Consider the following 57,671-nt stretch of genomic DNA (forward strand, 5'->3'; position numbering starts at 1 on the left):
AGATGCCGGACGCCCCCGTGCTCGACCTCGCCAAGGTGGAGCGCAATCTGCAGACCCTGAAGAAGGCGGCGCCCGGCTTCGACCTGTGGATGGAGCCCGGCCGCTATCTGGTTGCCGAGTCAGGCGTGCTTCTGACCCGGGTCACCCAGATCAAGCATACGATGTCGACCCGCTTCATCGGTGTTTCGACCGGCATGAATTCGCTGATCCGCCCGGCGCTCTATGGCGCGCGCCACGAAATCGTGAACCTGACCCGCTTCGGCGACGCCCCGGCGGGAATGGCCTCGATCGTGGGGCCGGTCTGCGAGAGCGCCGATCTTCTGGGCGCCGACCGCCTGATGCCCGAGACCGAAGAGGACGATGTCATCCTGATCGCCACCGCCGGCGCCTACGGTCAGGTCATGGGGTCGCGCTACAATCTGCGCGAGCCGGCGGGTGAATACGTGCTGGACTAGAGACCGGGCCAGACCCGGCCATGACGGCCCGGCGCCTACCCCAGCAGGGCGATATTAAGCAGACCGGAGCCCTTCAGCCCGTTGATGACGAACTCCACGGCGAGGGCGGCCAGGATGATGCCCATGATCCGGATGGAGACGGTGCGCGCGCTTTGACTGATGACCCGGTCGATCAGCGGAGCGATCATCAGCGCGGCGAAGAGCAGTCCCACAATGAGGGTAATCACCCCTGCGAACAGGCCTGCCCGCACGGGGCTGTCCACCTGCTCGGAGAAGATGATCAGCGTGGCGATAGCGCCCGGGCCGACCGTCATCGGGATGGTGAACGGATAGATGCCCGGATTGTCCACGCGCTCCATCTGTCCGCGCTCGCGCTCGGTGCCGGCATTGGAAGTGTGGCGCGCCCCCGAAATCATCGTCAACGCGATCTGGAACAGCAGGATGCCGCCCGCAATGCGGAAGCTGTCGATCCCGATCCCGAACAGACCGAGGATCTGACGCCCGAGAAGCGCGACGGCAAAGCAGGCGATGAAGGTCGCGATCGTCGCCGTGACCGCCGTGGCCCGCCGGCTGGCCTCGGTCTCGCCCTCGGTCAGGGACAGAAACACCGGCATCGCCGCGAGCGGGTTCAGCATCGCGAACATCGCGGCCAGAAACCGGGTGAAGAATTCGATATCCATCGCGAGGCCGTCCGTCTGCAAACACGAGTAGAGCCGCAAAACAAAGCGGCGAACCCGCGCCTTACGGGTTCGCCGCATCCTGCGCAAGCTTTGCAGCACGCGCGTTTGTGCATACTCGACCTGTGCGTTTGGCGCAGGCCCTATTCGGCCGGTTCGGCCGCCTTCTTCGTGCGCCAGACGTCGAACGTGTTCCACACGCCCTCGTCGCCGTGCCAGTCGCCCTTGGTCGCGCCCTTGGAGTATTCGGTGGCGCGCGCTTCGAAGAAGTTGGCGTGCTCGACCCCGTTCAGGATTTCGCTCAGCCAGGGCAACGGGTGTTCGGAAATGCCGTAGATCGGATCGAGCTTAAGCTGCGTCATCCGCCAGTCGGCGATGTAGCGGATATAGGACTTGATATCGTCCGGCGTCATGCCCTCGACCGGACCCATCTCGAAGGCCAGATCGATGAACTTGTCTTCCAGCGCCACGACCGTCCGGCAGCATTCGGCGATCCGCTCCTTGACCTTCGCGGTCAACGCGCCGCTCTCCTCGGCGAAGGTGTGGAAGGTCTTGATCATGCCTTCGCAGTGCAGCGACTCGTCGCGGATCGACCAGGTCACGATCTGGCCCATGCCCTTCATCTTGTTGAAGCGCGGGAAGTTCATCAGCATCGCGAAGCTGGCGAAGAGCTGCAGGCCCTCGGTAAACGCGCCGAACACCGCCATCGAGGTCAGTAGATCCTCGTCATTGTCGACGCCGAACTGGCCGAGATAGTCGTGCTTGGCCGCCATCTCCTCGTACTCCATGAAGGCGGAGAACTCGGAGTCCGGCATGCCGATGGTTTCCAGCAGCAGCGCGTAGGCGGCGATGTGGATCGTCTCCATGTTGGAGAAGGCCGCGAGCATCATGCGCACTTCAACCGGTTTGAAGAGCGGCATGTAGTTTTCCATGTAGTTGGCGCCGACCTCGACGTCCGACTGGGTGAAGAATCGGAAGATCTGCGTCAGCAGATTGCGCTCCTGATCGTTCAGCTTGGTCGCCCAGTCCTTGCAGTCCTCGCCCAGAGGCACCTCTTCGGGCATCCAGTGGACCTGCTGCTGCTTCTTCCAGAATTCGTATGCCCACGGATAGCGGAACGGCTTGTAGGACAAGCTCGTGGTCAAGAGGCCGGGTTTGTCTATCTGTGGCGTGGTCATGGCGATTAATTCCTGAACGGCTTGGTGCGTGCGGCCGGGAGATCGGCGATTCTTCGATGTCCGGCTATCTCAATATATAGTGGTTAAGAGGTGCTGAACGTCCACCCCTTGTGTCTGAGAATGACAAGTTTTCCACGGACACGATCAGTGCAACGCCATCATGAAGGCCGTGACCGGTCCGGCGCAAGGGGGCGGAAGCGCGCACGCCGCAGCCTCCGGCCCGCTGCTCACGCCCGGAACTCATTGCGCGGGACCCTGTTGATAAGGGCAACCTGAAAAAGGAAACCGCGTGACCGAGAAACCTCACTCCATCCTGCTTGTCGAAGACAACGCCATCATCGCACTGGACATGTCCCAGATGCTGGCCAGCTTTGGCTGCGACACGCTGGGTCCGGCCGCCAACGTGGAAAATGCGCTGAGACTCATCGAGCAATCGCCACCCGATGCAGCGATGCTTGATATCAATCTGGGCACCGACCGCAGCTGGCCCATCGCCTATGCGCTTCGCGAGCGCTCCATCCCGGTGATTCTCGCCAGCGGCTACGCGCATAGTGAAATCGAATCGGATTTCGCGGCCACCCCTCTCTTGCCCAAGCCGGTCATGAAAAGCGATCTGCGCCATGCCCTTGTCCGGGTCGGCATCCTGTCATGAGCGGCACCTGGCCCCTTGCCGGAATTGGGCTTGCCATCACATAAAGATATCCTTATACGTGAAGTCGCGCCGATTTGAGCTTCAGCTTGCGGGCGCGGAACAAATTCGGCTAAAGCGAAGCGACGAGAACCAAAAAAGGGCATTCGGCTCACGCCATCCCGTTTAGTTTCCGTCTCTTCCCACCGTCCGCTGAATAGGTTTTCCGCGTCTGAACCGACACCGGAGACCGATCATGACGACCCTGTTCACACTCGCTCCCGCCGCCTCGCCCGTGGCTTCGTCCACGGGATCGATTCGCGCGGTCATGCTGGGTTGCGGCACGGTCGGCTCCGGGGTGCTGCTTCGTCTCCCGCGGGCGATCCGTCTGGAAGCCCTCCTGGTCAAGGACCGGACGCGCGCGAGGCCGACGCGGGCGCCGGTCTTCACCGATATCGACGACATCCTCTCGCTCAGGCCCGAACTCGTGATCGAGGCCCTCCCCGGCGGAGAGGAGGCCGAACGCGCGCTCGAACGCGCCGTGGCGGCCGGATGCCATATCGTCAGCGCCAACAAGGATGTCTGCGCACGCCGGCCCGATCTTGAAGCCCGCACCCGGCAGGCCGGACGGACTTTCGCCTACGCCGCCGCAGTAGGCGGCGGGGTGCCGGTGCTCGAAGCGATCGCGCAGCTGAAGGCCCAGGGCCGGCAACTGATCCGGGCCCGTGCAGTCGTGAACGGCACCTCCAACTTCGTTCTGGACCGGCTCGCCGCCGGGCAATCGCTTGAAACGGCCGTGACCGCCGCACAGGAGGCCGGCTTTGCTGAGGCCGACCCCGGCGCAGATCTCGACGGTCATGATGCCGCGTGCAAGCTCGCCCTGATGGCGCGCACGGCTTGGGGCGTCGATCTCGATCCCCGCGCCATCCCCGCTCAGTCGCTGCGCGACCTCGATCCGGTCGCACCGGCCCGCGCGGTGGAGAATGGCTGCCGCATCCGCCAGGTCGCCAGCCTGCGCCGCGAAGGCGGTACGGTCACGGCGGAGGTCAGGCTCGAAACGCTCAGCCTGGACGACCCGTTGTCGCGCACGAAAGACGAGGCCAATTGCGTCGTGCTTCATGCCGAGACCGGCCTGCCGGTTGTCCTTTCCGGCAAGGGCGCGGGCAAAGGTCCGACGGCAGCCAGCATGCTGGGCGACATCGCCCGCCTGCTCGCGGAGACGTGTTGATGGCGTCAGCAGCCTCCCGAGCCGGCAGCCCGGACGAAGACTGCGGTCCGGCCTGTAGCGAACATGTCGTCAGCCTGGAATTGTCCGGCGGACAGTTCGTCCAGGCGACCGGGCGGTTGACCGGGCCAGCGGGTGCGCCGGCCATCGCCGTGCTCGGCGGTGTCAGCGCAACGCGTTGCCTCGTGACGCAGAACGGACAGGCCGGCTGGTGGCCGGGCGTGGCAGGCGAGGGCCATGCCCTGGATCCGCGCCGCTTCCAGCTCCTCTCGGTCGATTTTCTCGCCGAGAACGTTGCCCCCTTCCCGACCGTCCACGATCAGGCCGAGGCCGTGCTGGCCCTGGCCGACGCGGCGGGGCTCGCACGCTTCGCGGTTGTCGGGGCGAGCTATGGCGGGGTGGTGGCCCTGGCCATGGCCCAGCGCGCGCCGGAGCGTATCGCGAGCCTGGCGCTGCTCGCGGCAGCCGGGCGTGTTCACCCGATGGCGCAAGCCTGGCGCTCCATCCAGCGCGACATGGTCAGCTTTGCGCTGGCGCGAAACGATGGCGCTGGCGGGCTAGAGCTGGCCCGCCGGCTCGCAATGACGACCTACCGCACCCACGAGGAGTTTGAGTCGCGCTTCGTCGAGCCTGCCCCCGGGTCGCGCGATGCCGCCGGGGTGGCCGCGTATCTGAAGGTTCGCGGCGCGCAATATGCCGCCTCGACGGCGCCGGAACGCTTCCTCGCACTGTCGAAGTCGATGGACAGTGTCGAGATCGATTTTGCGAGGATCGACTGCCCGTGCGCTCTGCTCGGCTTCGAGAGCGACCGCCTCGTCCCGCCGGGCGACATCATCTGGACCGCGGCCCAGATTCGCGGCGCCCGCCATGAAATCGCGCCCAGCCTCTTCGGCCATGACGGCTTCCTGAAAGAGTGCGCGCGCGTAAACGCCTTTCTGGAGAGTGTTCTGTGACCCACCGTTTTGCGACCCGGGCCGTGCGCGCCGGACTCAATGCCGATCCCGGCCACAACGCGGTCGTGGCCCCGATCAGCGTGTCGGCCTGCTACCGCCGCCAGGATCCCGGTCAGCCGGGCGCGTTCGACTATGCCCGTACCCAGCAGCCCTCCCGCGCGCTTCTGGAATCGGCACTGGCCGAACTTGAAGGGGCCGCCGGCGCGACCGTCACCGCGTCGGGCATGGCCGCGATCGACCTCATCCTGAACGACCTGCCGCCGCACGCGCGCGTCGTGTGCGCGCATGATTGCTATGGCGGCACGCGCCGCCTGTTCGATGCGCGCGCGGCGCAGCAGCGCATTGCGCTGACCTATGCCGACACGACCGACCCGGACACATTGCAGGCTGCGCTGCGCGAGGGTGCCGATCTGCTCTTCGTGGAAACACCCTCCAACCCGCGCCTGCGCCTCACCGATATCGAACAGGCCGCCCGGCTCGGTCACGATGCCGGGGCGATTGTGGCCGTGGACAATACCGTTCTCACCCCGGCCCTCCAGCGCCCGCTTTCGCTGGGCGCGGACATCAGCGTCTCATCGGTCACCAAGATGCTGAACGGTCATTCGGACATGGTCGGCGGTGTGGTCGCTTGCTCGGACGCCGACCGGCACACGCGCCTGGCGTGGTGGGCCAATGCGGCCGGGCTGGGCGCCAGCGCCTTTGACAGCTTTCTGGCGACCCGCGGCCTGCGCACTCTGCCGCTGCGTGCGCGCGCGCAATGCGAGACGGCGCTCGAACTCGCTTCCCGGCTGGCCGCCCACCCCACAATTGTGCGTATCGACTATCCTTTCCTGAAAGGCCATCCCGGGCGCGGCATCGCGGCCGCCCAGCAATCGGGGGGCGGTCCCCTGCTCAGCCTGGAAGTGTCGGGCGGAACGGCGCAAGCCATCGAGCTCGTCAAATCGCTCCAGCTCTTCACCCTTGCCCAGTCGCTCGGCGGGGTCGAAAGCCTGGTGTGCATTCCGGCGACGATGACCCATGCGGCCATGAGCGCCGAAGCGCGAGCCGAGGCCGGTATTGCAGACGGTCTGGTCCGCCTCTCGGTCGGGATCGAGGATGTGGAGGACCTCTGGGAGGACTTGCAGGCAGGTCTTGAGATCCGGTAGCCGGACCTAGAACGCGTAGGAAAGCGAGATTGCGCCGAAACTGTCGGAAGCCTGCTGGCCCACGAATTGTTCGGAGCGCACGACATAGGTCAGCGAAAGCCGGTAGCGGGCGACGCGCAACACGCCGCCGGCCTGGAAGTCGCCGGTCAGATAGCGCTTCTCGACCGACCGCGAATCCGAAAACGTATTGCCGTCCAGGAACACGTCCTTGCCGACCAGAAAGCCGCCGAACCCGGCAAAGATGTACCCGCCAATCCCGGAGCTCGGCACGAAGAGGCTCGACGGCGCCAGCGCGGGCCGGATGCGCGGCGGCGCGAAATCAGACGAGAGATCGGTGCCGATGCGCAGGGTCGCCCCGGCAGAGGCGCTGGTGCGCAGCGTACCCAGCGTCGCCCCGGCATGACCGATAAGGTCGGTTTGCAGGCCCAGAATGCGGGGCCCCTGGAATCTCTGAAGACGCTGGCCGGAAACGGCAAAAACAAGCTCATTGCCGAGCTGAGTATCCCAGCCCGCCGGCTCTTCGCCGTCGATCAGCCGGTGCCAGTTGGCTTGCACGAACTCGCCGCCGGCCGCCGGCCCGACCAGTCCGATCTCCACCGTCAGCGTGCGTTCGGTCGTCAGCGAGCGCGCACTGGCAAAGCCGGAAAGGCCGAGATAACCCGCATACGGGTGGCTGTCCTCGGGCGGAACGGCGAGTGAGATGTCGTCGGGGGTATAGATGGCGTGGCTGAGCGTGAACCCCTCGCGCAGGTCGGTGCTTTCCAGATCGATCAGCGGATGGAATTTGGCCAGCTCTCGCAGCCAGGGATGGACCCGGTCGGCCGCCGAGACGACCTCGAGGCGCAAGCCGTTGGTATAGTTGTCGTCGCTACGTACGAAATAATCGTTTTCCACGACCAGGGACACCACACTGCCCTCAGGCACGCCTCTGCGCTGCTCTCCCTCGCCCTCTTCTGCGAGGGCAGCGGGGACAGCGCAAAAGGCCAGGACCGCCAGCGCGGCCCGGACGGGAAATCTCATGATGATGGTCTTCCGTGGCAGTTAGTGCTGCAGGCTCAGTGAAAACGCGGCAAAGCCCTCGGAAGTCTCCCACGAATGGGTAGGAATGGAATAGGTAGTTTCGCGATGAACATAGGCCACCGACAGGTCGGCGCCATAGAACCGCATCGCGACACCGGCCTGAGCATCGCCGACCATCGCGGTCTCGCCATAGGCGAACGAGTTGGACAGGCCTTCACCCGGGTCGAACATCACGGTCTCGCGGTCGGCACCGGCGAAGAGCCACCAGGCCGGACGCCCTTCCAGCTCTTCCTTTACGTACTGACCCACGCGCAGGGTCGCCCCGGCCTCGTAGGAGGGACCGAACTGGCCCAGGCTGACCCCTGCGCGCGGGGCGATGCCGACATCCAGGCTGTTGTCGCGGCCGACCGCGTCGAAGCGCGTCTCATAGCTCAGGCCCATTGAACGGGCCCGGTCGGCTCCGATACCCGCCACCCGCATGCCGCCAGCCTCGACATAGTCGGGCGAGACGTTCGAAAACAGGTTGGACGGATCGTTGGCTTCGGAAATCGAGACAATGACGCGCGAATTTCCGGAACTCTCCAGCGTAGCCTCGCGGCCGGAAAAGCCGGACACGCCGCGGCGACCGAAAAGCGGGGAGCGCGCATCCAGTGCATCCGCCGCGAAGCGGGTCACGTTCGGCCGGGTCGATCGGGCGTTGATGTAGGTGGCGGCCGGGGCGGAGGAGAGACTGGTCTCGTTCGCGGCGCGCACGCCGGATTGCGCCTCGATGCGGGAAACCAGCGGACCCATGATCATCGCGCGGGTCTCTTGCGAGGGCCCGGGCAGAGCCGACTGCGCGCTCGCCGTTGCACTCGTGGCAAGGATCGCTGCAGCGGCGGCAATGATATGTCCGGATTCGATCCGCACGGTGTTTCAAGTCCCCGTAAAAGCTTGCATCAGTGCTTTATGAACTCGCAGATACACTACCATGTTCCCGCTCTTTCACACTGAGTATGATGCGGGGCTTGGTTACCGAACTACAAACGAATGACGCAGCTCCCCCGAAGTTTCGCATGCCTGCGTTGATGGAAGGCCACACTCGGTGCGCTGGCGCGTGAACGCCTGACGCACAAGAAAACACCCCGCGCCGAAGCGCGGGGTGTGGATCTTTCAGACACCTGGCCGAGTCTCACTGACAGGAGAGGCATTCGGCGTAATCGGTGGGCGCCGCCTCGCTCATCGCCTTCTCCATCCCGGTCTTTTCCGCAGCCCCGGCGAACGCGGTGCGCTGGATGGATTTCGACCGGCAATAGTACAGCGATTTCACACCCTTCTCCCATGCGGTCCAATGCAGCATGTGCAGGTCCCATTTATTCACATCGCCCGGCAGGAAGACGTTCAGCGACTGTGACTGGCAGATATAGGGCGTGCGGTCGGCGGCATGCTCGATCACCCAGCGCTGATCGAGTTCGAACGCGGTCTTGAACACGTCCTTCTCGTCCTGGGGCAGGCAGTCGAGATGCTGGACCGAGCCCTCGTGCTCCAGGATGGAGGACCAAACACCGGCGGTGTTCTTGCCCTTTTCTTCCAGCAGTTTCTCCAGGAAGGGGTTCTTCACGGTGAAGGAGCCCGACAGCGTCTTGTGGGTGTAGACATTGGCCGGGATCGGCTCGATGCCCGCGCTGGTGCCTCCGCAAATGATGGAGATCGACGCCGTCGGCGCGATCGCCAGCTTGTGGGAGAAGCGCGCCTTGACGCCGCTTTCTTCCGCGTCCGGGCAGGCGCCGCGCTCCTCGGCCAGCTTCACCGAAGCGAGGTCGGCATTCTGACGCAGATGCTTGAAGATTTTCCGGTTCCACGAGCTCGCCATCGCGCTCTCGAACGGCACGTTCATTGCCTGCAGGAAGGAGTGGAAGCCCATCAGCCCGAGGCCGACGGAGCGTTCGCGCATCGCAGAGTAAACAGCCCGGTCCATCTCGGCCGGGGCCCGGTCGATGAAGTCCTGCAGCACATTGTCCAGGAAGCGGAACAGATCCTCGATGAATTGCGGATCGTCCTTCCATTCCAGGTATTTCTCGGCATTGACCGAGGACAGGCAGCACACGGCGGTGCGGTCCTTGCCGTTATGGTCGACGCCGGTCGGCAGCATGATTTCCGAGCACAGATTGGACTGGCGCACGCTCAGGCCCAGCTTGCGCTGGTGGGCGGGCAGCTCCCGGTTCACCGTGTCGGAGAAGATGATGTAGGGCTCGCCGGTCTGCAGGCGCAGCTCCAGGATTTTCTGCCACAGCTTGCGCGCAGAGATCGTCTTGATGACCTCCTGCGTCTTCGGGCTCTTCAGCTCGAAATCCTCGTCCTCGCGCACCGCATGCATGAAATCGTCGGTGATGTTGATGCCGTGGTGCAGGTTCAGGCTCTTGCGGTTGAAATCGCCCGACGGCTTGCGGATTTCGAGGAATTCCTCGATTTCCGGGTGGTGCACGTCCAGATACACCGCGGCCGATCCGCGGCGCAGCGACCCCTGGGAAATCGCAAGGGTCAGCGAATCCATCACACGGATGAAGGGGATGATCCCGCTGGTCTGACCGTTCTGGCCGACCTTCTCCCCGATCGAGCGGATCGAGCCCCAATAGGTGCCGATTCCGCCCCCGTTCGAGGCGAGCCACACATTCTCCGTCCAGGTGGTGACGATATCGTCGAGCGAATCGTGGACCGAGTTGAGGAAGCAGGAGATCGGCAGGCCCCGCTCTGCGCCGCCATTGGACAGGACCGGCGTGGCCGGCATGAACCACAGGCGCGACATGTAGTCGTAGAGGCGCTGGGCATGGTCGGAGTCGTCGGCATAGGCGACCGAGACGCGCGCGAACATGTCCTGGTAGGACTCACCGGGCAGCAGATAGCGGTCGACCAGCGTTTTTTTGCCGAAATCGGTCAGCAGCGCATCGCGCGACCGGTCGATCTTCACCGCCTTGACGAGCGAGAGTTCGACCGATTTCGGCTTGCCGCGGCGGAACTCGCGCGAGGATTTTACGGCGGCGGTGCTCGCACTGTCGAACGCGGTCATGATCGTCGGCTCCCTTGGCGCCAGCGCACACCGGTTGCCTGCCCGAGGGCAGTCCCCAAAAACCGTGTGCCGGCTGGAAAAACTCTAGAACTGGTTACGGCTTCATCCGAAACCGCTACATATAGTGATCGCGCTGCCAAACATCGTCAACGGGTCGAAGGCGGTTCGAGGCGACTTTTTAGTTAACAAAAGGTACCAGAATTCTCTCCGCGCCCGGACTCATTAAGGGATCGGGCGATGCGATTGGCTGGGGAAAAATGTGGAAGACGGGACGCAACTGCACCCCGGCACGAAAACGCCCCCGGAAGCGAATCCGGGAGCGCTCGTGTCAAGCGATTCTGGCTGCGCCGGGCCGGGGTATTTTCTGCCCCGGGCCTGCTCCGTCTACGTCAGGTTCAGCAGTTCCGGGTCGCCGCCCTGAGCCGCGATGTTGATCGTGACGACTCGCTCGGAGGCGAAGCGCGGCAGGTAGTTCGGCCCGCCCGCCTTGGGTCCGGTGCCCGACAGACCTTCACCGCCGAAGGGCTGCACGCCCACGACTGCGCCGGTCATGTTGCGGTTCACGTAGACATTGCCGGCCGGCACGGTCTCGCGAATGACGTCGAAGAAGCGCTGCAGGCGTGAATGCACGCCCAGCGTCAGACCGTAGCCCTTGTCGGCCAGCGCCTTGGCCTGGCCAACCAGGTCGGAGCGCTTGTAGCGCACGACGTGCAGGATCGGACCGAACTTCTCTTCCGGCAACAGGTCGAGCGACGGCAATTCAACCAGGGTCGGCGGCAGGTAATAGCCCTTGTCCTTGAGCTCGCGCGAGAGCGGGGTCTGGTGGACGATCTTCGCCTCCTTGCCCATGCGCTCGATATGCTCTTCCAGGGTCTTCTTCGCGTCCGCATCGATCACCGGGCCGATATCCTTGCTCGGATCGGCCGGATCGCCCAGGGCCAGCGTATCCATGGCGCCTTTCAGCGCCTCGATGACGATGTCTGCCGTATCTTCGGGCAGGAAGATCGCGCGCAGTGCCGAACAGCGCTGCCCTGCCGAGCCGAAGGCGGACAGGATGGCGTCGTCGACCACCTGCTCGCGCAGGGCCGAAGTGTCCACGAACATGCCGTTCAGCCCGCCGGTTTCGGCGATCAGCGGTGTGATCGGGCCATCCTTCTCGGCGAGCGTCCGGTTGATGATGCGCGCCACCTCGGTCGAGCCGGTAAAGGCCACACCGCGCACGCGCTTGTCCTTGACCAGCGCTGCCCCGACCTTGCCGTCGCCGGGCAGAAGGTGCAGCGCTTCGGTAGGAAGCCCCGCCTTCTGGAACAGCTTGACCGCCTCATAGGCGATCAGCGGGCTCTGCTCGGCCGGCTTGGCCAGCACGGTATTGCCGGCGGCCAGTGCTGCGGCCAGCTGGCCGGTGAAAATCGCCAGCGGGAAATTCCACGGGCTGATGCACACGAAGATGCCGCGGCCCTTCAGCTCGATATGGTTTGTTTCCCCGGCCGGTCCGGGCAGGCGCACTGGCGAGGCGAATTTTTCCTCGGCCTGGCTTGCGTAATAGCGCAGGAAATCGACCGCCTCGCGGACCTCCGCCACGCCATCTTCCAGCGACTTGCCGGTTTCGCGCGTCATCAGCGCGATCAGGCGCTCCATCTCGTCCTCGAGCAGATCGCCCATCTTGCGCAGGATGCTGGCGCGCGCGGCCCCGCCGGCATGATCCCATTCGTCGAAATAGGCATGCGCGGTGGAAAAGGCGGTCTCGATATCGGCCTCGCTGGCCTGGGACAGCCTGGCAACCTTGAAGTCGAGATCGGCCGGGCTGAAGGTATCGGTCTCTTCGCCCTTGCTGGTCTTGCCGTTGACGATGGGGCCGGCCGCGTAGGCCGCCTTGGCGTCGAATGTCTTCTGTTCCTCGGCCAGCCGGTCCAGATTGGACCGGATGGTCAGGTCCAGGCCGCGCGAATTGCGCCGGTCCGGGCCATACAGGAAAGGGGGGGCCGGAATGAAGGGGTGGCGATCCATCGTCGCGGCACCCTCGAACGGACCCTGGGCCACATCGGTGGCCGGCACATCGGGATCCAGGAAGGAGTGCACGAAGCTGGTATTGGCACCGTTTTCCAGAAGGCGGCGCACCAGGTAGGGCAGCAAGTCCTTGTGGCTGCCCACCGGCGCATAGATGCGCACCGGCTTCATGTCGTCGAACGCCTCGTAGGCGGCGTTGTAGAGCGGCTCGCCCATGCCGTGCAGACGCTGGAATTCGTAGTCGTCATTGCCCGTCATCTTGGCGATCTCGCGCACGCTGGCGAGCGTGTGCGCGTTATGCGTGGCAAACTGGGGGTAGATCGCTTCGGGCGCGCTCATCATGAGCTCGGCGCAGGAGATGAAGTTCAGATCCGTCGCCGACTTCGTCGACCAGACCGGGAAGTCCGGCACACCGGCTTGCTGGGCGTGCTTGATCTCGGTGTCCCAGTAGGCGCCCTTGACCAGACGCACCGGGAAGCGGCGTCCGGTATCCCGGCCCAGCTTGATCAGCCGCTCGATCAGGTCGCGGCAGCGTTTCTGGTATCCCTGGATCGCCAGGCCCAGCCCGTGCCAGTCGGCCAGGTCGGGCTCGCGCGACAGGCGCTCGAGCACCTTCATCTGGATGACGAGGCGGTCGGCTTCCTCGGCGTCCAGGCACAGCGCAATATCCGCATCGCGGGCGGCTTTCGCCTGCTCCAGAACGCGCGGATAGAGGTGCTCCATCACCTCGTCTTCTTTATAGGCGTGGTACTGGGGATAGAGGGCGGACAGCTTGACCGACACCCCGTCCGCTTCGGTTATCGGCCCGTCCTGGCGGTGCTTGGCCACCACCTCGATCGCGTCCATGTAGCGTTGCTGGTAGCGCTGCGCGTCCTTTTCGGTGCGCGCGCCCTCGCCCAGCATGTCGAAGGAGAAAAGCGGCTTGGCGCCCTCGGGGAATTTCCAGCCGCGACCGCGCTTGATCGCCGCGGAGATCGACCGGCCCAGCACGAATTGTTCGCCCAGGATACGCATCGCCTGACGGGTTGCGGTACGGATTACCGGCTCGCCCATGCGTCCGGCCATCCGCTTGAAGTAGCTGCCCGGGTCATTCTTGGCGTCCGGATCGACTTCCATCAGCGAGCCGGTCAGCATCAGGCCCAGCGTGGAGGCGTTAACCAGCCAGTTTTCCGACTTCCAGGCGTGCTGCGCCCATTTGCCGGAGCCGATCTTCTCGGCGATCAGCGTATCGGCCGTTTCCGCATCGGGAACGCGCAGCAGGGCTTCGGCCAGGCACATCAGCGCCAGGCCTTCCTTGTTCGACAGCCCGAATTCCTGCAGGAAGGACTCCATGAGCCCGGTCCGGTTCTTGCCCTTGCGCGCGCGTTCGACCAGATCGACCGCGGTCTCGCCCGCACTCAGACGCTGGGCATGGTCGAGGGAGATCTGCCCGTCCAGCTGATGAACGGCGTCGCGTTCATCAGCGTATTTGCGGGCGTCGAGCCCGTCCCAATCGATGGAAATAGCAACGTCGTCACGCATGAGAGTATCCTGAAGGCCAAGGGTCGGGTTTTGCCCCCTCTATCAACGCGGGACAATGGTAGTCGTTTCATGGCACGGCAAGTGAAGTCTGCTGCGTGCGCACTTCGCGTGAACGCAAAATCGCGTTAAGAGGCCACGCCCTCTTGTTTGTTCTAGGGAGTCTTTCATGGAAGACGGCGCGCCATTGCGCATCATGCTGGTGACCGATGCCTGGGAACCGCAGGTCAACGGGGTCGTGCGCACATTGTCGCGCGTCACCGAGGAATGCCGGGAGATGGGCCACGAGGTCGAGGTCATCCATCCGGGGCTCGGCTACCGGACGATCCCGCTGCCCACCTATCCCGACATCAAGATGGCCCTCGGCGCCCGCAAGGACATTGAGGCGCGCTTCAAGGCCTTCGAGCCGGAAGCGATCCACATCGCGACCGAAGGCAGTCTGGGGGAGGCGGCGCGCAAGATTTGCCTGAACTGGAAGCTGCCCTTCACGACCAGCTACCACACAAGGTTTCCCGAATACGTGCACGCGCGCTTCCCGTTCATTCCGCTTTCGACGGGCTACTGGTACATGCGCCGGTTCCACAATTCGGGAAACAGGCTGATGGTCGCCACCCCGACCATGCGTGACGATCTGGCCAAGCGCGGCTTCAACAACATCACGCCCTGGGCGCGCGGCGTGGACACCGAACAGTTCCACCCCTCCCGCCGGCATCAGGACGGCAAGAGCGTCTACGAGGGCCTGGAAGGCCCGATCTTCGTCTATGTCGGGCGCGTTGCGGTGGAGAAGAATATCGAGTCCTTCCTCGATCTCGATCTTCCCGGCACCAAGGTCGTGGTCGGTCCCGGCCCGCAGCTGGAAGACCTGAAGCGGCGCTACAAGGATGTCGTGTTCACGGGCTCGAAATCGGGCGAGGAGCTCGCGCGCCATTTTGCCGACGCGGACGTCTCGGTCTTCCCCAGCTGGACTGACACGTTCGGCCTGGTGATCCTGGAATCGATGGCGTGCGGCACACCCGTCGCCGCCTTCCCGGCCCCCGGTCCCAAGGACATCATCCCCGGTTCGGGCGGCGGCGTGGTCAGCGAGGATCTGCGCGAGGCCTGCCTGGGCTCGCTCGACTGCAGCCGCGAGGAATCGCGCGCCTATGCCGAGACCTTCTCCTGGCGCAAGTGCGCGGAGGAGTTCGTCAAGAATCTCAAGCCCCAGCCACGCCCGGAACGCCGCCGTATCTGGCGCCGCATCCGCCGCTTCGGCCGGCCGGGCTGACGCAGGCTCAAGGCAAAAAAAGGGCGGCCTCCAGCGAGGCCGCCCTTTCCATACTTACGCCAGAGACGCGCTGCCTATTCCGGCGCATCCATCGCGGTCAGCGCCCGGCCGGAGGCCGCCTCGCTGGCGCGGGCCTGGTCGGGGAGCGCGATGAGCCCGCGCTCGGCCAGGTAGCCGAACGGGCCCCATGCATCCTCGCTGGTCAGCTCGGTGACGAACTCGCGCACGCCCGGCACCACGTCGGCATGCTGGTTCTTCACATAGACATACATCGAGCGCGAAATGGGGTAGTCGCCATCCGAGATGGCGTCATAGGTCGGCTCGACGCCTTCCACGACAACACCCTCGATCCGGTCGCCATTCTGCTCCAGGAAAGAGTAGCCGAAGATGCCGAACGCGGTCGGCGTATTGGCGAGGGTCTGCACGATCGTGTTGTCGTTTTCCCCGGAGTCGATCCAGCGGCCGTCTTCACGGATCCGGCTGGCAATGGCGTTGAAGCGGTCCGCATCCGACTGCGACATGGTGTGAAGGCATTCGATCTCTTCCGCGCCGGGATGCAGACCCAGCTCCACGAACGCATCGCGTGTGCCCGAGGTCGGGGGCGGGCCGTAAACCTCGATGATCTCGTTCGGCAGGGCCGGGCTCACGTCCGACCAGCGCGTATGCGGGTTCGCAACGATCGTCTCGCAGCTATAGCCGGCAACCTGGGAAAAGCTGGCTCCGGGCCGCAGCGCGCCGGATTCGGTCACCAGCAGCTCGCCGTGGGCATCGACCGGGGCCGGAATTTCGGCGGCCAGCGCCAGGAACAGATCGGACCGGTCCATCTCGGTGGCCGGCGCGGCGCTGGAATTGCCGATGATGATGCCGTCATAGCCGATCATGATCTCGGTGATCTCGGTGACGCCGTTATTGCGGCAGCGTTCGAACTCACTCGCCTTGATGCGCCGCGACGCGCCGGTGATGTCGGGATGGTTGGTCCCCACGCCCGCACAGAACAGATTCATTCCGCCGCCCGTGCCGGTCGATTCCACGACCGGGGTCGGGAAGTTGGTTCGCGCTCCGAAATTCTCCGCCACCGCCGTGGTGAAGGGGAAGACGGTGGACGACCCGACCACGCGCAGCACGTCGCGGTTCTGCACCGCGTGGGCGCCGGCCAGACCGGCTGCAGTGCAAGCGGCCGCTGCGGCGGCCAGAAGAAGACGGTTTTTCATTTGGGCTGGATCCGTTCAAACGTTGGACGACGCGCGGCACCCGGGAGTGTGCGGCCGCGGTTTTGTTCGCCTGTGAAAACCACAGCTGTGTGACACGAAGATGGCAGTCGGCCCGCCGGACGCAGTTGCACCGGCCGCAGCCTCGCCGTCCGGACGGTGGGTGTCGATCAAGCTATTAATTTTAAGTCGAAAAATCCACGCGTTTGGCAGGAGCCTGTCAGTGACCTAATGTCCGTTCCTGACGCGCGCGCCCTCATGAGAGCTGCAACGGATGGAATTCCACTTTACATGGCCGAAGGGAAGCCTTATCAGCCGCGGTCCCGGCGGAGGCGACGATGCCGGATTGGGTTAACTGCCAACAGGGGGTCTCGTGAATTGCACGACTACCATACGCCCCTGGACCTGGTCCGCTCTCGGCCTGTTGAAGGCCCGGTCGCCTGTGCGCGGCCCGATCGACTGACGATCGCAGCAACCTGGTTCCAGAAAAATTTTCCCGGCGACGTACTGTACGCCGTGAAGGCCAACCCCTCGCCCTGGGTGATCGACACCCTGTACGCGGCGGGGATACGTTTTTTTGACGTCGCTTCCCTTCCGGAAGTCGAACTCGTTTCCGCGCGCTGTCCGGATGCGAAGATGGCGTTCATGCACCCGGTCAAATCGCGCGCCGCGATCGCGAGCGCGTATTTCGACCATGGTGTGCGCATCTTCGTGCTCGATTGCGAGGCGGAGCTCGACAAGATCCTCGCCGAGACCGGCTATGCGAAAGACCTCACCCTGGTCGTGCGCATCGCCGTGTCCAATGACGGGGCGACCCTGCCGCTGGCCGGCAAGTTCGGCGCGAACGAGACCGAGGCCCCGGATCTGATGCAGAAGGCGCGCGCCTATGCCGAAGAGCTGGGCGTCAGCTTTCACGTGGGCAGCCAGTGCATGGCCCCCGCCGCCTATCGCGCGGCGATGATGGAGGCCTCGCGCCTGATCGCGCGCGCGGGCGTCACGGTCGACATCGTCGACGTGGGCGGCGGCTTCCCGTCCGTCTATCCCGGCCTGACCCCGCCGCCGCTGGAAGACTATATCGCGGCCATCGAAAACGCGTTCGAGGACATGATGGTCCTTGAAAACGCCGATCTGTGGTGCGAGCCCGGCCGTGCGCTCATTGCCGAGTCCGTCTCGGTGCTCACGCGCGTCGAGCTGGTCAAGGGCGAGTCGATCTACATGAATGACGGCGCCTACGGGACGCTGTTCGACATGGTTCACGCGCGGTGGCCCTTTCCGATGCTTGTCCACCGCCGCGAGGGCGAGCCGTCCAGCCAGACCGCGGAGTTCAAGCTCTACGGTCCGACCTGCGATTCCATTGACTCCATGCCGGGGCCCTACACACTGCCGGCCGACATCCGCGAAGGCGATGTGATCGAGTTCGGCATGCTGGGCGCGTACGGCACGGCGATGGCCACCCGGTTTAACGGGTTTGGCGACGTGGAGACCGTTCAGGTGAACGATTTCCCGTTCAAATCGCTTTACGACCAGACGATCGTTCGCCCGGCCCGCCGGGAAGGCTCGGTCGTCCCCTTCGCGCGGGTCCGCCGCCGCCGCCAACGCCTCCTGAAGAAACGTTAGAGACATCATGACCGATCAAACCAACCGCAAGGCCGAGCTTCTTTCCAGCCCGGTCGAGCACATCGACATCGCCAGCTTCGATGGCCGTCCGATCATCGACGCGTGGGAGAAGATGAGCTTCACCTCGCGCGATGCCGCGCGGGCCGCGCGAATTCTGGACAAGGCCGTCGCCGATCCCGATTGCGCCGTCATCCTGACGCTCGCCGGCTCGACCTCGGCCGGTGGCTGCATGCATGTCTGGCGCGACATGGTGCGCCACAACATGATCGACGCCATCGTGGCGACCGGCGCCTCCATCGTGGACATGGACTTCTTCGAAGCCCTCGGCTTCAAGCACTACCAGGCCCACGAAGTGCCCGACGACACCACGCTGCGCTCGCTCTATATCGACCGCATCTACGACACCTATATCGACGAGGAAGAGCTGCAGGCGTGCGATCACACCATCGGTGACATCGCCGACTCCCTGCCCGCCAAGCCGATGAGCTCGCGCGCCTTCCTCAAGGCGATGGGCAAATGGCTCGCCGACGGCAACGCCAAGAAAGAAGGCTCGCTGCTGGAGGAATGCTACCACCAGGGCGTCCCGATCTTCGTACCGGCCTTCTCCGACTGCTCGGCCGGTTTCGGCCTCGTGCGTCACCAGGTCGAGCGGATGAAGGAGGGCAAACCCTACCTGTCCATCGATTCCGTGGCCGATTTCCGCGAACTGACCGATATCAAGATCAAGGCCGGGCGCACCGGCCTGTTCATGGTCGGCGGCGGCGTGCCCAAGAACTTCGCCCAGGACACGGTCGTGTGCGCGGAAATTCTCGGCCACGAGGATGTCGAGATGCACGCCTATGCGGTTCAGATCACCGTCGCCGACGTGCGCGACGGGGCCTGCTCCTCCTCCACGCTGAAAGAGGCCTCCAGCTGGGGCAAGGTCGACGTGGCGCTCGAGCAGATGGTGTTTGCCGAGGCCAGCTCGGTCGCGCCGATCATCGTGTCGGACGTCTTCCATCGCGGAAACCACAAATCGCGTCCGCGCCACCGCTTCGCCGACATGTTCGAGGATTAAGGACTACGTTCCATAATGGTCGGGGTGAATAGCGATTCAGCAAACCCAGATGAATGGCCTCGGGCAGCTAGGTTTGGGCTCGGAGAGGGTGGGCTGTGTCTTGAGGCACAGCCCAACTCTAGCACCATAAAGCTTTGCGCTGGCGGGAACAGGATAGTCGGGCAGTTCACTATCACTGAATACCGACAGCCATTCTTCTGGTTCGATCAAGTCGGGCTCAGCGTGGTTGGCTTTGATTTCGTCCGACATCACAGTCAGGTTGACGGTTTCTATCCTCCCGAATGGCGTTTGCTGTGTCCGGCCAGTGGGTGGCTAGGTAACGATACCAGGCAAGGCTTTAGTCAAGCAGCAAACGCGGCGCTCGATAAAGGCGAGATGCAAACATGGGATTTGTGTGATCGCATTTCGACGCAAATCGAAATTTGCGAGCTTAGGTTAAAGACCCTGTGGGAGGCCTATAGTCACTGCCTGCGCTCGACGGCGGATGAGGCTAGAATTGAAAGCCCACCTATTATTTCAAATGGGTGGGAAAGACGTGTGGTGATAGAAACTCACAGTGTCCTTCATGAAACTTCCACGCTACGAGATTATTTGAGTGAATTCTTCGCGCGCCACATTTTAAATTTTAATTCGCCTATAAAACAAGCTTCAGATTTAATTAAATTATTGAAATCTGAAAAAGATCTTTTACCAGCTGCCGAAAAATTCGAATTCTGGTCATCCATCAAAGATGGTGGTCTATTTTCATGCAAAGAATTTGGAAACTATCGGGACTTTATTACTCACATATCGCCACTTTCAAGTAATTTATCGAGCTTTGGCATCAAGCCAACACTCCTACGCATCGGCCATGTAAACATACCGATTGCGAGGCTGCATATGCCAAATAACATCCGTGAACTTCAAAAACGATTTAGCAACAAATTGCTGCCGCAGAACAAAAAGGCACTCTATGATGAGATCGCGGAAACTTGGGGTCGAACCTCAAACGATGATTATGACTGCTTGAGGTATTCTACGTTTATCACTAGGCGATTATTAAACGATGCTTCAGTCCTTTTGGGTGAATCCGGGCTTGAGCAGACTATGATCCATCTGACTGAAGCGGATCTGGCTGGCCCAATCGAGTTTCTTTGATTTGATTGGACAATACCCCTTCGCAGCAGACCTGAGGTCGTCCCCCCCGGCCGGCCGAGGCGTTTTTATGTTCAGCTGTCACCGGTCGGGCCGGGAGCTGCCCGCGCAGTGCTCGCTCAGTCGCATGCAGCGCGCCTGCAGTCCCGAATAGACCGCATAGCCGGCCAGGACGAGCGCCGAGCCGAGATAGAGCGCCAGCCCGTAGGGTTGATCGCGCAGCCAGGTGATCGTTGCCGACAGGCCCTTGGCCTCCTCCGGAGACGCCTGCCATCCGGCAATCACAACGAACAGGGCGAGCACCAGGAAGAGCAGGCCGCGCCCGATGATCGCAAAGCCGACGACCGGGGTCAGCCAGCCGGCCGGGCCGGACAGGTCCAGGGAGTCCTTCCAGCTTCCGTCGGCCGCGCGCCAGATCTGCGCGCTGCCCACGCCGGCAAACACCAGACCCAGCGTCATGATCAGCCAGCGCCCGAAGGGCTGTCCCAGAAGCCATTGAACCGTACTCTGCGTGGCGCCGGGTCCGCCGCCGTCATTCTGGCCGAGCAGCACGCCGAAGGCGCCCAGACCGACGAGCCCGTAGCCCAGGCCCGACATGATCATGCCCAGCCGCGCGGTCCGGCCCATCGCGTCGTCGCCCTTGTCGGGCATGTCCAGAAAGCCTTGTGTCAGACGCCACCCGGCATAGGCCAGCAGGCCGGTTCCCAGCACGATCAGCATGGCCTTGCCGGGCCAGCTGGTTTCCAGCCAGTTGAACGCGTCGCCCGGGCTGACCCCGTCATCTTCGCCGCCCAGAAACACGGCGCGCAGCATCAACCCGGCGATCAGCGCATAGACGATGGCGCGGGCCGACAGGCCGGTGCGTCCGGCAATCTCGTAATAGGGTGAGCGGCTTTCGGGGCTGAACATCGCGTCTCAAACGCGAGCGCTGCGCCCCCGTTCCGCACGCCGCTCACACGGTCTCGGGAAACTCGAACCGCGCCTTGCGCACCACTGTCCCGGCATTGCCGTCGAACGCGTGCTCGGCGTAAGGCCCGTTCTTGTCGACCCAGTGCAGAAACAGATGCGCCGACCAGGTATTCGGGTTCGGGTCGTTGCGGCCGTGGATATGGTTCATGCCCTTGTAGATCACCGCGTCGCCGGCCTTCATCGGGACCTTGTAGAAGCTCAGCTTCTGGCCCGGCGGCAGCAGCTCGCCGTGGACATTCTTCTTTACCTCGTCCTCATAGCGCTGCTCGCTGACCCAGAGCGGCCATTCGATATCGTCGGAATATCCAAGGGTCAGCGAGATCGACTGTTCGGCCGCGCACCGGTCCAGATGCAGCTTGCAGATATCGCCCTTGCGATAGACCCGGAAATAGGAGTGCGCGGGCAGCAATTCCTTGCCGGTCAGCGCCTGCATCCACGGCGTCATCGACCACAGCATCGTGGCTTGGGCTGGATAGTCGTAGGCATAGGATTCAAAGCAGTGCGCGTTCGTGAACGGCCCCTTTTCCCACCGCCCTTTGTAATCCTCCTTGCAGCCGCCCAGATCGGTCTGGAACTGATAAAGCAGAGAATCGACCACCTCGGTGGGAAATAGATGCTGCGCCAAGGCCCATCCATTGGATTCATAGCCTTGTCTCAACGCGTTGACTTGCGCGAGCCGATCAAACACTGCCATTTTTTGTGCCCCCTGGCCAAGATGAACAAACTGTCATCTTCAATCGGGGGCGGGTCAAGGCCACCCTTTCCCACGGGGGTGAAGCGGCGCCGGATGCAAACCCGCCATGCAATGGCGCGGCTCGCCATAACCGGTCAGCGGTGATAAGGCCGACCCCATTGCTCGCACCCTCGTGCCGGAGACCAAAAATGGACGCGATCGACTATTCCCTGCTGACGGCCTCGCTGGTCACATTCTTCGTGGTGATCGACCCGATCGGCGTCGCGCCGATCTTCGCCAGCCTGACCGAAGGCACGCATGGCGCCCACAAGCGGCGCATGGCGATCAAGTCCGTGCTTATCTCCACCGTGGTCCTGTTTGGCTTTGCCTATGGCGGCGAATGGCTGCTGAACGCCCTCCATGTCAGCCTTGATTCCTTCCGCGCGGCGGGCGGCGTCCTGCTCTTCATGCTCGCGCTCGACATGATCTTCGAAAAGCGCACCGAACGGCGCGAGGAACGCGCGGAGAAATGGGAGGAGGAGCATGAAGACCCCGAGAACACGTCGGGCGAGCCTCTCAAGGCGGGCGAGGATATTTCTGTCTTCCCGATGGCCATTCCCATGCTGGCCGGTCCCGGCGCGATCGCCTCGATCATGCTGTTCATGAGCGAAGCGGGCGGAAACCTCTACAATCAGGGCCTCGTCTTTGCCGGCATGGGTATCATCCTGCTCGTCTGCCTGGTGCTCTTCCTTCTGGTCGGCCCGCTGATGCGCCTGATCGGGGACACGCTGGCCGCGATGATCACCCGCATCCTCGGCGTCATCCTGGCGGCCCTGGCTGCGCAATTCATCTTCGACGGCATCGCCGGGGCGCTGCTTCAGGCCTGACGGCGGCGGCGCGCGAACGGGAACAGGCTTCACGCACGCGGCGTTTCATGAGGGCGAGACAACTCCCCCTCGCGAAAAAGGAAGACCGCCATGAATGCGACTGAACTTAAAGGCAAATGGAAACAGGTTACCGGTGAAGCGAAGCGCCATTGGGGCAAGCTCACCGATGACGACCTGAAGACGATCGAAGGCGATCGCGACAAGCTCGTCGGCAAGGTCCAGGAACGCTACGGCAAGGACAAGGACGAGGCCGAAAAAGAAGTCAACGAGTGGATCGAGAAGAAATAGCATCCTTCTCGTCACGAAACGCGAAAGGGCGGCCCGACGGGGCCGCCCTTTTTTGTGTCGCGAATTCTGCCGTCAGATCAGGCCGAGCGGGCTTGCTCGGCGTGTTTGCCCTCGCAGAATTCCTCGACGATCTTGGCATTGAACGCCTCCAGATCGTCCGGCGTGCGGCTGGTCACCAGGCCCTGGTCGACGACAACCGGCTCATCGCGCACCTTCGCGCCGGCATTGGCCAGGTCGGTGCGGATATTCTTCACCGACGTCATCTGGCGGCCCGCGACCACATCCGCATCGATCAGAACCTGCGGACCGTGGCAGATCGAGGCGACCGGCTTTTTCTGCGCGAAGAAGTCATGCACGAAATCGAGCGCTTTCTGCTGGATGCGCAGCGCATCGGGCGAGAACAGGCCGCCGGGGATCAGCAACGCATTGAAGTCATCGGCTTTCGCCTCGTCCAGCGTCACATCGACATGGATCGACTTGCCGTGTTCGCGATGGCGATTGGCCTGGATCTCACCGCCTTTGATCGACACGACGACGGCTTTGCCGCCGGCCTGCTCGATCGCCTCCTTGGGCAAGAACAGCTCGGCTTCTTCAAAGCCGTCCGCGGCGAGGATGGCGACCGTCTTGTTGGCGAGGCGTTGGGTCATGGGGGAGGCTCCCTTTGTGTTTGCATTATCGGCGGGAGCCTAGGAAACGGGATGAGCCGGACTCTGTTCCGTTCGCCATTCATCCAATCTTAGGCCTGTGCTGTCATGGTGTGACGGTTCTATAGCCCAGGTTTGCACGATGATGCGTATACGGCTCATCTTGATGGCGGCGTCAGCCTGCCTCGCCTCGCTCGGCGTCTTCGCCGGAGCGTTCGGTTTCGCCAACGGCACGCTGGACCAGGCCATCGCCTTTGCCTGGCCCGGCCTCGGCGCCGCACTCGCCCTCATCATGGTCATGCCCTCGCGCACGCAGGATTAGGCGTTCGCGGGCCGGTTCTGGCCGGCACCCCCTCCCGGTCTACCGGTCGGACGGTTCGCTCCACACGATCCGGTACAGGTCGAAGCGGCGATCGCGCAGGTTTCTCACCGTGCCCGAACGGCGCGCTTCCGTCAGGTCGTCCACGCGCAGGTCGGCGACCGCGACCGTCTCCACGCTTTCACTGGCCACGGCCGCCAGGCCGTCGCGCGCAAACGGGAAGTCGCACGGCGTGATGACCGCGCTCTCGGCATAGTTGATGTCCATGTTCTCGACATCGGGCAGATTGCCGACATTGCCCGCCGTCACCACGAAGACCTGGTTCTCGATCGCCCGCGCGTGAGAGCAGTAGCGCACGCGCAGATGGCTCGTGCGGTCGTCGGTGGCATAGGGGCAGAAGATGATGCGCGCGCCCTCGTCGGCCATGCGCCGGGCCAGTTCGGGAAACTCCATGTCATAGCAGATCAGTACACCCACCGGACCGCAATCGGTCGGGATGGCGTGCACGAAATCGCCGCCCTTGATGTTCCACCAGTATTTCTCGTTCGGCGTCGGGTGGATCTTCTCCTGGGAATGGATCGAGCCGTCGCGCAGGAAGATATAGGCGACGTTCTGGATATCCCCGTCATCGGTCTTGGTCGGGTGGGACCCGCCGACGATGTTGATGTTGTAGCGCACGGCCAGCTTGCTCATGAACTCCAGGAAGCGCGGCGTGTGCCGGGTCAGGGCCTCGATGCTCTCCTGCGGCGTCAGCTTCTTCTTTTCCAGCGAGAGGAGCGCGACCGTGAACATCTCCGGGAAGACGCAGAAATCGGCTTTGTAGTCCGAGCAGACGTCGACGAAATACTCCACGTTGCGCTCGAACTCGCGCACGGAGTCCACGGCGCGGGCCTGGAACTGGACCGCGGCGACGCGCACCGTCTGCGGGTCGGGCCGGCGGCCATTATTGGAGACCTCGACATATTTCGGGTTGCGCCACACCATCAGCGCGGCATTGCCCAGCGAGTCCTTGTCGTCGGGATAATAGGCTTTCAGGATCCCGGCCGGTTCGAACCCCATGCGCAGCTGGAAATTGGCCACCGGGTCCTTGACCTCGCGCGCCTGGACCGCGGCCAGATAGTCTTCCGGGTTGGGATAGCTCTTGCGGCGCCGCTTCAGGCCGGGCATGCGGCCGCCGAACACCACGCCCTTGAGCCCCCATTCCTGGCACAGGCTCTTGCGCGCATTGTACAGGCGCTGGCCGATGCGCAGGCGGCGCCGGCTGGGGTCGACCGCGACCTCCATGCCGTACAGCCAGTCGCCGTCATCGTCATGGCGCGCGGCATAGCCGTTGCCGGTGATCTCCGCATAGGTGTGGGGCGCGAACGCGGTCGCCTCGTCGATGATGAAGGTGGCGCACCAGCCCACGACATCGCCTTCGTACTCGACCACGAACTGGCCGTCGGGGAAGGCCTGGATCTGGCCGCGGATCTGACCCGGCAGGTCGGGCGGCATGTCCGGATAGGCCCGGTCCTGCAGCTCCAGGATCGCCGGCACGTCCTCCACGGTGGCATTGCGCACGGTCAGCGTTGCAGAACGGCGGTGGTCGGTCATGCGGGCTCTTTCTGATCGCCTGAAAACATCGAGCGTCCAACATAGAGGCGACCGCCGGAGTTCCCAATGGTCGCGCTGAGTGGCAGGAGGTGGAGCGCACGCCCCTCATCCTTACGCGTCCCGGCGAAGGCCGGGACCCAGAGATCGTGGAACGCCGTCATCATGGGTCAGCCCCCGGCCTCCCCTGGGCCCCGCCGTTCGGCGGGGAGCGAAGAAACCGGCGCGGGACCGGACTGAAGCCTACCGATAAAACTCCGGGCGCCGATCCCGGAAGAACCCCCACGCGGCCCGGTGGCGGTCCAGGAAGTCGAGATCGAACTCGGCCACCAGCACGCCGGACTGGTCGCGGTCGAGCTCGGCCTTCACCTCGCCGGTATGGTCGCAGATGAAGCTCGTGCCGTAGAAGACCTGCCCCTCCTCGTCACCGACCCGGTTGGCCGCGCCGATGGGCATCACATTGGAGACCGCGTGGCCCTGCATGGCCCGGCGCCAGCGCATCGCGGTGTCCAGGCTGGTATCGTGGGGTTCGGACCCGATCGCGGTCGGGTAGAGCAGGACGTCCGCGCCCATCATCGCCATCGCGCGCGCGGTTTCGGGGAACCACTGGTCCCAGCAGATGCCGACCCCGACCCGGCCATGCTTTGTGTCCCACACCTTGAAGCCGGTATCGCCGGGGCGGAAGTAGTATTTCTCCTGATAGCCCGGCCCGTCGGGAATATGCGTCTTGCGGTACACGCCGAGCGCCTTGCCGTCGGCATCCAGCATGACGATGGAGTTGTAATAATGCGGGCCGTCGCGTTCGAAGATCGAGACCGGAATGGCGACGTCCAGATCGCGCGCGACCGTCTGCAGCGCGGTGACGCACGGGTGGTCCATCGCCGGATAGGCGGTTTCGAACCAGCGCTCTTCCTGCGTCTTGCAGAAATACGGTCCCTGGAAGAGTTCGGGCGGCAGGACGATTTTCGCGCCTTTGCCGGCCGCTTCGCGCACCAGGCGCGAGACGGTATCGATATTCTCGCCCATATCGTTGGAGAAGGCGGCCTGAATGACGCCGATGGAAATCGTCCGGGGCATGAAACCCTCCTAACCGTCTAGATCGTCGAGCCAGTCGCCCGGCCCGTCACCGGTGCGCAAATCCATCGCCGTCGGCCACAGCCGCCATGGCGCGCGCGCATCCGCATTCCACAATGCCACATAGGCAAACCCGGTCTCCGGTTCCAGCACGATCTGCGCGCCATAGCCCGACAGCGATCCCGAGTGCATGATCAGCGTCCGGTCGCCCCACGAATAGATGCGCCAGCCCATCCCGTAGCCGGTCTCGTCGACACGCGCGCGCACCGCGCCCAGGCGCACCGTCTCGCGCAGCGAATTGACCCGCGGCGTCCAGGCAAAATTGCGCGCCTCATGCGGGACGCCGCCGCTCATCGCCAGGTGGGCGCGCGCCCACGCGATGAGATCGTTCAGCGTCAGATTGACCCCGGCGGCGGCCGGCAGCCCGTCATAGGGCGTGTCGGGACGTCCCGCCCGGTCGACCGAGCGGCGCCAGCCGCGATGGGGCCGGGCCCAGCTTTCGCTCTCGCGCAGCTGGTCGGTGCCCACACTCGCGTGATCCAGCCCGTAGGGCTCGAACAGATAGGTGCGCAGCGCCTGCTCGTAGCTCATGCCGGTGGCCTGCTCGATCAGCACCCGGGCCTGGGCGAAGGCCACATTCTGATAGCTGTAGCACGCGCCCACACCGCAAATCTGGTCGACATCGGCCAGGCGCTCGCGCACCCGGTCCGGATCGCGTCCGGCCTCGATCAGATTGTCGTAGGCATTGTTGGGCAGGCCCGTCTGGTGGGACAATAGCTGCAGCCAGGTGATCTCCTCCCCGCTCTTCAGCTGCAGCACGGTGTCGGGCACGGCGGCGTTCAGATTGACGATGCCGCGCGTGTGCAGGATGGACAGGAGCGTGCCGGTAAAGGTCTTGCTCAGCGAGGCGGCCCGGAAGGCCGTGTCGGTCGTCACAGGCTCCCGCCCGCCCGCATCGGTCTCGCCGTAGGTATAGGTCAGGACGACCTGGTTGTTCTCGATGACGGCCGCGGCCAGCCCGACCACCTGATCGGCACGCGCCGCCTCGTTCAGCCGGCGTGTGAACGCGTCAAGCCAGCCTGGCTCGGCCGGCGGACGCAGCGCCAGCGCGGTCAGCGCGCTTTCCACCTCGGCGGTAGGAAAGGCCGGCACGGGCGCGTCGACGCTTTCGATACGCGGGGCTTCGCCGGGCGCCCACGGCCCCGGCATCGTCCCGGCGATTTGCTGGGCCAGAAAAACAGCGCTGAAGAACGGTACCGCAAACACGTAAGGCTCAACCCTCGCGTAGCTATCGATCAGGCGTGTGGCGCCGGGACATTGCAGGTCACACAGTGAAACGCGCCGCCGCCGGTGAGGATAGCGTTGGCGGGGCGCGCAGCCACCGTATGATCGCGAAACGCGCGGGCAAGCACCCTGGCTGCATCGCGCGCATGCTCGTTATAGGCCGGCATCACCACATTGGCACGGCCCACGACCCAGTTCATGTGCGAAGCGGCCACCGCCTCGCCCTCCATCTCCACCAGTCCCGGGGAGGGAAGGCGCACGACCTGCAGCTTGCGCCCTTTGGCGTCCCGCGCCGTCTCCAGCTGGCGTACGATCTCGCCCAGCACGCGGGCATTGGGATCGTCGGCCCCGGTCGGGCTCTGGCAGGCCACGATCCCCGGCGCGATGAAGCGCGCGATATTGTCGACATGCCCATCGGTATGATCGCCGACCAGGCCCTCGTCGAGCCAGATGATATTGGAGACGCCCAGCGCGTCTTTCAGCGTGTCGGCGACCTGTTGTTCCGACTTGCCGGGATTGCGGTTGGTATTGAGCAGGCACTGGCGCGTGGTCACCACGCTGCCGGCCCCGTCAAACTCCAGCGCGCCGCCTTCCACCACCAGATCGAACCGGTCCTCTTCGGCGCCGGCCTGGCGGGCGATCTCGCCCCCGATCATGTGATCGGCAGCAAACTGATACTTGCCGCCCCAGCCGTTGAAGCGGAAGCGCACGGCCTTCAGGGCGCCGTCCTCCAGCGCGAAGACCGGCCCGGTATCGCGCGCCCAGACATCGCCGTACTCGGCGCGGACGACGCGCGCACGAGCGCCCAGCGCCCGGCGCGCATTGGCCTCGGCGCGTGCCGTCGCGGCATAGATCACCAGCGGCGTACGCCGGGCGTCGCGCCCCGGTTCGGCGAGCGCGGTCAGGAAGCCGGCAAACTCCTCCTCGGCCGGGGACAGATCCTCTTCCCAGAGGTCTTCGGCGGCCGGCCAGCAGGTGTGGATGCTGGCCTGAGGGGCGGTTTCGTGGGGAATGAAGCGCTGTGTCATGGTCATTCGATACCATGGCGCCCCGCCGCCTGCGAGAGGGCGAGGCGGTGCGCGATACACCCTGCCGGCAGAGCCGCCGGAACCTCCTGCTAGACCGCTTGCGGACCGGGCCGGCCGGCCTCGACGACGAAGCGGGCCTGGTCGCCCGGTGCATAGCCGTCGCGCCGTTTCACCTCGCCCACGGTGCGCAGGGTGATCTCCGCACGCTCCGCGCTCAGGTCCAGCAGGCCGTAACCGCGCTCGCGCGCATCGAAATGCTTGATGTGTCCGAAATTGCTGGCCGTCTGGGCAAACGCGTCGTGATTGGTGTGGTGAGACGTGACGGCCGTGGTCACGAACTCGCTCGCCACAGTGGCCGAGGCGGGGTCTTCATAGTCCTGCTTCACGTCGCAGACCCAGTAGCAATGCGTGTCCCCGCCCAGCACGATCGGATTGGATTCCGGCCGGCTGGCGAACAGGTCGACCATGCGCTGGCGCGCCGCCGGGTATCCGTCCCAGCCATCCGACCAGGCATTGGCCGCCCCGGTTTCCGGATCGGTGCCGTAAAAGGGGCTGAACAAGGTGGGCTGGACCACCAGATTCCAGCGCGCCCCGGAGCGCGCGAAATTATAGCGCAGCCAGCCTTCCTGGTCGTTGCCCAGATAGGTGCGCGCCGGGTCGAGGCGCTCGGCGCAATCGCGCGCAATCATGTTGCCGCCGCGGTCGGACTCGGTCGGACACGCCATCGGGGTGCGGAACTGGCGCCCGTCGGTCATGTAGATGGCGGCGAGGTTTCCGAACACGCTTTCGCCCCAGATGCGCATCTCCCCGCGGGCGCGTTCCAGCATGGAGCGGCGGCGCAGCGGCATGTTCTCCCAATAGGCCTGGTAGGCGGCCAGACGCCGTTTGCGGAAGTCGGCGATCGAGACTCCCGCCTCCTCCCCGACATCGCCGGCATAGTCGTTATCCACCTCGTGATCGTCCCAGGTCACCAGCCACGGACAATGGGAGGCGGCAGCCTGAAGGTCCGGGTCCAGCCGGTAGAGCGCATGCTGCATGCGGTAATCGGCGATGGTGTAGGGCTCGGGCACGGCATGGCGGCGCACCTGCGGCCCCCAGCTGGATTCGTAGATATAGTCGCCAGTGTGGACCAGCAGGTCGGCGTTCTCCTCCACGATATTGCGATAGGCGTGGAAGAAGCCCTGCTCGTAATGCGCGCACGAGACCCAGGCGACCCGCATCCGGTCGACCCCGGACAGGAAAGCGGGCGCCGTCGCGGTGCGGCCCACGGGGCTCGTCGCCTCTCCGGCATGAAAGCGGTAGAAATAGGTCCGCCCCGCCGGCAGGCCGTAAATCTCGGCGTGAACGCTATGGCCCTGACCGGGAACGGCGCGCTCGACGCCGCGGCGCACGATCTGGGTGAAGGCCTCGTCCTCGGCCATCTCCCAGCGGACATCGACCGTGGACTCGCCCATGCCCCCGTCCGGCTCGAACGGGTTGGGCGCCAGCCGCGTCCACAACACCATGCCCTCCGGCGTCGGCTCGCCGGACGCGACGCCCAGCGTGAACGGATCGGTGTCGAAGCGCTGGTAGTTCGAGGCGCTCGTCTCCGGCACCCGGCAGGCTGCGGCCAGCCCCGCCAGCGCACCGCCGGCGGCCCCGCGCAGGATCAGGCGGCGGGTCGGATCGGGAAGGATCAGCTTGCTCATGGGGACGCTCCGTTGCGCGAATGAAAAGGGCCAGGACGTCTCATACCCGACGGGTTTGACGGTTTCACGAAACCCGGCCTCAACCGCTTGGTTTGATACACAAAAAGAAAGGGCGGCTCGTGTGAGCCGCCCTTCCCTTTTTAGTGTCCGGACAATCCGGCTTCGAGCTTAGAACTCGTAGCGCAGACCGACGCGGATTTCGTACAGCGAGTCGAACTGGTTGACCGGCGAGATGTCGGTCTCGTCGAACTCGTTGTAGCGATAGACGCAGGAGCTGGCCGTCGTGCAGGTCGTGCGCGCGTCGTCGCCGGTCAGAGCCGTGGCTCCGTCGACACCGTTGGCGGCCACGTCGGCAGCCGAGACGAGGTCCGCGGCCACGATCGCGGCCTGGCCGTTGCCGACGCCACCGCTTTGCACGCCCCACTCGTCATTGAGCAGGTTCGGGAAGTTGATGATGTCGAGCACGAAGGAGAAGTTGTTGTCTCCCACGAAGCGGCCGACACCCGGGATGCCCGGCAGTTCCTGCTGGATGCGAAGATCCCACTGCTGGTTCCAGTTCGACGAAGCCGTGTTCACTTCGTGGATCTGGCCGGTCGGGATGTCGTACTCGCTCACGAAGTCGAAGAACTCCGTCTGATCGAAGCCGCTGGCATAGACCACCAGCGGATCGCCGCCCTGGGTCGGGACATAGAGCGGGCTGTTATCGAACGGGCTTTCGAAGTCGCCGGCGCGGCCGAACAGCGAGTTGCTGGAGCCGACGTCGAACGTGTAGGTGAACGGGATGCCCGAGCGGATTTCGCCGAACACGTCGAAGCGCGTCGTCAGGTCCGCCAGGAAGTCACGCTCGTAGGACAGGCCGATCTTGAAGGAGTGCTCGACTTCCCAGTAGGAGGTGCGGACTTCCGGATTGTTCCGGTCGATCGCCGTCAGGCCGCGCCAGTTGGAGATGCCGCGCGACGAGCTGCCTTCGGAGACCCATTCCACGTCCTGGTGGGCGTAGCTGGTGTAGAAGCCGAAGCCGTTGTCGAACTCGTTCTGCAGGCTGACCGACAGGATGTGGCTTTCAGAACCGTCCGCGTTGGACAGCTCGGTCAGGTTGCCGATGCCGAGGTCCTGCAGATCGGCGTAGATGGTGCGGCCGTCCGGAGCGGTGCCGGTCGGCAGCGCCGCGCCGAGCTCGGTCTGGGCCAGGTTGTTCCAGACATATCCGTTTTGCGGGGTCGAGAACAGGTACTGGGCCGACACGATGTAGTCGTCACCCAGGTTGAAACCGAACCAGTCGGCGTCGAACGAGTGGTCGACACGCAGCGAGGCTTTCCAGTCGGACGGAACTTCGAAGTCGGAAGAGACAACGTCGATCACGCGGCCGGACTGGGCTGCGACGTCGGCCTGCAGGGCAGCCGGAACGTCGAAGCTGGAGATGGCCAAGCCGGACTGGCTGGCAGAAGCGGTCGCACCCTGGAAGGCGTTGGAGATCCAGACTTTCGGATCGCCACCGGCAAACAGGCCGAAGCCGCCGGTCACGGTCGTACGGTCCAGGCCGTCCCAGCGGAAGCTGACACGCGGCTGGATGAGGTCGAGACCGTCCAGGTTCTGACCGCTGGTGCCGGCGCCGTAGGTGGCGTCGAGATTGGCGTCGAGCGGCGGGGTGTCGTCCTGGGAGAAGTACTCGTAGCGCAGGCCGTAATCGACCGACAGCGACGGGGTGACCTGCCAGGTGTCCTGGATGAAGGCCGTCCACTTGGCGATCGCGAAGGCGGACGCCGCGTCGTTGGCATCGTTGGTCGGCGAGTTGGAGTAGTTGATCGTCGGGGTGTTGTTCTGGATGTCCGTCAGATCGTTGTAGATGAAGTAGCCGTTCGAGGACTGAACGAACAGGTTGTACAGCTCGTAGTTCTCGTACTCGCCGCCGAAGGTCAGCAGGTGGTCGCCGAAGGAGTAATCACCCGAGGCGAAGAGCTGCAGGCGCTCGTCTTCAAACTCGTTGGCGTGACGGAAACGGTCACAGCCGCCGGTGAAGAACTCGTCGCTCGAGCCATCGATCATGCCGGCCAGCGGGGAGCCCGCCAGGTCGGCTTCGTTCAGGCGGAATTCGAGGGCCGGCTGGTCGGTGCCGGCGCGGCAGATCTGGCCGCGGGTGAATTCCTTGTAGTTGACGCGCAGCGTCGTGGAGAAGCTGTCGCTCCAGTCAGAGAAGAGCTGGCCGGTATAGGCGGTCAGTTCGACCGGGATGTCGTACCAGGAGCTCTCGAAGCCCTGACGGCTGACCGAGGTGCCGCCTTCTTCGGTCGACTGGTAGGTGAAGGACGCACGGTGATTGTCCGTGATGTTCCAGTCGATCTTGCCCAGCAGGCGCTCGGAGGTCACCGGCAGGGACACGACGGACGGGCGGCCGCCCATGTCGTAGCCGAGCTGGTTCTGAACGTAGGTGTTGAACGCGTCGTAGAAGGCCGGGTCGATATCGTCGTCGATGTCGTCCTGGGTGAAGTTCTGGCCCGAACCGGACTCGAACTCGTCATAGGCCACGAAGAAGAACAGGCGGTCTTCGATGATCGGGCCGCCGAGCGTGAAGCCGTATTCTTTTTCCTCGAACGGCGCGACGGTGAAGGCTTGGCCGTCCGTCTCGTCGCCGAAATAGCCTTCGTCCTGGTAGTAGTAGTAGGCGGAACCATCAAACTCGTTGGTACCCGACTTGGTCGTGATGTTGACCAGGCCGCCGGTGAAACCGGACACGGTCACGGCATAGTCGGACGCGGCCAGGGAGGCGGATTCGATGGCGTCGAGCGAGATCGGGGAGCGCTCGGTCGCGTAGGTGTTCGAACCGAGGCCGAAATCGTCCTGCTGCAGGGCGCCGTCGATGGCCAGACCGTTGAAGCGCGGGTTGGTACCGGCCACGAAAAGCTGGCCTTCGCCGCTGGAGAAGGCCAGCGGGTCGCGGGTCAGGGTCTGCAGCACGTCGCGATTGGCCGACGGCTGGTTGGCGATGTCGCGCGCGGAGTAGACCGAGCCGACGCCGTTATTCAGGTCGAGACGGTTGATCGCCTGGCCGGTCACGACGATCACGTCGGAGGCCTGCGGGTTCAGCGTCAGGGTGAGCGGCGGCTGGGAGCCGGGGGCCAGGTTCAGGCCGTCGATGACGTCGCCTTCAAAGCCCGGGGCGTTGACTGCGACCGTGAACGGGCCGCCGACGCGCAGGCCGGACTGGGAGAAGTTGCCCGACTCGTTGGTCACGGCGCGCGATGCGGTGCCCGACGGCGTGTGAATGATGGTGACGGTGGCGCCGGAAATCCCGTTTCCGTTGGCGTCGACGACTTCACCGCGCAGCGACGCGGAGGTCTGCTGGGCGTGAACTGCCGACGTCGCGGCCATTGCCGCAAGCGCGGCCACAGACGTGCTGTAAGCGAGCTTCTTGAAGAAAGCCATGGGTGTTGGTCCCCCTTAATCGACCGATTGCGTCACAGGCAACGCGCCTGTGTACTGCCGGTCGCTTACGAGCCCCCCTTCACGGTTCGGTGACACAAGTGTGAAGGTTTTGTGTCGGCGTCAACGCGCACATTTTCCGTGCCCTGACACAACTTCGAAGCCGCCGCCGGTTGTATCGCTTTTATATGCGGGGGGTTTGCCCTTCCCGCCTGCCCAGGCAGGCAGCCGAGTCCGATCGGCGCGGCGGCGGGAAAACCGCCGCAGGACTTAACGAAACCCTGCGCTTCGCACGTGCAGCGTTGCATTCCGGCCACGCCTGTTTTGCGACGGGTTCGCGGCCGGACGCTCGAAGGCTTTGACAGCCGCCCGCACATCTAGGACACACCGGGATCATGAACGCGATGACCGACAATCCCGCTCTGCGCTCCGCCCGGGTCGAGCTGACCGCCACGGCAGGCGTCCTGCTCACGCTTCTGGTGGCGCGAATCGCGGCAATCGCCCTGGATCCGGGTCAGCTCTATGCCGACGAGACCCAGTACTGGATCTGGTCGCGCGATCTGGACTGGGGCTATTTCTCCAAGCCGCCCATGATTGCCTGGATCATCGCGCTGACCACCTCGCTCTTCGGCCAGGCCGACTGGGCGGTGCGCCTGGCGGCGCCCTTCCTGCACACCGCGACGGCGGTCTTCCTCGGACTGACGGCGGCCCGCCTGTTCGGCGCGCGCACCGGCATGTGGACCTCGATCGCCTGGATCACCCTGCCTTCGGTCTGGCTCTCGGCGACCGTGATCACGACCGATGGCGTGCTCATGACGAGCTGGAGCGCCGGCCTCTACTGCCTGGTCAGGCTGCGCCAGGGCGGCGGCTGGCCCAGCGCGCTCGGGCTTGGCCTCGCGGCGGGGCTCGGCTTCCTGTCCAAGTACGCGATGATCTATTTCTTCCTCGGCACGGCCCTCGCGCTCGTGGTGGACCAGCCCGCGCGCCAGGCGCTCCTCACGCTGAAGGGCGCGGCGGCGCTCGCGCTCGCCACCGTGCTGATCCTGCCCAACCTCGCGTGGAATTCGGCGCACGACTTTGCCACCGTCACCCACACGGCGGCGAACGCCAACTGGGGCTCGAACCTGTTCAATTTCGAGGAGCTTGGCCAGTTCCTGGTCGACCAGCTCGCCGTGTTCGGACCGGTCTTCTTCCCGGTGCTGCTCGTAGCCATCGTGCAGGCCGTGCGCGGCGCGCGCCAGTCCGGCCCGGCCCGCCCGCGCCTCATGCTCGCGCTCTACAGCCTGCCCATCCTGGTCATTGTCTGCCTTCAGGCCTTCATCAGCCGCGCGCATGCCAACTGGGCGGCCTCGGCCTACGCCGCCGGCCTGGTTCTCACCGTCGCCTTCCTGCTGAGCGGACCGGCCTGGCGGCGCTATGCCCTGTACGGCTCTGTCGGCCTGCACGCGCTCGTCGGCATCTCGATGATGGTGCTCGCCGCCTCCGTGCCCCTGTCCGAAGCGGCCGGGGTCGCCAATGCGTTCAAGCGCGTGCGCGGATGGGACCAGTCGACCGCCGAACTGTCGGCTGCATTCGAGCGCTCGGGCGCGGATGCGCTCGTCTTCGACAACCGTAACGATTTCCATCAGATGCAGCGCTATGGCTCGGTCGACGGCGAGGCGCTCTACATGTGGCTGCGCCATGAGGGCGCGCTCAATCATGCCGAGCAGGGCTGGCCTCTGCCCGATGGCTATGGCGCGCCGGTGCTCATCGCCTCGGAACGGCCGGAGGAAATCCCCGTCATCGAGCGCGATTTTGCCCGCTTCGAAGCCTTCGGCGAGATCACCGTGGAGCTCGGCGGCGACCGCCGGCGCCATTACGATCTCTTCCTGGCGCAAGACTATCGGCGCGTGGCGCGCTCACCGGAGTACGAAGCGCAGATCGAACGCGAACGCGCCTCCTCCTCCGACTAGCCGCGCGCCTCGTCGCCCCAGACCTCGCGCAGGCGCTGGTCGCGGCGGCAGCCGAAGCGATAGCGCTGATAGCGCGCCGGGTTCTTTTCCGCGTAGTCCTGGTGATAGGCCTCGGCCGGCCAGAACGCGCCCGCCGCCTCGATCTCCACCTCGATCTCGCGATCGAAGCGCGCCTGCACCTCATCCAGGCTGGCCTGCGCCAGCGCCATCTGCGCCTCGTTCACCGGGAAGATGAAGGGCGCGTAGCTCGCGCCGCGGTCGCAGAACTGGCCCTGCGCGTCAAACGGGTCGACATTGCGCCAGTAATGGTCGAGCAGCGCCTCGTAGCCCACCTCGCCGGGATCGTAGACCACGCGCGCCGCCTCGACATGGGAGGTGCGCCCGCCAACGACATCCTGATAGCTCGGGTCGGCCTCGCTGCCGCCGGTATAGCCGGACACGACCTCGATCACCCCGTCCAGCTTTTCAAAATCGGCCTCGGTACACCAGAAGCACCCCGACGCGAAGATCGCCTGTTCGGCGCCCTGAGGCAGGTCCGGATCGGGCGGGCTGGTCTGGGCCTGCGCCCCGCTTTCCTCCTGCGCGCAGGCGGCAGCGGTCAGCAGAAAGGCCAGGCCGGCAAGAGCGGCAATACGCATGAATGTCTCCAACGGGCAGCTTGGGTCGCCCTGGAGAAACTGGACCGTGCGCGCGCTTTTCCCAAGTCACGACGCAGTGAGGTTCAGGTGAGCCCTTCGAACTCGTCCAGCTCCAGCGCCAGGGCCAGGTTCTGGATCGCCTGCACCGCCGCGCCTTTGAGAAGATTGTCGAGCGCGCACACGACCACGCCGCGCCGCCCGTCCTCGCTCAGCGTCCAGCCACCCACGCTCGCCCCGTTCGAATGCGCCCCGTCGCGAATTTCCGGCGGCCTGTCCTCGATGAAGCCGATCAGCGCCTCGTCGGCATAGGCGTCCAGATAGGCTCCCTTGAAGGCCTCCTGCGTCACCGGCTCGCGAAATTCCAGCTGCGCGGTAGCGATCAGCCCCTGGAAGAAGGCGGCCACATGGGGCGAGAAGCGCACATCCTGCCCCAGATGCCGGCTCATCTCGCGCTCATGGATATGACCGGCGAGCGCATAGGGCATCAGATTGTCGGCCAGCGCCTCGGTGTCGTTCTTCCGGCTCGGCGTGGTACCCGCGCCCGAATAGCCCGACACGCCGAAGACATGGGCCGGACCGGACAGGAGGTGGCGCACCGGCGCCACGCACAGCTGACCGGCGGTGGCATAGCAGCCCGGATTGGAAATGCGCGTCGCGCCCCGGTGCCGGTCGCGGCCATGGATTTCCGGCAGGCCGTAAAGCCAGCTTGCGTCGAAGCGGAAATCGGCCGACAGGTCCACGATCACGGTTCCGGGTGCGGCCTGCGCGATCGCGTCGGCATAGGCCGCGGCCTCGCCATTGGGCATGGCCAGGATCACCGCGTCCGCGCCCTTGGCGGCGACGGCCTCGGCATCCAGCGCCTCGAAGCGCAGCTCGCGCGGAGCCTCGGACGCCAGCGCAGTGACGCTCTCTCCGGCCATGGCACGCGAGGAGGCGAAGACCAGCCCCATATCCTCGCGCCGCGACAGCAGGCGGATCAGTTCGCGTCCGGTATGGCCGCGTGCGCCGACCAGGCCGATCCGTTTCATGATGCGCTCCCGGTTTCTTCCAGCGTGGGCGGCAGAGCGGCGATGCGCGCGACCCGCTCGGCAATGCGCGACAGATCGTCCTCGCCGCGCCAGAACACGATCCAGCGGCCCGACTTCACCGCGCCGTGGCACACCGCATAGTAGAATTCGTTGACCGGATTGTCCGCGCGCGAACGCCAGTAGAGGCGCGGCGCATACTCGACCAGCTTGCGCCAGACCGCGCCGCCCAGGCCTTCCCCGCGCGCCTCGTCCAGCACGGCGAACTTGTCCAGATAGACCACGTCGTCCAGCCGGCTCGTGATCGCCGCCGCGCGGTAACTCTCGCTCACGAAGGCATGATCGAAGCCCAGCCGGTCGAAATAGTCCGCCACGGGCGCGCGTCCGAACGCTTCGGTGATGAGGCTGCGGGTCCGCGCCTCGTCCAGCATCTCGCGCCTGGAGATCGACAGGATGTTCTCGCCCCGGCGCACCAGCGTGCCGGCCCCGGCATGGGTGAACAGCTCCTTGGTCAGCGCGTCGGGACGCGTGATCGAGACCGAGCTGGACAGGGGAAGATCGTCCAGCAGGCGCTTGATCTCTTCCATCTTCAGACGCATGCCGCCGGCCACCCATTCGGCCCGCATCAGGTCCTCATAATCGGTGGTCAGGTTGATCGCCGAGATAGGCTGTCCGCTCTCGTCGAGCAGGGCGCCGGTCCCGGTCAGGAAGATCACCTTGTAGGGCTGCAATTCGTGAACCAGCGCGCGCACCGCCGCGTCCGCGTTCACATTGACCAGCCGGCCGTCGGCGGTATCGCCGAGGCATGCCAGGATCGGCGCCTGACCGGCGCGCGCCGCGGCCGCGACCAGATCCATCCGGATATGGGAGGGGCTGCCGACCCGGCCCAGCCCCGCCTCGTCCACGATCTCGGCCTCGAACACGCCGGACGGGATCGACGCGGCGCGTCCGCCCGCATCGCGCACTGCCTGGACCAGGCGCACATTGAGATCGGTCAGCGTCTTGCGCAGCACCGGAATGGCCTCGGGCGGGGTCACGCGCAGCCCGTTCTTGCGTTCGGTCGCGATGCCCGCCGCGCTCAACGCCGTGTCCAGCTGCGGACCCCCGCCATGGACCACGATGGGCGCCAGACCCACCGTCTGCAGGAAGGCGAGCGCATTGGCGAGCGCATCCAGCTCCTCCTCGATCACCGCACCGCCGACCTTGACCACGGCAAAGCGCTCCTGGTCGACCTCGGAGAAGCGATTGAGATATTCGCGGATCTCCTTGCCGTCGCGCATGTGGGAGAGCAGCTGCACGATGGCGGAGCGCACAGGCGCGGTCGCCGGACCGGCTTCCGGCGCGTTCGAATGGGACTTCGTCATCGGTTCAGCGCTCCGCCCCGGCCAGCGATTCCATCAGCGCCTTCTGCACGTGCAGGCGGTTTTCCGCCTCTTGAAGACCCAGAAAGGCATCGGAATCCACGACCGAATCCGCGATCTTCACATTACGCCGCATCGGCAGGCAGTGGCTGACGACCGCGTTATTGGTCATCGCCATCTTCGCGTCGTCGATCATGAAGCCGGCGCCCTTGGCGCGCAGCGGGGCTTCCTCCTCCCACTTTCCGTAGAAGGGCAGCGCGCCCCAGCTCTTGGCGTAGACCGCATCGGCGCCGCTATAGGCCTCCTTGACGTTGGTGGTCAGGGAGAATTGCGTCCCGGCATCGGCGCAGAACCGCTCCGCCGCGCCCATGTAGCGCGGGTCCAGCGCGAAGGCCTCATCCGGCACCAGCATGCGCACATTCATGCCGAACTTGGACGCCATCAGGATCGCCGAATTGGCCACCGCCGTGTTCAGCGGCTTGGGATGAGGCACCCAGGTCAGCAGGAAATCCTTGCCGCGCACATCGCCCATGCGGTCCTGCATCGCCATCATCATCGCCAGTTCCTGGCAGGGATGGACGATGGTCTCCATGTTGATGACCGGTACCGTGGCGTGGCGCGCATAGGCCTGGATCAGCGGATCCTCGCGCTCGGCGGTCCAGTCCTCGAACTTGGGGAATGCCCGGATCGCGATCAGGTCCACGTAGGAGGACAGCACGCGCGCGGCTTCCTTCACATGCTCCTCCGGCCCGTCATCCATGACGGCGCCTTCCTCGAACTCGACCGGCCAGGTCGAGCCGCGCGCATCCAGCACGATGGCGTGACCGCCCAGCTGGTAGGCGCCCAGATCGAAGGAGGTGCGTGTGCGCAGGCTCGGGTTGAAGAAGAGCAGCGCGATCGACTTGCCCTTCAGCGCATCGCCCAGCGGGCTCTCGCGATAGGCGCGCGCCCGGTCGATCAGGCTTTGCAGCTCGTCGCGCGACCAGTCTTCGGTGGAGAGGAAATGACGCATGGCTCTGACCCTGTCGTGGCACAAGGCTAACGCGTTTAAGACGCCCGTCAGATCAATGCAAATCGAAGTGGCGGCCCGGCCTTGTCTGACGCCTACTCCAGCGCCGCCAGCGCGTCCTCTTCCGGCAGAGCGGGATAGATCCCGTTCAGCGCGGCAATTACCGCGTCGTCGCGGCCATAGACGTCGTGAATGAAGCGGACCTCGCCGAAGCGGTCCGCCACCGCCGTGAAGTAGAGGATGTGAACCTCGATCGGCTCATCGAGATAGACCCGGCGCGTATCGTCGGTCGCCAGCACCTCATCGAGCTGGAGGCGCGACCAGCCCGGCTCGTCATCGAGCACCCACCAGGCCAGGTCGACCGGGTGCTGCACGCGCATGCAACCCGAGGAATCGTCGCGCTGGCTGTTGGCGAACAGGGCGCGGTGCGGCGTATCGTGAATGTAGACATTGTGCCGGTTGGGGAACATGAACTTCACCTCCCCCATCGCGTTGTTCGGCCCCGGCCTCTGGATCACGCGATAGCGGCCATGGCTCCAGTCGGCCGAGTACGGATCTACGACGCGGCCGGTATCTAGGCTGACGAGGCGGTAGCCCTGCGACAGGGCATAGGCCGGGTTGGTGCGAAAGGTCCTGACCCAGCGCGCGCCGAGCCCGCCGGGCGTGTACCAGACCGGGTTGAGCTCGATATAGCTCATCGTCTCTGAAAAGACCGGCGTGCGCGAATAAAGCCGGCCGATCATGATGTTGTGGACGCGCTCCATCTCGCCGTCCTGCCAGGCCTCCAGCCGGTAGTCGGCGATATTGACCCGGATATGGCGCGCGCCGAGGTCGGCGGTCAGCCAGCGCCAGCGTTCCAGGTTGGCCCGCAACTGGTCGATACGGCGGTCGCGCCCGGCATTGAGCTCGCGCCGCGTCGTCTCGCCCATCCGCCCGTCACCGGCCAGGTTGTGCCGGGCCTGGAAACGCATCAGCGCAGTCTGGAGACGCTGGTCGAACGGCGTGCCGTCCGGGGCCGGCGCATCCAGCATGGAAAGCTGGGCCAGGCGCGTGCGCAGCGCATCCACGCGCGGCCCGTAATCGCCGAGCCCCAGTGTCGGGCCGCGGGCGATAAGGGTTTCCGGCTCGGTGACCGCCATGCGGTAGACGAGCTCGCTTCGAAGCGCGGCATAGTCTGGATGTTGGGGCGCCAGCGCTTCCAGCGCGCCATAGACGTCGCCGGTCGACAGGGCGCGCGCCATCCAGGCGTCGATATCCTGGTCGCGCACCGGCGCGGTCCAGTCGCCGTCGAGACGGCGCGGGTCCACCCGGCCAAAGGCGAGGTGGCTGGCATAGGTCTGGAAGACACCGGAGGCCAAGGCGTCGCGGCGCGGACCGGGCGGCTCTTCCAGCAACCGGTCCGCATCGCCATAGTCGCGCGGGTCCAGGCCATGGGTCCACGCTTCAGACAGGGCAAAGGACAGACTCTCGACCGCCGCGTCGTCCCACGCCGGCGCCTGCGCGAACGCCGCCGCCTGACTGGCCAGCGCCGCCACGAGAAGGCCCAGCGCCCTCGCCCGCAATTTATCGAAGATGCGATGCATCGGCCCGCCCCGCCCGGCCGCTATTAACGTTCGGGAAACTATAGCGGCCGGGGCGGCGCGGCAATCTCTGGTGGGCCGGCCGGACGGTTTTATTCGGCGTGCGCGGCGACCGCGGAGATATAATCGGCGCGCGCCTTGTTGGCGTCGATGCCGCGCGCGACCTCCTCGTCCTGCTGCTGCAGGAGGTCGGGGTCCAGCTCGGCAAAGTGCAGCACGCCCATATCCTCGTAGGCCTTGCGGATTTTCGGGCCCCACAGGCCGATATCCTTCACGATCGGCACGATGCGCTGGAAGAGCAGCGTGCGGTAGAGCTTCACGATTTCAGACTGCTGGGTGAAGGCCTCGCACTCGGCCACGGGCAGGCCCAGCGTTTCGTAGACCACCCCGCTCTGGGTCATGCGGTCGCGCATGAGGTAGCAGGCCTCGACCAGGAATTCCTCGCGCTCGTCGCGCTCGGCCTGGGTCAGCTGCGGGTAGTAGTCGCGCAGGGAGAGCCGGCCGAATGCCACATGGCGCGCCTCGTCCTCCATGACATAGGCGTTGACCATGCGCGCCAGCGGGTTCTGGGCGATGTCGCGGATCGTCCCGAAGGCGGCCAGCGCCAGCCCCTCGATCACGACCTGCATGGCCAGATAGGTCATGTCCCAGCGGCTGTCGCGCAGGGCGTCGTTGATCAGGTCCTGCAAGGGATCGGTCATCGGATAGGCGACGCCGAACTTCTTCATCAGGTTACGATAGACCTCGACATGGCGGGCCTCGTCCATGACCTGGGTCGCGGCGTAGAATTTGGAATCGAGATCGGGGACCGATTGCACGATCTTGGAGGCGGCCAGCAGCGCGGCCTGCTCGCCTTGCAGGAATTGCGAGATATTCCAGGCCTGCCCGTGCCGGCGCAGCTCGGCCTTCTCCTTGTTGTTCAGCTTGTTCCAGATGTCCGAGCCATAGATGGGGACCGCCTCGTCGGGCATCTCCATCGGGTTCTCCGGATCGAGTTCCTGGTCCCAGTCGATGCGCGCCATGGCGTCCCACTGCATGTCCTTGCCCTTCTGGTACAAGTGCATGAGCGTCGTGCGCCCCTCGTCGAACCGCCAGTCGAAGACCGCGTCGAATTCCTGGGGCACGTGCCAGTGGTCGTCGATGCCGGGCATCGGGTACAGGTCGCGCAGGGCCGTCATGGGTCAAACTCCTCCAGATCACGCCGCCGTTTCCGGTCCGCGCGTCTGGAGCCCTGGAGCACCAGGCGCGGACTCATGAACGACGTTCGAGAAATGATAATGAGGCCCGGACCGCGTCCTGTCCAGAGAGGCCTTATTCCGCCGGGGCGGCCTGTTCCGGTCCCGTTTCAGATTGCTCATCCACATCAACAGGTTGAGCGCTCTGCAGGGCGTGCCATTTTTTCTTGATCGTTTTCGAGCAGTCCCGGCTTCCGTCCGGAGACCAGCCCGGCGGGCCGAGCCAGTAACCGATCACCTCGCGCGGCGATCTGGCCGAGCGGACATCCTTCACAATCCCCCACCACTCGTGCAGGCAGATCACCATCGGATTGTGAGTGCCGAGATTTTTCACGATACCGTACCGGCATGGTTCAGTAGCGGATTCCGGCACGAAGGTACCGAACAACCTGTCCCAAATAATGAAAACGCCCGCGAAGTTACTGTCGAGATAGCACGGGTTAGTGGCGTGATGGACCCGGTGATGTGAGGGAGTATTCATCACCATTTCCACGGGATAAGGCAGGCGTTTGACCACCTCGGTATGGATCCAGAACTGGTAGACCAGGTTGAGCGCGCCCACGAAGGCGACCATGGCCGGCGGGAAGCCGATCAGAACTAACCAGCTGCCGAAAAAGATGAATTTCAGCGTCAGCGGGCTCAGCCAGGGCTGGCGCAGCGCGGTGCTCAGATTGTAGTGCTGGGAGGAATGGTGAACGACGTGGTCGGCCCACCACCAGCGCACCGTATGGGCCATGCGATGGGCCCAGTAATACACGAAATCGTCCAGCACGAAGGCCAGCGCAAACGCCCACCAGACATAGCCGATTTCCAGCAGGGCAAAGCGTTCCAGGTAGGTGAACCAGGCCACGGCCACGAAACCGAGCGCGAGTCCCGACACAGTATTCCCCAGCCCCATCGTCAGGCTGGCGGCCGTATCGCTGGGCTCGAACTGGGCCCTCCCGGTCACCCGGGCGTAGATCATTTCGGCGACGATCAGTGCGATGAAGGCCGGAATCGCCAGCAGGATCGGATCAGGCAGGTTGGGCATCGCGGCCTCCTTCGGCGCGCAGGAATCCATTCAGGCGCTCGGCCCAGAGTTCGGCTTCAGCCTCATCGGCCATCACCGCTTCCATTCGAGAAAACGTGTAATCGCAAAGCTTTAGCGTCAAGGTTCGACCCTCGCGATCTACGCTGGCGACATCTCCATCGGACAGGACACGCGTCACGAAACGAGCTCCCCGCGTCCAGACCAGCCCCAGGCGATCGCCGCCCTGCTCCATCACGAATGCGCCGGTGCCCTGGTCAAACAGCGCGGTCTCGCCGGCACGAAATCCGACGATGTCATTGGAAAGACAGGTCGCAGCCCCGGCCGGGCTCTCCAGGCGCGCCGGCTGCCATCCGCCGAGCCAGCGGTTCAGCAGCACAAGACCGGTGATCGAGACCGCCGAGGCGATCAACACCAGGATGAGGATGAGAGGGTCGTTCATGGCTCGTCTTCACAGGTCTGCGGCATGCAGGGCCGACAATCACGAACAGTGTTCACCATTCCGCGCCATCGCGCAAATGCCTGCTGCAAACAAGAAAGGCGCCGGGAAAACCCGACGCCTTTCCAGTCGTTTGCGAGCTTGCTCGCGGTCGCCCTAGAAGGACGCCCGAAGCGTCACGCCATAGGTGCGCGGATCGCCCGGATAGATGTTGAACGAGGAGCCGAGATAGCCGACGGACGGGAAGCCGCCCTTCTTGTATTCTTCCTCGCCCAGATTGCGGCCCCAGACCTGCACCTGCCAGGCTCCGTCCGCGGCACCCAGGCCGACGGAGGCGTTAAACAGGGTGTAGGCGTCCTGATTGGCCACCGGCCGCGGATCCAGCCCGGTCACAAGCGAATACTCGGAACGGTGATAGGCCTCACCGCGCAGGAACATCTCGAGATTGTTGCCGATGGGCTGCGTGTAAGTACCTGTCAGCGTTGAGACAAGCTCAGAATTTCCGCGGTCCCGGCCCGACAGATCGTTGAACCGTGCCGTGACGCCGGCATCGTTGGTGCGCGGTGTGGCGCAGGCAGCGAACAACGGATCGGTGGGATCGTAGACCGGGCCGAAGAGCGGCGAGCTGTCCGGGCAAGGGGCGAATTCGTACTCGCCATAAATGCTTTCGAACAGATACGTACCGCCGAACGTGAAGAAGAGCCGGTCGGTCGCCGCCCACTGAATATCGTACTCGATCCCGCTCACCTCGATGGAGCCGGCATTGTCGAGCGCAAAGCCCTGACCGACGAAGTTCTCGGACTGGAAGTCCTCGATTTCCTGGTTGAAATAGGTGAGCGCGTAGACCATCGCGCCGTCGAGCAGGCTGCCCTTGGCACCGATCTCCCAGGATGACGCATTCTCTTCCTGGAACTCGAAGATACCGGTCTCCACCGCTTCGTAGGACAGGTTGAACCCGCCTGGTTTGAAGCCGGTGGAATAGCTCGCATAGACGTTCAGCGTGTCGGAGACGTCATAGCTGGCGATCAGCGAGTAGGACAGATTGTCATCGGTCCGGCTGGTCGGATATTGCGACGGGTTCGCCGGAGAGAAGTTCTGGAAGGCGGTGAAGCCGTTCAGGAAGTTCGCCTCGGAGTTGGCGATCAGCGAGGCTGCGGTCGGATTGACCAGCAGAAGCGGGTTGTTGGGCGCAATGCCCACTGCGTTGGCAATCTGGGCAAGCGCAGCCTGGGCTGCCGGATCGCCGCCGGCGGCCTGACCGGCGAGGATGGCAGTCACTGCGTACGGGCAGCTGGCGACATTACCGGGCACGCTGCACGCCGGGAAACGCAGGTTCGACCCGAGTTCGGCGAAGCTGATCGCGGACAGCGGATCGTCGATATTGATCGACGTCGTCATGTCCTTTTCTTCTTCGGTATAGCGCGCGCCGACCGTGAAGGTGAACCGGTCGGTCAGATTGAAATCGACCTGACCGAAGGCCGACCAGGACAGGGTGTTGTACTCGTAATCCTCAAGCACGACGCCATGGTTCTCGGCGATATAGCCTTCAGCCGGCAGGGCCGGTACGCCCGGAACGCCGAGCATGTTGTTGGCGCCCACGAGGAATTCGAGAAGCGAGACGCCACCGGTGCCCGGCGGGAGCGTGCCCGGCGCGGCGCCGTTGATCGCTGCCACGATCGGGGCAACCTGGCCGGCGGAGGCAATATCGAAGAACGCTTTGGAATCCGAACCCAGATCCACATTCTGCTGGAAGTTCAGATCGTTGTCGTAGAAGAACGCGCCAGTCATCCAGTCGACGAAGTTGTCGCCGGTCGAGGTGAGGCGGAATTCCTGAGTGAAGCTGGTGTAATCGGTATCGATGTCGCGGTTGCCGATCAGGTCGATGTCGGAGAAGTCCGCGTCGATGCGCTGAGCCTCGTCATACGTCCGGTAGGCGGTGATCGAGGTGAAGGTGAAGCTGTCGAACTCGTGATCGACCTGCAGCGACACACCCGACGTATCCAGCTGGGTGTTCACCAGCCCGTTGACAGCAATGCGTTCGTCGAAGGGATCGGCCGGCAGGGCCGTTCCGCCCAACGCCAGAATCGCACCCTGGTCGATCGGATCGTAGTAACCGAACGGCGCGGCGCAGCAATTCTCGTCGATGGTGCCGTAATCGCCGATGAGGCGCACCTCGGTGCGGTCGGTCGGCAACCACATCAGCTGGGCGCGGAAATTCTGGCGGTCGCGATTGTTGACCTGGTCGATCTGGCCGACCGGCGAGACGTTTTCCAGATAGCCGTCATTGGTGTGGGTCGTCGCATCGAGGCGGAACGCCAAGGTCTCGGTATCGGTGAGCGGGCCGGTAATCGTGCCCTTGGCGACAAACTGCCCGTAATTGCCGACCGTCAGTTCGGCATCGCCGCCAAACTCGAATTCCGGCTCCTTGGTGATGAAGCTGACCACACCGGCCGGCGTATTGCGGCCGAACAGGGTCGATTGCGGACCGCGAATCACCTCAACGCGCTCAATCGAAAGAAGATCGTTGATCGCGGCACCCGCACGCGGGCGGTAGACGCCGTCGATGAAGACGCCGACGGAAGGCTCGAGGCCCGGGTTGAACGAGCTGGTGCCCACCCCGCGAAGGGTGAACTGGGTGTTCGTCGAGGCGGCGAACTCCGAGACCGTCAGCGTGGGTGCCAGAATCTGCAAATCCGCCGCGTCGCGGACCTGCGATTGCTGGATCGCGATGTCGCTGACCACCGAGACGGAGACCGGGGTCTCCTGCAGGGTTTGTTCGCGTTTCTGGGCAGTAACGGTAATGACGTCGACCTGAGCGACGGCGGTCGCCGAAGTCAGACTCACGGCAAGCGCGCTCGCACCAAGCAGAGCGGCCTTTGAAAAACGGGTCATCGGGTCTCCTCCCCCTATGTATTGAGGATGGCTCTTATGGTCCGGCCATCTCTTCAAAGCCGACTGTAGGCAGTATTCTGCAGGTTTGTCATCTGAGGTTCGCAATCGGCCCCGGGCTAAGTGACAAAGAAGCAACACCGCCCGATTGGCGCACAAACCCTCAATGGACACTATTGGATGCCGGCCGCAAGAACCGGCTGGTCATTCATTTAAGAACGGTGTTCACTAAACGGCAGGCTAGGCGAGTCCGTCCCCGTGCCCCCGGGCCAGAGAGACGGTACCGACTTTTACAGGGGAGGACGTCCATGGGACGTATCATAGGGGCCTTGGCGGCTCTCGTTCTGATCATCGCCCTTATTGCGGCCGGTTGGTATTATCGCCCCTGGTCGCCCTACTCGCCGGCGCGAATCACCGCGCTGGATGATCCCGAAGAGTTCGCGCAGACCTTTCAGCGCATGGATGAAATTCTTCCATCGCGCCGGATCGAAGCGGTCGATCCTCAACCGCTTCCCGAAGAGCTCGCGCCTTTGGACGCCACCTATTCCTTCAACGGCGAAACACGCACGATCGACGACTTCATGAGCTCGGCGCGAACGCTCGGCATTGTCGCTCTTCGCGACGGCGTCGTCGTCGGCGAACGCTATGGCCAGGGCGCCGATGCCCAAACCCGCTTCACCTCATGGTCGGTGGCCAAGAGCTTCGTCGCCACCTTGATCGCAATGGCGATGGAAGAGGGATTGATCGACAGCCTTGACGACAACGCGGCGAAATATGCGCCTGTCTTTGAAGGCACCGCCTATGGCGAGACCAGCCTGCGCCATTTGCTGATGATGTCGGGAGGTGTCGAATTCGTCGAAGAATATTCGGAGGATAGCGAGAGCGACATTCGACCCTTCTTTTTCAACGCGTTCATTCTAGGCCGCGATGTCGACGTCATGGCAGGAGAAATCGTACGCGACCGCCCGGCGGGTCGAGATTTGCACTATGTCAGCCCGAATACGCACGTTCTCTCTGCCGTCGTGCGCAACGTGTTCGACGATACGCTCGCCGGCATCGTCGAGGACAGAGTCTGGACGCCGCTCGGTATGACGTCTGATGCGACGTGGCTCACCAATGTTGACAATGAGCGGGCCATCGAAGTCGGCTATTGCTGCCTGCAAGCGACGACACGCGACTTTGCCCGCTTCGGACAATTCTATCTTCAGGACGGGGTTTGGAATAATGAGCGTCTGGTCCCAGAAGGCTGGGTCGAGCGCGCGACGCGGCCCAACGCTCCGTTCCAGGAGCCGGGTCCGGAAGCGCGATATGCGCCGCGAGGCTATGGCCTTCATTTCTGGATCCCGCCCGATGCAGAGCGCGAATTCTTCATGGCTGGCGTCTATGGCCAGTACGTCTGGGTTGATCGCGACCGCGGGGTCGTGGTCGCGATGAATGCTGGCGATCCCGATTGGGGCGAACGCGAAGAAGAGGCGTTCGCACTGATGAGGGCGATTGTTCAGTCAGTCGCTCCGCCGGACGAGTCAGAGGGCGAGCCGGACGCAGAGCCCATCGGGGCAGCCGACGGCGATCAGGCCGGGCCGGAGCCAGAGTCCTCGATCGATTCGAACCCGGCAGCCTCCGAGCCTAGAGAGCCGCCGCAATGAGCGAAGCGTTCGACTACGTTATCGTAGGAGCGGGCTCCGCAGGATCGGTTCTGGCGGGGCGGTTGAGCGAGAGGCCGGATATCAAGGTCTGCGTCCTGGAAGCCGGCGGAAAGGACAACAAGGCGGCAATCCGTACGCCGATGTTGCTCCAGTTCGCATTGAGCAACCCCTCAATCAACTGGGACTACTGGACGGAACCCCAGCGCGGGTTGCGAGATCGGAAACTCTACTGGCCACGAGGCAAGACGCTGGGCGGCTCGTCCTCAATCAACGCCATGCACTACATGCGCGGTGCCTGGGAGAATTACGACGAGTGGGAAAGCGTCTATGGAGCAGCCGGATGGAACCGGGATAGCGCGCTTGAAGCCTTCACACGCGTGGAGCACAACGAAAACCACGGACAGCCCTGGCACGGCAAGGCAGGCCCTTTGAACGTCAAGACCATCGCCCCGGTCAATCCGCTGACCGAACGATATTTCGACGCCTGCCGACAGCGCCAGATCCCCTCCAATGAAGATCATAACGGGACTCGCCAAGAGGGCTTCGGCACCTACCAGGTGACACAGAAGGACGGCAAACGCTGCTCGGCAGCCGACGCATTCCTCCGGCCAGCACTTGGCCGCGAGAATCTGACAGTCCTGACTGAGGTGATGGCCCGCCGGATCGTGCTGGAAGGTGGCCGAGCAACCGGGGTCGAGATCGACCACAAGGGGGAGCGGAAGCAGATCACCGCCCGCCGCGAGGTCATCGTCTGTGGAGGGGCGGTCAACTCACCTCACCTGCTCATGCTGTCCGGCATCGGACCGGCCGATCATCTGCGCGAACATGGCATCTCCATCGAACACGACCTGCCTGGCGTCGGTGCCAACCTGCAAGACCATCTCGACGTGATGGCGCGAGCGCGCACCCGTTCGACAACCTCCATGGGCTATTCCTGGAAGAAGCTGCCGGAGAATGCGTTCGACATCGCGCAGTGGGCTCTGACCGGAAAGGGCCGCTTCACCGTCAATCCGGTCCAGGGATCGGGCTTCATCCGATCCAGCCAGGCCGGGGATTTGCCAGACATCCAACTGGTCTTCATTCCTGCGCTGACGAGCCCGCACGGGCGCGAGGGCACAATGGGAGGTCATGGCATGAGCGTTCATGCCTGCAATCTTTATCCTGAAAGCCGGGGCCGGTTGCGCTTGGCGAGCGCCGACCCCTCCGATCATATCCTGATCGATCCCTGTTATCTGGAAGATGGCGGTCGTGACATGGAAGTGATGATCGACTGCCTGAAGATTGCGCGCGACCTCCTGATGAGCGACGTTTTCGACGATGAGCGGCTTGAGCTTGAGCTACCGAGTTCCGCGACAGGCAGCCGCAGTGAGCTCGCTGACGAGGTGCCTGACCTGGCCGAAACGCTCTACCATCCAACCTCCACCTGCGCGATGGGAACTGGCGAGCTTGCAGTCACCGATCCGCAGTGCCGCGTACACGGCGTCCCGGGGCTCCGAGTGGTTGATGCATCCGTCATGCCCCGCCTGGTTGGCGGCAACACCAACGCCCCCACGATCATGATCGCGACACGGGCCGCCGACATGATCCAGTCTGCGACCTCCTGAAAGGAGACCTGCCATGAGCGAGATCGAGACCCGCCAGATCGAACGCATGAAGTCTGTCCTGAAAGAGCAGCGTGCCGCCTTCGATGCCGAGCGCCATCGCACCCTCGAAGAACGCCGGGCCGATCTGAAAAAGCTCGAAGAGATGGTGAAACGTCGTGAACGCGATTTCATCGAGGCGATCAGCGCCGACTATGGCCGGCGCTCAGCGGCTGAAACGGCAATCGCTGAAGTCGGCTTCATGATTGCCGATGCCAAGCATGCGCGAAAGAATCTGCCTCGCTGGATGAGCGTTCGCAAGAAGGCGGTACCGATGACGTTGCAACCGGGAAATGCCTATGTCCGGCGTGAACCCAAGGGCGTGGTGGGCATCGTCTCACCCTGGAATTACCCGATGCAGCTGGCGCTCGCGCCCCTCACCGCAGCGCTCGCTGCCGGGTGCCGGGCGATGATCAAGCCCAGCGAATACACCCCGCGCACGGCCGAGCTGATCAGGCAGGCTCTTGGCGAACTGTTCAGCGAAAGTCATGTCGCCGTGATTACCGGGGGGCCGGTCGTGAGCGAGGCTTTCTGCTCCTTGCCCTTTGATCATCTTTTCTACACGGGATCGACGTCGGTCGGCCGCCTCGTCGCCAAAGCGGCGGCGGAAAACCTGACGCCGGTCACCCTTGAGCTCGGTGGCAAATCGCCTGCGGTCATTGCCCCGGACTTCGATGTAAACGAAGCAGCCAAGACAATTGCCTGGGGCAAGTTCTTCAATGCAGGCCAGACCTGTGTGGCTCCCGACTATGTGATGCTCCCCAAGGGACGCGAAGAGGCGTTTGCCCACGCCGTGCTGTCTGAAGTTCGCGAACGCTGGCCCGACGCCGGCGATAACGCCGACTACACGTCCATTATCTCCGAACGCCACCATCAACGTCTCGGCAGTCTGGTCGAAGAGGCCCGCGAAGCGGGTGCGACCGTACTTCAGGCGGAGTTCGATACGGCTCCGCCTCAGGGTTTGCATGTTTTTCCGCCAACGCTGGTGCTCAATCCACCTGAACATATCCGTCTTATGCAGGAAGAGATTTTCGGCCCTGTCTTGCCCATTCTGGGTCATGACGGCATGTCAGATGCAGCGAGATTCATCAATTCCGGTGACCGGCCTCTGGCACTTTACGTCTATGCAAAGGCTAAGGATACGGCCCGGCGTTTCCTTTCGAGAACTCTGTCCGGAGGCGCTTCGGTCAATATTCCGATGCTTCATCTTTCCGTACCCGACCTGCCCTTCGGCGGGGTGGGCGCTTCAGGCCAGGGTGCTTACCACGGAGAGGAAGGCTTTCTGACGTTCACGCACCAGCGCGCCGTGTTCGAGGCACCGGTCTGGCATCCCAGCCGTCTCATCCGGCCGCCCTACGGCAAGATGTTTGAATTCTTCAAGAAACTGCAGTCAGGCTAGGCCACATCGAGAAAGTCCTGCCCGGCAAGGGCACCAAGGACCGGCCGGGAAAAATAGTAACCCTGAAACAGGGTGACTCCGAGCGCTGCCAGCGCTCGGTAGTCTGTTTCGGTTTCCACCCCTTCAGCGATGACCTTGATGTCGAATTTGCCGCAGAGGTCGAGCAGGTTGCCGACCACCGCCTTCTGGATCGCGCTGCCGCCGACCCCGTCAATCAACGAACGATCCAGTTTGATGACGTCGGGCATCACCCGTGCGAACAGGTTGAGGCCGGAATACCCCGCGCCAAAATCGTCAATTGCCGTGACGAAGCCCATAGATTTGTAGGTTCTCACGATCGAAACGAAATGATCGAAATTATTGATCGCTTCATGCTCGGTCATCTCGAACATGATCTGGCTGACCGGAAAATTGCAGGCCTCGGCAGCAGCGATCGTGGTTCGCAGACAAGTATGCGGATCGTAGACCGAATTGGGCATCGTATTGATTGAAAGAAGCTCGGTGCGCGCCTGCATCAGCCGCGAAGCCGCTTTCACCGCACCGATCCTGCAGGAGCGGTCAAAGGCGTACAGGTTGTCCTGATCGACCTGCGCAAGAATGCTCCCGGCACTCTCACCGTTTTCTCCACGCACCAATGCTTCCTGCGCGAAGACGCTGCGGGTGCTGACATCCACGATTGGCTGGAATGCGAATTTCAACTTAACGGGAAAAGGCTGCGCACACGCACATTTCTTGAGTTCGGGAGTTTGCATCGTCAAATCTCGCAGTTTCGAAATTCCTATATAGTTTTAATAAGTAAACCTCCGTTGAACGGACTTCACCCAACACGACATCGTCCCCGGTCCAGCGGCAGGGGCGGGTAGCGTCCTTTCACCGACTGCTGATACCCTGCCTATGGTCTTAGCTCGGGGGAGGCTGCATCGTGATCAAATGGATCTTTCGTGTCGTTCTTGGCGCGCTCGTTCTGGTGCTTCTGGCGGCTGCAACAGGAACAGGCTGGGTCGCGTGGCGCTTCCAGTCCAGCCGGCCCCAGCAGACCGGAGAGGTAGAGCTGGAGGCTTTCAACGGCCGGGCCTGGGTTGTCCGCGACGAGAACGCGACCGCACACATCTTCGGGGACAGCGACGAGGATGTGTATTTCGCGCTCGGATATACCCATGCCAGCGAACGTTTCTTCCAGATGGATCTGGCCCGCAGATTTGTGCAAGGCAGATTGTCCGAATTGTTCGGTGAACGCGCCCTGCGCGCCGACGCGCAGGCGCGCATCAAGGGCTTTCCGCAGGCCAGCCAAGCAATCCTTGCCAATCTGTCGAACGAGTCCCGTAGCGCGGTGGATGCTTATGTTGCCGGCGTGAATGCGCGGCTCGAATCCGGCACGCCTGCGCCCGAGTACACGATCCTTCGCGCGGCGCCCCAGCCCTGGCAGGCGGCAGACACGGCGGCGCTGACGCTCTATCTGGCAGATTCACTGGCAGCAGGCACGACCGAGGACGTCGAACGCGCCTCGCTTCGCGAGCTTCTTACGCCAGAGCAATTTTCCCAGTTTCGCAGCCAGTATCCAGCCTGGGGACCCACAACGCTCAAGGACGAGGACGTAAGCGCGGCTTTCGGCGATATCCAGCAAGTGCCACTTCCAGCCATCATCCACGAGGCACCTTTCGGTGATGCCTTGAGCCAACCCGACAACCTTCCCGGCTCCAATGCCTGGGTGGTCGATGGCTCGCGCACTGTCTCCGGATCGCCCCTCTTGGCCAATGACCCGCATCTTTCCCTAGGTGCACCCTCAATCTGGTACATGGTCCGGCTTGAGCTGGAAGACACGCCGGTCGTGGGGGCTTCCACACCGGGGACACCCTTCGTCATTCTCGGCCGTAACGCCTATGGAGCCTGGGGCTTCACCAATACCGGCTTTGACGTGATCGACTATGTCGAGCGCGACCCGGCCAGTGTGACCCTCACCGAGCGGACCGAAACGATCCGGGTGAAAGGCGGCGATGACGTCGAGCTGGTCGTGCGCGAGAGCGATCTCGGCCCGGTGCTGGATCCGGCCTATTTCAGTCTGGACGGTTTCGATACCGCGAACCGCGTCGTGATCCTGCGCTCCACAGTTACCGACCCGGGTAATGATGTCGCCGACGCGACGCATCGCATCATGCACTCGACCGGCTGGGACAGCTTCGTGGAAGCCACACGCGGATGGACCGCGCCGATGCAGAACATGCACTATGCCGGGGTTGACGGAACGATCGGATATTCGACCGCAGGCCTGCTGCCGATCCGCAACGAGACCGGCGACTGGACCGGGTTTGTGCCCTTCGACGAACTGCCCCGGATCGCGAACCCGCAGGGCGGCTCGATCGCCTCGGGCAACAATCTCGTCGCCGGCGATGCCTACCCTTATCCGCTACCGGGCAGTTACGGTGTCTATCGCGCGCCGCGCATCGAAGCGCTGCTCGATGAAACACCGTCCCATAGCCTTGCCAGTTTCAACGCCATGCAGATGGATGTGACCTCCGAGTTCGCGCGGCGCATTCATGCAGATCTGATTTCGGCCACTCCCGAGACCGATCTGGGGCTCGAAGCGCTGTCCATCATGGAAAGATGGACGGGCGACCTGTCGGTGGACGGACCCGAGGGGCTTATCTTTTCGGCCTGGGTCAAGGCGCTCAGCCACGCAATCTACGCGGACGAGCTGGGCGGAGAGTTCGAGCGTTTCTTCTTCCCGCGGCGCCTCTTCCTGGAAAACGTCCTGACCGGCGACGCCTCAAGCTGGTGCGACAACGTCGAGACCGAGAGCCGCGAAAGCTGTGCCGTGACGGCCGGGCTCGCGCTGGACACCGCGATGAACGAACTCGCTGTTCTGTATGGTCCGGACCCGTCGCTCTGGAACTGGGGCGAGCTTCACCAGGCCAGTTTTGATCACCCTCTGACCGGCGTCCCGCTCGTGGGCGACTGGTTCACAGTGCGGACCCCGGTTGGTGGAGACGGATCGACGCTGAACGTCGCGCACTTCAGCTATCGCAGCGACGATTACTCGGTTTATCACGGGCCCTCCCTGCGCGCGGTGTATGACCTTTCCGATCTGGACGCCTCCCGGTTCATCCACGCACCGGGCCAGTCCGGCCATCCGTGGTCGCGTCACTACAGCGATCTGGCCGAGCGCTGGGCGGCCGGCGACAGTTATGAAATCCGTACCGACTGGACGCCGGACACGGCGCCGGACGGAAGCCGCACCCTCATCCTTGAAGGAAGCCGCAACCGATGACAGACCTCGCCAGCGGACTGACCGGCCAGACCATCTTTGTGACCGGCTCCTCGCGCGGGACCGGTGTCGCCATTGCGCGTACGCTCGCCAGCCATGGCGCGCGGGTCGTGCTTCACTTCAGTGCCTCGCCGGACAAGGCCCGGACCCTGGCCTCGGAGTTGGGCGAAGCCTGCGCCGGAATGGTGCAGGCCGATTTCGCAACGCCCGGCGCCGCGCCGCAGGCCTGGCGTGAAGCGACCCGGATCGCGGGCGGGCGCCTGAACGGCCTGGTGGTCAATCACGGCATTTTCGACGCTTCCCCGGCATTGGAGGATTACGACACCTGGCGGACCAGCTGGGCGCGCGTCCTGGAAGTCGATCTGCAAAGCGCCGTCGACCTGATGCGCGAAGCGGCGAACGCGTTTGTCGACACCGGAACGCCCGGTGCACTTGTGGCGGTAGCCAGCCGGGCGGCGCATCGCGGTGACGATGCCGAGCATCCCGCCTACGCGGCCGCCAAGGCCGGCCTGATCGCGACCGTAAAGACGTTTGCGCGCGCCTGGTCGGGCCGGGGGCTGCTGGCCTATGCGATTTCGCCCGGCTGGATCGACACCGAGATGGCCCCTCAGGGCAAGGACGCCAGGGCCAGGGCGCTGGCCGAAGTGCCGCTGGGAGCAATGGCCGCGCCAGAGGAAATCGGGCGCCTGACCGCCTTTCTGCTATCGGGCGCCTGCCCCTCCGCGACGGGCGCGACATTCGACGTGAATGGTGCCAGCTACGTGCGGTGAGACTCGGGTCTGAAATCCGGGCCACCTCCTACTACTACCACGACTATCACGAGCACCCAGGACGCACAGAGCCAGCCTGGCCTCCCTCCACGAGGAGACACGACCCGCGGACTTTAGAACCTGGCCATACGGGCGGGGAAAGCCGAATAAAGAAATTCACCCTTTGCGGTTGCTTTCGGAGCTGACGTCCACACCTGAGGACTTCGAACTTCCGCTCCCGCAAAGGACCCCACCCATGAAAATCCTCCTCGTTCTCACCTCGCACGACACGTTGGGCGATACCGGAGAGAAGACCGGATTCTGGCTCGAAGAACTCGCCGCGCCGTATTACCGGCTGAAAGAGGCCGGCGCCGAACTGACCCTGGCGTCGCCGGCAGGCGGACAGCCGCCACTCGATCCCAAGAGCGATGACGAAAGCGCGCAGACCGACGACACGCGCCGCTTCAAGGGCGATGCGGCAGCCCAGGGCGCGCTGGCCAACACGAAGAAGCTGTCCGAGGTTTCGACCGACGATTACGACGCAATCTTCTATCCCGGCGGACACGGCCCGCTCTGGGATCTGGCCGAAGACGACCATTCGGCAAACCTGATCTCGAGTGCGCTCAATGCCGGCAAACCGGTCGCCCTCGTCTGCCACGCACCCGGCGTCCTCAAGAATGTCAAAGGCAAACACGGCGAACCGCTGGTCAAGGGCCGCACCGTCACCGGCTTTACCAACACCGAAGAGGAAGCGGTCGGCCTCACCGACGTCGTGCCATTCCTTGTCGAGGACATGCTCAAGGACAAAGGCGGAAACTACACGAAGGCCGGCGACTGGGCCTCTCATGTCGTGGCCGACGGCCTTCTGATCACGGGCCAGAACCCCGCCTCGTCCTCCGACGCGGCCCTGACTTTGCTGGGCAAGCTGAAGACGGTCTAGGAGGCGCGGAGCGCGCCAAGGCTGTCTTTGTGACCCGCAAGAAGCCGCCGCCCTAGCTGGGTGGCGGCTTCTTGTACGCCAGCACCGTTTCCTCTTTGCTGATGCAAGTCAGGACCCAGGAAGAGGATCAATATTATCCGAGCTCTTTCTGCTTGAATGAGTATGAAATCACCGCAAATTTCAGCGATTACATTGGAAAATGAAGCGCCCCTGGGACTTTTACGTCCCCCCTATATCGGGTACTCGGAGTATGCGGGAACGTGTACTGGAACAATTGTCCTTATTCGAAGGCCTTCCATGTCCTTGGGGCTAGGACATCTAAGTCCTGGGGCCCTAGACCTCAATGCCCCCCCTTACAGACTTTCCTTCGTCGAAAACTGGGCCTATTTCTTGGTGGACAAGCCAGTGAAAGGAAGCCCCGATGGCCCCGAAATCAAAAAATACAAAGCAGGCTTCGGCCGAGAAATTTGGCTCGAATGTGATCGATCGAGGTTTTGCAATTGTACCCTCCGTGCTGCTTCGCTGCCAGGAAAGGCTCAAAATAAATGGGCAACAACTCGCGCTGCTAATCCATTTGATTGATGCATGGTGGACGCCAGATGCCAAACCCTGGCCGTCAAAAGCAAGCCTAGCGCAGAAAATGCAATTGTCGCCAAAACAAATTCAACGGCACATGCGATTGTTGGAAGAGGCTGGCTATGTACAGCGTAAGAAGCGCTTCAGAGGGCAAGGAAATCAGGTCTCAAATGAATATGATCTGACGGGTCTTGTGAAGCGACTGAGCGAGCTCGCGGATGACCTCGCGGCAGCAGATCAGGCGGCAGAGGAAGCGAAATCTGGTGCGCGTCGGCCTGGCTTGAAAAAGCGAGACAACAGAAAAGCGA

The 57,671-nt window shown here is 63.9% G+C and carries 46 protein-coding genes (2 of these 46 running past the window's edge); 20 read left to right on the forward strand and 26 right to left on the reverse strand.

Annotation, left to right across the window (positions count from 1 at the left end; all coding sequences use genetic code 11):
* Nucleotides 1-455, forward strand: partial view of a bifunctional aspartate kinase/diaminopimelate decarboxylase gene (locus tag E5162_RS07290; RefSeq protein WP_135944428.1) — the 3' end only. The gene continues 2,125 nt to the left of window position 1, outside the view; the window shows 455 of its 2,580 coding nt (coding positions 2,126-2,580); its start codon lies beyond the left edge, outside the window; the stop codon is at nucleotides 453-455.
* Nucleotides 456-490: 35 nt separating this feature from the next.
* Here E5162_RS07290 and E5162_RS07295 read toward each other — a convergent pair whose 3' ends face one another.
* Nucleotides 491-1,135, reverse strand: a complete 645-nt coding sequence (locus E5162_RS07295) for a MarC family protein (protein WP_158291228.1) — start codon at nucleotides 1,133-1,135, stop codon at nucleotides 491-493.
* A 140-nt stretch (nucleotides 1,136-1,275) separates the two neighbouring features.
* Nucleotides 1,276-2,310, reverse strand: coding sequence for a ribonucleotide-diphosphate reductase subunit beta (locus E5162_RS07300; protein WP_135944432.1), 1,035 nt, complete (start codon nucleotides 2,308-2,310; stop codon nucleotides 1,276-1,278).
* 289 nt (nucleotides 2,311-2,599) lie between these two features.
* On the opposite strand from E5162_RS07300, the gene E5162_RS07305 reads away from it, so the two are divergent.
* The 4 genes from E5162_RS07305 to E5162_RS07320 all read left to right on the forward strand — a co-directional run bounded on the left by E5162_RS07305 (nucleotide 2,600) and on the right by E5162_RS07320 (nucleotide 6,261).
* Nucleotides 2,600-2,962, forward strand: a complete 363-nt coding sequence (locus E5162_RS07305) for a response regulator (RefSeq protein ID WP_135944433.1) — start codon at nucleotides 2,600-2,602, stop codon at nucleotides 2,960-2,962.
* A gap of 232 nt (nucleotides 2,963-3,194) precedes the next feature.
* A complete protein-coding gene (locus tag E5162_RS07310) occupies nucleotides 3,195-4,166 on the forward strand; it encodes a homoserine dehydrogenase (RefSeq protein WP_135944435.1) in 972 nt (323 codons plus the stop codon).
* Nucleotides 4,166-5,116: a homoserine O-succinyltransferase MetX gene (metX, locus tag E5162_RS07315; protein WP_135944436.1), complete on the forward strand. Its 951-nt coding sequence runs from the start codon at nucleotides 4,166-4,168 to the stop codon at nucleotides 5,114-5,116. Before E5162_RS07310 ends, metX begins: the two co-directional genes overlap by 1 nt.
* A complete protein-coding gene (locus tag E5162_RS07320; protein ID WP_135944438.1) occupies nucleotides 5,113-6,261 on the forward strand; it encodes a trans-sulfuration enzyme family protein in 1,149 nt (382 codons plus the stop codon). Before metX ends, E5162_RS07320 begins: the two co-directional genes overlap by 4 nt.
* A 6-nt stretch (nucleotides 6,262-6,267) precedes the next feature.
* On the opposite strand, the gene E5162_RS07325 is transcribed toward E5162_RS07320, so the two are convergent.
* From E5162_RS07325 to putA, 4 genes are all read right to left on the reverse strand, one after another.
* On the reverse strand, nucleotides 6,268-7,281 hold the full coding sequence (locus tag E5162_RS07325; RefSeq protein ID WP_135944440.1) for a lipid A deacylase LpxR family protein: 1,014 nt from the start codon (nucleotides 7,279-7,281) through the stop codon (nucleotides 6,268-6,270).
* A 21-nt stretch (nucleotides 7,282-7,302) separates the two neighbouring features.
* Nucleotides 7,303-8,190, reverse strand: a complete 888-nt coding sequence (locus tag E5162_RS07330) for a DUF2219 family protein (RefSeq protein ID WP_135944441.1) — start codon at nucleotides 8,188-8,190, stop codon at nucleotides 7,303-7,305.
* 262 nt (nucleotides 8,191-8,452) lie between these two features.
* Nucleotides 8,453-10,327 (reverse strand): ribonucleoside-diphosphate reductase subunit alpha, encoded by a 1,875-nt coding sequence (locus E5162_RS07335; protein ID WP_135944443.1) that lies wholly within the window; start codon nucleotides 10,325-10,327, stop codon nucleotides 8,453-8,455.
* Between the two features lie 384 nt (nucleotides 10,328-10,711).
* On the reverse strand, nucleotides 10,712-13,855 hold the full coding sequence (gene putA, locus E5162_RS07340; protein ID WP_135944445.1) for a bifunctional proline dehydrogenase/L-glutamate gamma-semialdehyde dehydrogenase PutA: 3,144 nt from the start codon (nucleotides 13,853-13,855) through the stop codon (nucleotides 10,712-10,714).
* 184 nt (nucleotides 13,856-14,039) lie between these two features.
* On the opposite strand from putA, the gene E5162_RS07345 reads away from it, so the two are divergent.
* Nucleotides 14,040-15,116: a glycosyltransferase family 4 protein gene (locus E5162_RS07345; RefSeq protein WP_174235001.1), complete on the forward strand. Its 1,077-nt coding sequence runs from the start codon at nucleotides 14,040-14,042 to the stop codon at nucleotides 15,114-15,116.
* A 74-nt stretch (nucleotides 15,117-15,190) separates the two neighbouring features.
* Here the strand turns inward: E5162_RS07345 and E5162_RS07350 are convergent, their stop codons facing one another.
* The gene (locus E5162_RS07350; protein ID WP_135944448.1) at nucleotides 15,191-16,327 is read right to left on the reverse strand and encodes a substrate-binding domain-containing protein; all 1,137 of its coding nucleotides are present in this window, start codon (nucleotides 16,325-16,327) and stop codon (nucleotides 15,191-15,193) included.
* Nucleotides 16,328-16,702: 375 nt separating this feature from the next.
* Here E5162_RS07350 and E5162_RS07355 point away from each other — a divergent pair, with 375 nt between their 5' ends.
* Genes E5162_RS07355 through E5162_RS07365 form a run of 3 tightly spaced genes read left to right on the forward strand, consistent with a single transcriptional unit; the run spans nucleotide 16,703 to nucleotide 20,135 of the window.
* Nucleotides 16,703-17,941 carry a type III PLP-dependent enzyme gene (locus E5162_RS07355; RefSeq protein ID WP_135944450.1) on the forward strand — a complete coding sequence of 413 codons (1,239 nt, stop codon included), beginning with the start codon at nucleotides 16,703-16,705 and terminating at the stop codon, nucleotides 17,939-17,941.
* Between the two features lie 7 nt (nucleotides 17,942-17,948).
* Nucleotides 17,949-18,998: a 1,9-bis(guanidino)-5-aza-nonane synthase gene (locus E5162_RS07360; protein WP_135944452.1), complete on the forward strand. Its 1,050-nt coding sequence runs from the start codon at nucleotides 17,949-17,951 to the stop codon at nucleotides 18,996-18,998.
* A 15-nt stretch (nucleotides 18,999-19,013) separates the two neighbouring features.
* Nucleotides 19,014-20,135: a hypothetical protein gene (locus tag E5162_RS07365; RefSeq protein WP_135944454.1), complete on the forward strand. Its 1,122-nt coding sequence runs from the start codon at nucleotides 19,014-19,016 to the stop codon at nucleotides 20,133-20,135.
* Between the two features lie 78 nt (nucleotides 20,136-20,213).
* On the opposite strand, the gene E5162_RS07370 is transcribed toward E5162_RS07365, so the two are convergent.
* Nucleotides 20,214-21,041 (reverse strand): DUF1206 domain-containing protein, encoded by an 828-nt coding sequence (locus tag E5162_RS07370; RefSeq protein WP_135944455.1) that lies wholly within the window; start codon nucleotides 21,039-21,041, stop codon nucleotides 20,214-20,216.
* Between the two features lie 43 nt (nucleotides 21,042-21,084).
* Nucleotides 21,085-21,795 carry a hypothetical protein gene (locus E5162_RS07375; RefSeq protein ID WP_135944457.1) on the reverse strand — a complete coding sequence of 237 codons (711 nt, stop codon included), beginning with the start codon at nucleotides 21,793-21,795 and terminating at the stop codon, nucleotides 21,085-21,087.
* Between the two features lie 188 nt (nucleotides 21,796-21,983).
* On the opposite strand from E5162_RS07375, the gene E5162_RS07380 reads away from it, so the two are divergent.
* Both E5162_RS07380 and E5162_RS07385 read left to right on the forward strand, forming a co-directional pair.
* On the forward strand, nucleotides 21,984-22,661 hold the full coding sequence (locus tag E5162_RS07380; RefSeq protein WP_135944459.1) for a MarC family protein: 678 nt from the start codon (nucleotides 21,984-21,986) through the stop codon (nucleotides 22,659-22,661).
* A gap of 90 nt (nucleotides 22,662-22,751) precedes the next feature.
* Entirely contained in the window at nucleotides 22,752-22,949 is a 198-nt protein-coding gene (locus E5162_RS07385; RefSeq protein WP_135944460.1) for a CsbD family protein, read from the forward strand.
* A gap of 77 nt (nucleotides 22,950-23,026) precedes the next feature.
* Here the strand turns inward: E5162_RS07385 and E5162_RS07390 are convergent, their stop codons facing one another.
* A complete protein-coding gene (locus E5162_RS07390) occupies nucleotides 23,027-23,596 on the reverse strand; it encodes a type 1 glutamine amidotransferase domain-containing protein (protein WP_135944461.1) in 570 nt (189 codons plus the stop codon).
* 139 nt (nucleotides 23,597-23,735) lie between these two features.
* Between E5162_RS07390 and E5162_RS07395 the strand changes: the two genes are divergently transcribed.
* Nucleotides 23,736-23,915, forward strand: coding sequence for a hypothetical protein (locus E5162_RS07395; RefSeq protein ID WP_135944462.1), 180 nt, complete (start codon nucleotides 23,736-23,738; stop codon nucleotides 23,913-23,915).
* A 39-nt stretch (nucleotides 23,916-23,954) separates the two neighbouring features.
* Here E5162_RS07395 and E5162_RS07400 read toward each other — a convergent pair whose 3' ends face one another.
* From E5162_RS07400 to E5162_RS07425, 6 genes are all read right to left on the reverse strand, one after another.
* The gene (locus tag E5162_RS07400) at nucleotides 23,955-25,505 is read right to left on the reverse strand and encodes a bifunctional GNAT family N-acetyltransferase/carbon-nitrogen hydrolase family protein (RefSeq protein WP_135944463.1); all 1,551 of its coding nucleotides are present in this window, start codon (nucleotides 25,503-25,505) and stop codon (nucleotides 23,955-23,957) included.
* 240 nt (nucleotides 25,506-25,745) lie between these two features.
* Nucleotides 25,746-26,579: an N-carbamoylputrescine amidase gene (gene aguB / locus E5162_RS07405; protein ID WP_135944464.1), complete on the reverse strand. Its 834-nt coding sequence runs from the start codon at nucleotides 26,577-26,579 to the stop codon at nucleotides 25,746-25,748.
* Nucleotides 26,580-26,588: 9 nt separating this feature from the next.
* Complete coding sequence (locus tag E5162_RS07410) at nucleotides 26,589-27,842, reverse strand: serine hydrolase domain-containing protein (protein WP_158291229.1); 1,254 nt, start codon at nucleotides 27,840-27,842, stop codon at nucleotides 26,589-26,591.
* Between the two features lie 29 nt (nucleotides 27,843-27,871).
* Nucleotides 27,872-28,894 carry an agmatine deiminase family protein gene (locus E5162_RS07415; RefSeq protein WP_233342062.1) on the reverse strand — a complete coding sequence of 341 codons (1,023 nt, stop codon included), beginning with the start codon at nucleotides 28,892-28,894 and terminating at the stop codon, nucleotides 27,872-27,874.
* 83 nt (nucleotides 28,895-28,977) lie between these two features.
* Nucleotides 28,978-30,576: an alkaline phosphatase D family protein gene (locus E5162_RS07420; protein WP_135944468.1), complete on the reverse strand. Its 1,599-nt coding sequence runs from the start codon at nucleotides 30,574-30,576 to the stop codon at nucleotides 28,978-28,980.
* A 168-nt stretch (nucleotides 30,577-30,744) separates the two neighbouring features.
* Nucleotides 30,745-33,999 carry a TonB-dependent receptor gene (locus E5162_RS07425; protein WP_135944470.1) on the reverse strand — a complete coding sequence of 1,085 codons (3,255 nt, stop codon included), beginning with the start codon at nucleotides 33,997-33,999 and terminating at the stop codon, nucleotides 30,745-30,747.
* A 392-nt stretch (nucleotides 34,000-34,391) separates the two neighbouring features.
* On the opposite strand from E5162_RS07425, the gene E5162_RS07430 reads away from it, so the two are divergent.
* Nucleotides 34,392-35,948, forward strand: a complete 1,557-nt coding sequence (locus E5162_RS07430; RefSeq protein ID WP_233342063.1) for an ArnT family glycosyltransferase — start codon at nucleotides 34,392-34,394, stop codon at nucleotides 35,946-35,948.
* Here E5162_RS07430 and msrA read toward each other — a convergent pair.
* The 9 genes from msrA to E5162_RS07475 form a co-directional block, all read right to left on the reverse strand.
* Nucleotides 35,945-36,586 carry a peptide-methionine (S)-S-oxide reductase MsrA gene (msrA, locus tag E5162_RS07435; RefSeq protein ID WP_174234995.1) on the reverse strand — a complete coding sequence of 214 codons (642 nt, stop codon included), beginning with the start codon at nucleotides 36,584-36,586 and terminating at the stop codon, nucleotides 35,945-35,947. The genes E5162_RS07430 and msrA overlap by 4 nt on opposite strands.
* An 83-nt stretch (nucleotides 36,587-36,669) precedes the next feature.
* The gene (argC, locus tag E5162_RS07440; RefSeq protein WP_135944474.1) at nucleotides 36,670-37,614 is read right to left on the reverse strand and encodes an N-acetyl-gamma-glutamyl-phosphate reductase; all 945 of its coding nucleotides are present in this window, start codon (nucleotides 37,612-37,614) and stop codon (nucleotides 36,670-36,672) included.
* Entirely contained in the window at nucleotides 37,611-38,975 is a 1,365-nt protein-coding gene (locus E5162_RS07445) for an acetylglutamate kinase (protein WP_135944476.1), read from the reverse strand. Before E5162_RS07445 ends, argC begins: the two co-directional genes overlap by 4 nt.
* Nucleotides 38,976-38,979: 4 nt before the next feature.
* Nucleotides 38,980-39,984 carry an N-acetylornithine carbamoyltransferase gene (locus tag E5162_RS07450; RefSeq protein ID WP_135944478.1) on the reverse strand — a complete coding sequence of 335 codons (1,005 nt, stop codon included), beginning with the start codon at nucleotides 39,982-39,984 and terminating at the stop codon, nucleotides 38,980-38,982.
* Between the two features lie 92 nt (nucleotides 39,985-40,076).
* The gene (locus E5162_RS07455) at nucleotides 40,077-41,564 is read right to left on the reverse strand and encodes a L,D-transpeptidase family protein (protein ID WP_135944480.1); all 1,488 of its coding nucleotides are present in this window, start codon (nucleotides 41,562-41,564) and stop codon (nucleotides 40,077-40,079) included.
* 89 nt (nucleotides 41,565-41,653) lie between these two features.
* Nucleotides 41,654-42,739 carry a ferritin-like domain-containing protein gene (locus E5162_RS07460; protein WP_135944481.1) on the reverse strand — a complete coding sequence of 362 codons (1,086 nt, stop codon included), beginning with the start codon at nucleotides 42,737-42,739 and terminating at the stop codon, nucleotides 41,654-41,656.
* A 133-nt stretch (nucleotides 42,740-42,872) separates the two neighbouring features.
* Complete coding sequence (locus E5162_RS07465; RefSeq protein ID WP_135944483.1) at nucleotides 42,873-43,826, reverse strand: sterol desaturase family protein; 954 nt, start codon at nucleotides 43,824-43,826, stop codon at nucleotides 42,873-42,875.
* The gene (locus E5162_RS07470; protein ID WP_135944485.1) at nucleotides 43,810-44,265 is read right to left on the reverse strand and encodes a hypothetical protein; all 456 of its coding nucleotides are present in this window, start codon (nucleotides 44,263-44,265) and stop codon (nucleotides 43,810-43,812) included. Before E5162_RS07470 ends, E5162_RS07465 begins: the two co-directional genes overlap by 17 nt.
* 153 nt (nucleotides 44,266-44,418) lie before the next feature.
* Nucleotides 44,419-47,154: a TonB-dependent receptor gene (locus E5162_RS07475; protein ID WP_135944487.1), complete on the reverse strand. Its 2,736-nt coding sequence runs from the start codon at nucleotides 47,152-47,154 to the stop codon at nucleotides 44,419-44,421.
* A gap of 305 nt (nucleotides 47,155-47,459) precedes the next feature.
* Here E5162_RS07475 and E5162_RS07480 point away from each other — a divergent pair, with 305 nt between their 5' ends.
* Genes E5162_RS07480 through E5162_RS07490 form a run of 3 tightly spaced genes read left to right on the forward strand, consistent with a single transcriptional unit; the run spans nucleotide 47,460 to nucleotide 51,836 of the window.
* On the forward strand, nucleotides 47,460-48,797 hold the full coding sequence (locus E5162_RS07480) for a serine hydrolase domain-containing protein (RefSeq protein ID WP_135944489.1): 1,338 nt from the start codon (nucleotides 47,460-47,462) through the stop codon (nucleotides 48,795-48,797).
* Nucleotides 48,794-50,401, forward strand: coding sequence for a GMC family oxidoreductase (locus E5162_RS07485; protein ID WP_135944491.1), 1,608 nt, complete (start codon nucleotides 48,794-48,796; stop codon nucleotides 50,399-50,401). Before E5162_RS07480 ends, E5162_RS07485 begins: the two co-directional genes overlap by 4 nt.
* A 13-nt stretch (nucleotides 50,402-50,414) precedes the next feature.
* Entirely contained in the window at nucleotides 50,415-51,836 is a 1,422-nt protein-coding gene (locus E5162_RS07490; protein ID WP_135944493.1) for a coniferyl aldehyde dehydrogenase, read from the forward strand.
* On the opposite strand, the gene E5162_RS07495 is transcribed toward E5162_RS07490, so the two are convergent.
* Nucleotides 51,833-52,588: an EAL domain-containing protein gene (locus E5162_RS07495; protein ID WP_174234996.1), complete on the reverse strand. Its 756-nt coding sequence runs from the start codon at nucleotides 52,586-52,588 to the stop codon at nucleotides 51,833-51,835. The two genes, E5162_RS07490 and E5162_RS07495, sit on opposite strands and share 4 nt — an antisense overlap.
* A 170-nt stretch (nucleotides 52,589-52,758) precedes the next feature.
* On the opposite strand from E5162_RS07495, the gene E5162_RS07500 reads away from it, so the two are divergent.
* The 4 genes from E5162_RS07500 to E5162_RS07515 form a co-directional block, all read left to right on the forward strand.
* Nucleotides 52,759-55,101 (forward strand): penicillin acylase family protein, encoded by a 2,343-nt coding sequence (locus E5162_RS07500; protein WP_158291230.1) that lies wholly within the window; start codon nucleotides 52,759-52,761, stop codon nucleotides 55,099-55,101.
* Nucleotides 55,098-55,868 carry an SDR family NAD(P)-dependent oxidoreductase gene (locus E5162_RS07505; protein WP_135944497.1) on the forward strand — a complete coding sequence of 257 codons (771 nt, stop codon included), beginning with the start codon at nucleotides 55,098-55,100 and terminating at the stop codon, nucleotides 55,866-55,868. Before E5162_RS07500 ends, E5162_RS07505 begins: the two co-directional genes overlap by 4 nt.
* 235 nt (nucleotides 55,869-56,103) lie before the next feature.
* The gene (locus E5162_RS07510) at nucleotides 56,104-56,787 is read left to right on the forward strand and encodes a type 1 glutamine amidotransferase domain-containing protein (protein ID WP_135944498.1); all 684 of its coding nucleotides are present in this window, start codon (nucleotides 56,104-56,106) and stop codon (nucleotides 56,785-56,787) included.
* Nucleotides 56,788-57,208: 421 nt separating this feature from the next.
* Nucleotides 57,209-57,671: the 5' portion of a helix-turn-helix domain-containing protein gene (locus E5162_RS07515; RefSeq protein WP_135944500.1), read on the forward strand. Its footprint extends 14 nt past the window's final position; the window shows 463 of its 477 coding nt (coding positions 1-463); the start codon lies at nucleotides 57,209-57,211; its stop codon lies off the right edge, out of view.

The sequence above is a fragment of the Marinicauda pacifica genome (assembly GCF_004793635.1).
Classification (GTDB): domain Bacteria; phylum Pseudomonadota; class Alphaproteobacteria; order Caulobacterales; family Maricaulaceae; genus Marinicauda; species Marinicauda pacifica.

Excerpts from the sequence above, each read along its gene's own strand:
- E5162_RS07295 (WP_158291228.1), bottom strand. The coding sequence starts at position 1,135 with ATGGATATCGAATTCTTCACCCGGTTTCTGGCCGCGATGTTCGCGATG.
- E5162_RS07300 (WP_135944432.1), bottom strand. The coding sequence starts at position 2,310 with ATGACCACGCCACAGATAGACAAACCCGGCCTCTTGACCACGAGCTTG.
- E5162_RS07310 (WP_135944435.1), top strand. The coding sequence starts at position 3,195 with ATGACGACCCTGTTCACACTCGCTCCCGCCGCCTCGCCCGTGGCTTCG.
- metX (WP_135944436.1), top strand. The coding sequence starts at position 4,166 with ATGGCGTCAGCAGCCTCCCGAGCCGGCAGCCCGGACGAAGACTGCGGT.
- E5162_RS07325 (WP_135944440.1), bottom strand. The coding sequence starts at position 7,281 with ATGAGATTTCCCGTCCGGGCCGCGCTGGCGGTCCTGGCCTTTTGCGCT.
- E5162_RS07335 (WP_135944443.1), bottom strand. The coding sequence starts at position 10,327 with ATGACCGCGTTCGACAGTGCGAGCACCGCCGCCGTAAAATCCTCGCGC.
- putA (WP_135944445.1), bottom strand. The coding sequence starts at position 13,855 with ATGCGTGACGACGTTGCTATTTCCATCGATTGGGACGGGCTCGACGCC.
- E5162_RS07350 (WP_135944448.1), bottom strand. The coding sequence starts at position 16,327 with ATGAAAAACCGTCTTCTTCTGGCCGCCGCAGCGGCCGCTTGCACTGCA.
- E5162_RS07360 (WP_135944452.1), top strand. The coding sequence starts at position 17,949 with ATGACCGATCAAACCAACCGCAAGGCCGAGCTTCTTTCCAGCCCGGTC.
- E5162_RS07365 (WP_135944454.1), top strand. The coding sequence starts at position 19,014 with ATGGTCGGGGTGAATAGCGATTCAGCAAACCCAGATGAATGGCCTCGG.
- E5162_RS07370 (WP_135944455.1), bottom strand. The coding sequence starts at position 21,041 with ATGTTCAGCCCCGAAAGCCGCTCACCCTATTACGAGATTGCCGGACGC.
- E5162_RS07375 (WP_135944457.1), bottom strand. The coding sequence starts at position 21,795 with ATGGCAGTGTTTGATCGGCTCGCGCAAGTCAACGCGTTGAGACAAGGC.
- E5162_RS07380 (WP_135944459.1), top strand. The coding sequence starts at position 21,984 with ATGGACGCGATCGACTATTCCCTGCTGACGGCCTCGCTGGTCACATTC.
- E5162_RS07385 (WP_135944460.1), top strand. The coding sequence starts at position 22,752 with ATGAATGCGACTGAACTTAAAGGCAAATGGAAACAGGTTACCGGTGAA.
- E5162_RS07390 (WP_135944461.1), bottom strand. The coding sequence starts at position 23,596 with ATGACCCAACGCCTCGCCAACAAGACGGTCGCCATCCTCGCCGCGGAC.
- E5162_RS07395 (WP_135944462.1), top strand. The coding sequence starts at position 23,736 with ATGATGCGTATACGGCTCATCTTGATGGCGGCGTCAGCCTGCCTCGCC.
- E5162_RS07400 (WP_135944463.1), bottom strand. The coding sequence starts at position 25,505 with ATGACCGACCACCGCCGTTCTGCAACGCTGACCGTGCGCAATGCCACC.
- aguB (WP_135944464.1), bottom strand. The coding sequence starts at position 26,579 with ATGCCCCGGACGATTTCCATCGGCGTCATTCAGGCCGCCTTCTCCAAC.
- E5162_RS07415 (WP_233342062.1), bottom strand. The coding sequence starts at position 28,894 with ATGACCATGACACAGCGCTTCATTCCCCACGAAACCGCCCCTCAGGCC.
- E5162_RS07420 (WP_135944468.1), bottom strand. The coding sequence starts at position 30,576 with ATGAGCAAGCTGATCCTTCCCGATCCGACCCGCCGCCTGATCCTGCGC.
- E5162_RS07425 (WP_135944470.1), bottom strand. The coding sequence starts at position 33,999 with ATGGCTTTCTTCAAGAAGCTCGCTTACAGCACGTCTGTGGCCGCGCTT.
- E5162_RS07430 (WP_233342063.1), top strand. The coding sequence starts at position 34,392 with ATGAACGCGATGACCGACAATCCCGCTCTGCGCTCCGCCCGGGTCGAG.
- msrA (WP_174234995.1), bottom strand. The coding sequence starts at position 36,586 with ATGCGTATTGCCGCTCTTGCCGGCCTGGCCTTTCTGCTGACCGCTGCC.
- argC (WP_135944474.1), bottom strand. The coding sequence starts at position 37,614 with ATGAAACGGATCGGCCTGGTCGGCGCACGCGGCCATACCGGACGCGAA.
- E5162_RS07445 (WP_135944476.1), bottom strand. The coding sequence starts at position 38,975 with ATGACGAAGTCCCATTCGAACGCGCCGGAAGCCGGTCCGGCGACCGCG.
- E5162_RS07450 (WP_135944478.1), bottom strand. The coding sequence starts at position 39,984 with ATGCGTCATTTCCTCTCCACCGAAGACTGGTCGCGCGACGAGCTGCAA.
- E5162_RS07455 (WP_135944480.1), bottom strand. The coding sequence starts at position 41,564 with ATGCATCGCATCTTCGATAAATTGCGGGCGAGGGCGCTGGGCCTTCTC.
- E5162_RS07460 (WP_135944481.1), bottom strand. The coding sequence starts at position 42,739 with ATGACGGCCCTGCGCGACCTGTACCCGATGCCCGGCATCGACGACCAC.
- E5162_RS07465 (WP_135944483.1), bottom strand. The coding sequence starts at position 43,826 with ATGCCCAACCTGCCTGATCCGATCCTGCTGGCGATTCCGGCCTTCATC.
- E5162_RS07470 (WP_135944485.1), bottom strand. The coding sequence starts at position 44,265 with ATGAACGACCCTCTCATCCTCATCCTGGTGTTGATCGCCTCGGCGGTC.
- E5162_RS07475 (WP_135944487.1), bottom strand. The coding sequence starts at position 47,154 with ATGACCCGTTTTTCAAAGGCCGCTCTGCTTGGTGCGAGCGCGCTTGCC.
- E5162_RS07480 (WP_135944489.1), top strand. The coding sequence starts at position 47,460 with ATGGGACGTATCATAGGGGCCTTGGCGGCTCTCGTTCTGATCATCGCC.
- E5162_RS07485 (WP_135944491.1), top strand. The coding sequence starts at position 48,794 with ATGAGCGAAGCGTTCGACTACGTTATCGTAGGAGCGGGCTCCGCAGGA.
- E5162_RS07490 (WP_135944493.1), top strand. The coding sequence starts at position 50,415 with ATGAGCGAGATCGAGACCCGCCAGATCGAACGCATGAAGTCTGTCCTG.
- E5162_RS07495 (WP_174234996.1), bottom strand. The coding sequence starts at position 52,588 with ATGCAAACTCCCGAACTCAAGAAATGTGCGTGTGCGCAGCCTTTTCCC.
- E5162_RS07505 (WP_135944497.1), top strand. The coding sequence starts at position 55,098 with ATGACAGACCTCGCCAGCGGACTGACCGGCCAGACCATCTTTGTGACC.
- E5162_RS07510 (WP_135944498.1), top strand. The coding sequence starts at position 56,104 with ATGAAAATCCTCCTCGTTCTCACCTCGCACGACACGTTGGGCGATACC.